Source organism: Enterobacter sp. 01-M-03-SI-ECC, assembly GCF_047530215.1.
In the GTDB taxonomy this organism is placed as follows: domain Bacteria; phylum Pseudomonadota; class Gammaproteobacteria; order Enterobacterales; family Enterobacteriaceae; genus Enterobacter; species Enterobacter chengduensis.
On record NZ_JBLKDA010000021.1, the window covers coordinates 55,460 to 96,173 of the forward strand.

Below are 40,714 nucleotides of genomic sequence, written 5' to 3' on the forward strand. Positions count from 1 at the left end.
CAAGTCCTGCCAGAAAGCACCCGAAGGCATTGTCTTTGCTGCTGAGCACGCCGGGGACGTTTTCCCAGACGATGATTGCTTCTGGCTCACCGCGTTCGCGGCGCTTTGCGTCGATTGCATTGGCTAATTCCACGTAAGAGAGGGTTAACTGGCCTCGGTCGTCAGACAGGCCTTCACGTAAGCCGGCGATGCTGAATGCCTGACAAGGCGTGCCGCCGACCAGAACATCAGGAGCTTCAACTTCACCAGCGCGCACCCCGTCCGCGATTTTGGTCATGTCGCCGAGATTGGTTACTTCCGGCCAGTGATGGGCGAGGACTGCAGAGGGGAAGGGTTCGATTTCAGAGAACCAGGCAGGTTCCCAGCCGAGAGGTTCCCACGCTTTGCTGGCAGCTTCGATACCGCTGCACACGCTTCCGTATTTCATGATGCACGCTCCGGATCGTTAACATCCCAGCCATTACGCTCCATATTGGTTTGCAACCGATTATCTCCGACCTCTTCAATGCTGCGGCCGGTAATCTCTGCGACTTCAGCGTTTGTGTGGCGCCACAGGTATGCAATTTCTTCTGCTTTCCATTCAGGCATGACTTTTCCTCCTGACGCTCTGGTCAGAGCCTGTAATTTGCTGCGTACGGAGTAGATGGAGCGCCCAGTTGCCTTGGCGACTTCTTCAGGAGTGAAGCGACTGAGAAGGAATAACTCGGCTTTGGTCCAGCGCCTGCCCGTCATTCGAGATGGAAGAGTTGCGCCGATACGCGATGCCTGAGTTGTTATGGCGCGTTCCGTGCGTTCAAGCTTTTCAGCAATTACAGATACCGGCATTGTTCCGCCAACTTCATGCAGGAACAGGTTTTCCCATGGTTGCCAGTGATTTGCTCCCATTGTTACCTCCACTGTTCGCCAAACGTGAAACCGATCTCCGCCAGCGCCTCGTCCATCTTCTCGATGAACTCAGGCACCATTTCGTTGAAATCGGTCATGTACTGTGAATCCCGTTCAACGACGACGTGGTGAATGCCTTCGCGCTTCATGCGCGGGTCGTAGTTGGCAAAGAACCAGGCGTCTTTTCCGGTAACCCACATGCTGTACTGGACCTGGGCCATGTACTCGGACTTAATGGCTTCGAAACCGCCGAGGCGGAATTTCATAAAGTCGCGGGAGGTGAATGGGCATTTCAGCTCGAGGCCGAAATTGTTACTGCAAAGGCCGTCAGGGGAGCACGCGGTGCGCATACTCTCGTCACGGAACAGGATCGGAGACTCCGTGACTTTCACGTCAGTGGTGAACTCAAAGAGAGTGCGGGCGTCCTCCTCATACTGCTTGCCCCAGGCCAGAGCTTTGGCGTTAACCTCTGGTGCGACGCCGGTGCATACCTCGGCGAGTAGGGTGTGGAAGTAGGACATCTTCATGCCCGTCCATTTGGTGCCGGATCGCGGCTTGGAAATGACATTGTGCACTTCAGAGGCGGTTATGACGCCGAGGCGCAGCCGGTGCCACGCCTCATCACCCTGTTGGATGGTGGTTACGTCAATGCCGGTCCTGGACAGGATAATTTCGGGTGTCATGCTGCCGCCTTAGCTTTTTTCTGAAGGAAGTTAAACCCTTTCTGTGCCTCTTCTTCAGTTAGGTCGGACGCCTCAAGAATTGGCCGTTTGAAGATGTCGCTGCACACTGGGAGGAAGTCTTGCTCCCAGTCTTTATTCAGCGATGTTAAGAGATCGGTGATCGCCTGAAGCGTTTCTTCGCTTGCTGCTGGTGGAAGCGCTTCTGTGGTGCTGCGCGGCGTGACGTCACGGATATCAACGTCCAGTGATTTGCCTTCCATTTCTTCGGCGGTGGGCTGCTGTCCAATTTCAGGCCATGCTTTACGCAACGCCTGGGCTTCCGCGCATTTCGCCAGCTGTCCGTATGGGCGCTTTTTCCACATCGCGTTCGGCGCCGTGGTGTCGCGTCCGCCGGTGGCGTAGTTCTCAATCCAGTATTCTTTGGCACTAAACTCGACGATCTCGCCGCTGGGCATGCGCTTGTAGACGGTATATTTGCACCATTGAGGGAAAGTTACTTCGACACCAGAAAGCGTCTGAGTCGTGTCTGGCCCGAACTCTGGTTCGCGGGCCCCGGCATAATCGCCGGAGCGGTCCGCCTGAATGCGGTAAAGCCCGATGCCCGGCATGACCACGTCGCGCCATTCGCTTTTACCCGTTCTTGAGTCTTTGACGCTCATCGGCACGAGGTGAACGGGCTTCAGCAACGGATCCAACTGGCGGGCACGGCAGTAATCGAGCGCCATCATTACCGATTCGTCTTTGGCGCCAGGGTAGATACTGTTCTTCAGCGCGCTCCAGGTAGCAATGTCGATGCCTTTTTCCTGCAGTGCGCTCGCTGTGATTGTTAATTCGTTTGCCATCGTTAATCCCCTAAAAAACTAAAACGGGCAGCCGGTACGGTGTTCCCAGTCGTATTCCGCCTGGGCGTAAGCAACTGCCGAAATGAAATCGTTGTAGGCCTCACCAGCTTTATCGCTGCGAAGTCCTTCGTATGGGCTGGAGTCAATCGGTACGGAGAAGTGGAAGAGGCCGGACGGCTCTTTTGGCATCATGTCGATGATTTGCTGTGCCCGGTCGTCGATCCACTTCTCTTTCTCGTCGGTGAGCTGCTGCTCAACCCAGCGCCGATCTTCGATGCGGTCGTAAGTGAGGTATGCGTTCATTCTTGCCTCAATATTTGATGTGCGCGTCCTGCACTTTCCCGCCAGCGATCGCCAGCACTGCTTTCTGCGCGAATTCTTCGGGGATGCCATTGGCAATCAGGTCTGCGTAGACACGACGGTTGACGGTGCGGCGGTGCTCTTTGTCTGCGGCGCGACGCGCTTCTTCTTCAGCTTTGCGCTGCTCTTCGGCCAGACGGGCGGATTCTGCCTCTTCCTGGCGGCGGCGCTCGGCGGCAACGGCTTCTTCTTTTTCGCGTTCCGCCCGCGCTTCCGCTTCCTGCTTCTCGCGTTCCGCACGCTGCTCCGTTTCGATGCGCTGGCGCTCTGCCAGCTCTGCACGCGCTTTCTCTTCAGCTTCACGGCGCGCTGCGGCTTCAATCTCCGCTTTGTGCTTCGCTTCGGCATCGCGGCGGGCCTGTTCTGCCGCTTCCTGTTTCAGTTGCTCATCACGTTCACGCTGAGCCTGTTCCGCCAGACGGCGCTGCTCTTCGCGGTCACGGTCAAAATCCTTATTCATCAGCAGGGCCATTTCGTGGTCCGCTTCGAACTTGGCAGCCAGCTCCTGATCGAACCTGATGTTCATCTCCAGCGCTTCGGCGTGCAGCGCGTTCATGGCTTCTTCAGCCTTAATGCGTTCCTGCTCAGCTTCCCATTCGGTGAGTGGGCGGCGGGTCGCATCGCGCAGCTCGTCGCAGGCATCAACGAAACGCTTAATTTCCGCCTCAGCAGGACGCACAGCCTCTTTCAGGCGCTTCAGGTACTCACGACCAGGCTTTTCGATTGCCGTCTTACTGCGGGACACCTGCGCAGCTAGAGAGGCGACACGGTCACGGCCTTTCTTCGTTGACAGGTCCGGCACTTCGTTTACCGCCTGGCGGATCTGTTCGAGGTAAGCGTCAAGGCCGCCCGCTACGTAAAGCACTGGTGCTTGTTCCGGCTTGATTTCGATGACAGTTAAGTCCGTTACTTCGCTCATGGTTTCTCCTGAAATTTGGATGTGCGCTTCCCGTCTGCGATAGCCGGACAGGGAGTGATGAAAGTGGGGGAGGGGATTACTTGCCTAGTGCTTTGGCGATTACGTAGCTAGCCATCATTAGAGGATGTTCTTCGTGACAATCATCTGGACACACACCGCAGACGTCTTCTGCGTAATCTCTAAGCTTCTGTAGCGCTTCGAGTAATTCAGGTGCTGCTGATATTAATTGCGCATCCTCTCGTTCGTTTCTGGTTGCAATTTCAATGTACGTGTCGCCCATAACCACGCCGTGGAATGTCGTCATCATTTCATTCACATTTCTGATTGTGTATTTCCACGGACCAGGCGTTCCTTTGAATTCTTCCATCACACCCTCACTTCAAACGAGTTACGATTTACCCTGACTCCAAGCGCTTTACGCTGGGCCTCAATTGCCTGTTGCAGCATCACAGAATCTTCCAGATAGCGAGCAATTGCTTTCTTGCTCAGTGATGCGCGGAGCTTGTGCGTGTCAACGATGACCTGATTAACGATGTGACCGAAGCCATTCTTAATCATCTGGTCACGGTTCATTACCAGCTTGTGGCGAACGTTACCGACCTCTACCAGTTGCCATGTATGACCGTTTGCGAATCGGCTCACTGTGTACTGCTTGCCGTTGTGGGTTACTGTCATGATGCCTCCCGGGCGCGGAGCATTGCGTCGGCAATGCTGTATGCATCGCTTGCTAAATCACTAAACGCTCCATAGTTGCATTCGCTGCTGATGATTCCCTGCATAGCCTTGGCCGCGAAGTAATCGCGTAGGGTCATGCCGCCAGAGCTGACTTCGAAACCATGTAAGTGACCAACTTCGTCGCGCTCCACGATAGAATCACACGGGAAAGCGCGCCCTCCAGTTTTGTTGCTCATAAATCCTCTTGGCCTTATCGCGGCGAACGGAACGGTTAATACAAGACTTCAACGCACTTTTATGTGTTTCAATGGGCGGTGGATGGCCGCCAGTTGTCATAACTAAGCAACCTCTGTGAAGTTGCTGAGGTATGCCCGATAAAAAACCCGCCGGAGCGGGTCAATCGTTTGTTACTGTGTAACCTTCGTTTTCAAGCCAGCGAACCACATCAGATTCATCCATTGCATCAAGAAGTGATGCCGCCGTGTACTCAGAAATAATTTCTTCCGGCTTAACACATTCAACTAACTCGATACTGTCGATATCGATTTCCATATGCCTATTCCATCCGTCGCCGTATGGGTTAATAGAGTTAATTTGTTTAACTTTTAACGTCGCATCTATTGCCATCGCCTTACCCTCTGTCGTTACCCGCTGATGCGGGAGAAATGCTTTGTGGTGGAGTGCTCCGGATTCGAACCGAAGTTTTCATGGGTGATCAGTCCATGCAGGCCCAGCCACACCCCACTACAAAACATTCCAGTTAGTGCCGGGATATTTATCCACGCCCGGCGCGTGGTTTCCTTGCTTTCCACAGACAAAGGAAATTGATAAATTGGTTATTCCACAGACAATTAAGGACTAATCATGGATGTAGGATTAATCATCGCGTCCCTTAAAAACGGACTTGGTGCTCTCTCGACGATCCAGAGCAACGAGGTGCTCCGAGAACGCATCGCTTTCATTGGCGAGCAGATTGACGTACTTCAGAAAACCCATGCTGCCACCGAGCAGAAACTTGCCGAAGCGATAGCAAAAAACGTAGAACTTACGAAGCAAATAGAGGCTTATAGGGCACAGGAGCAGTTTGTCCTTCATCGCACTGCGGCCTTTAGAAAAGATACCTCTGGTGGCTATGCAAGGGCGGTTTATTGTCCCAACTGTTTTAAAGCGGTCGGTGCCGACTTCAGTGATTCGACTTTTCATTGCGCTACCTGCGGATGGTGTTCTGAGTTTGAAAAGAGAGATCTCGATAGTGTGATGAAAACCCTCCCGTAAAATGTCAGGCGAGGATCACTCCCTCGCCACCCCTCTGATTGTTTACCGTCAGCCCCTCGCAAAGAGCTGCTGGTAAATCGCTTTGCCATAATTGCCGCTCTTCCTGAGCCCGCCTATGGTCCGACGCATGGTTTACTGTCGCGCCGTTCGACTGACCGAATCTCCACTTCGCCGCTGGCTAACTTCGCTCAGCTGTCGATGTTTCGTTTCGATGGGGTAATTAAACATCATGTGGATTTGCTGGTCAACACTGTGTTGATTTATTTTGTTGATTTTATGCTTTCTTGTTGATTTTAATGTTGATTTATTTTTTGGTGCCTCAGGTGTTATGCTGAAAAAATCAGGCTATATGCGGGAGAAGGGTATGGAACTGGATGAAGAGCGCGTGAATATGATGGCTCATGCAGTCGGGCGGGCGGTGATGGAGTTGTCACTGGCAGATTTACCTATGACCCAGCAAAACATCATCGACAAGCTGGAACGGTACCGGAAGGAAACGGGAAACGTGACAGGGAAGGGAGCTAACAGGGATGCTGCGGAGTTGGTGAGGAAGGGGAAATAAAAAAGCCCGCACGGGCGGGCAGGTAGTGTTGCGATAGTTATTGTTATCAGCTTCAGGCTGGATAGTTATCGGCAGAATGGGGGATAGCTTTATGGGTGGGCAATAAAAAACCCGGCGCGGTGGCCGGGTTTAATATGAACATTAGAACTGGGTTATGCAGCTTTCTTGTTCATTTCTGCAAGGATAGCATCCTTGCGAGCTTGCATTTCTGCAACGATTTCATTAAGACGGCCAGCCAGTTTAAGCATCTCAGAAATTGTGTGGAGTTTATTCATATGCGCCTCCGCAGTGCCTCGTTTCATCCAAAAGAAAGTTATTTAAAAATTACAGCCCCTTTGAGAATTTTGGAGCTTTGTGCACACAGATCTGGGTTTTTCTGTTTAATATCACGAATCAGTATCTGCGCGGTAAGCAATACCTGCTGTAGGTCAAGAGCGCCAAGTTGCTTGGCTTTGGTATCAAGCTTGAGAATGATCTCATGAACCTCATCAAGTGACGGATCAACGAGCTCATGTAACTTTTCGATACCCAACTCTTCAAAGCTAGTGACAACGAAATCAATCAAAGCCTTCACAGCTATCTGAACCTGATACAGTTGCCTTTCTTGAAAAGAAGCTTCTGCATCTGTCACTTTTACAGCATCTCTAAATTCTTGGGTCACTAACTATACTCCTTATATAGGATCTCTCCAATCGATTTTCAATGCGAATTGGACGATTTCCGCTCAATAAGCACGATTTAGCAATGAAATAATTGACTTTGAAAGGAAACATCTCTATATCGCGCGCACATGATATATATACACTTAAAATCGACTAAAAGAACACAAACTTTATGATGATTTTCATCAATCATATTGAATGATGACGGCTATCACACCAGTCGCAGCTTCGTCTTTACAGCAACACCGAGTACCAGAATATGCGACCGATTATCTCAACATCATCAATGTCAGCTTCTTCATCCGGATATGCGTCGCCGTTGTAGCTGCGAATGATTAGCTTGCCGCCCGGCTTCCGGTATAGCTGCTTAATGCGCTTGAGCTGCCCGCTACCGCCGTCTGCCTGACCAATGGCATACAGCTTACCGTCAACTATGCGCTTGTTGTTCGTGTCTACGGCTACCGTAGTGCCATCGGGAATGATCGGCTCCATGCTGTCACCTGTGGCCGGGAAGCAGAGAACTCCAGAACCGTCGGTGTTTGCCCCTACTCGGCGTAGTGTTGACTTGGAGAACCTCAGTTTAAAGCCGTTATGATCTTCGCTATGAACACGCCCATCACCACACGCAAATTCAATATCCTTAAGAAATGGCACTTCAACCTCGTCAGCAGGAAGCGGTGTGTTTTTGTCCCAAGAGTCTACAACACCCCATTCAGACTCGGGAGGGATGCTGCTTTCCTGGTCCTTTTTTGGTGAACCAGTTCCGCTTAACAACCAATCAAGAGAATATCCAAACTTTTCAGATATTTGTTGAGCGGCCTCACGACTTAATGAATCTCTTTTAATCCAGTTGTTTACGGTCTGCGGGCTTGTTGATAGCGAGTCAGCCAGATCGCGCTGCTTCAACCCCTCTTTGGTCAGTAAAAATTTAATTCTCTCAGAAATGGTAGTCATAAAACCCTCCGCTCCCTGCATGGTAAACAACATGTGGATTTTTTCCATCACCATTATGTTGATTAAATCCACATCATGAATTAACATGGTGTTGATTACACATGAGCGGAGCAAATCATGATCAACAAAAAATCACAGTCCAGCACGCCGCTTGAGAAAGCCATCAACGCAGTCGGTGGGTCTCAAAAGGTGCTGGCTGAGAAGGTGGGCGTTACGCCTCAGGCCATCAACATGCTCAAAAAGCGAGGTGGCACCCTTCCAGTTAAAAAAATGCGCAAGTACGAAGAAGTTACCGGGCTTCCCCGTGAAGTTCTGTATCCAGGAATCTTTGCCGCCTGACAGGCGGCCCTAACCATAAATCACAGGAATTATCACAAATGGAAAAATCAATTACACGCAACAAAGCGGAGGCGCGACGAATCGAGAGCTGGTTACACCGTCAGATTGCAGAGCTGGGAACAACCCGTATCGCCGAGGTTATCGGGGTCAACAAATCAACCGTAAGCCGGTGGCGGGAAAACCTGGTTCCGAACATGTCGCTGCTGCTGGCCATCCTGATTTCTAACCGGGATGGAGCTAAGGGAGATTTTGAAGCATGACCGCAGAAAGGGGAAAAGCCGCGGTGCTGGAACACCAACGGCTTTCAGGTGCAATAAACGTCAGTCAATTGCGAGGCAATTATGCCAAGTAAATCGAAGAGAGTAAACAAACCGGAGGTAGCACGTGAGCATGTCACTTATGGCGAAAGCAATGGGGGTCAAAGTGGGAAACTCACTGCGTAAGCTCGTCCTGATTAAGCTGGCTGATAACGCCAATGACAAAGGCGAATGCTGGCCTTCGTATCAACACATCGCCGACCAATGCGAATGCAGCCGAACGGCTGTTCGTAACCATATTGATGCGCTTGAAGAAATGGGTCTTATCAAGCGTGAGAACCGTGTCGGCGTCAACAACGGAAAAGGTAACACGTCAAATGTGTATTACCTCAAATTAGATGCCACCCCTATGCCATTAAATGGCACAGGGGTATGCCACGACGAAGCACACCCTATGCCATCAGATGGCACACCCCCTGTGCCACCAGATGGCACCAGAACCAGTCACTCTTTTGAACCAGTCATTGAACCTAACTCTCTCTCTGGGCGCGAAGGTTTTATCAGCGAAGCCGCTAAGCGGCGGATCGGGATTTCACCAAGCGGGGAGATTCCATTCCCGCCCCTGTTTAAGCCATCAGCAGATCACATTGCCATGGCTGCCGAGAAGGGGGTGAGCATTGAAACTGAGCTGCTGAACTTCCGGGACTATCACCTTTCCCGCGGCACGCAGCTAATCGACTGGAATTCGGCTTTCAGAGTCTGGATCCGGAATGCCAGGGTTAACCCGCTGGCTAAGCGTAGTCGTGCTGAGCAGGAAACGCCGCACTGGAACAGCCGCGAGGGATGGGAGGACTTCCTGTGAATAATCAGATTATGCAAGCCGTTAACGGCCGTGATGGCGCGCTACTTTCCAGAATGGCGAACGGAAGTACCGACCAGCAGAAGGTTATCAACCCTGAGGCTGAGGGGCTTGTTGATTCTCTCTTTCGGCAGCTGAAGCAGATTTTCCCTGCGTCTACGCAGACAAACCTGAAAACTGACGCAGACGAGAAAACGGCAAAGCGTCAGTGGATCGCAGCGTTTTCAGAGAATGGGATCCGCACACGCGAACAGCTTTCTGCCGGAGTACGGCACGCCCGCGCCAGTGAATCACCTTTCTGGCCGTCGCCGGGGCAATTCATCAAATGGTGCAAGGATAGCGGCACGGTGCTTGGCATTGGCCTGGCTGATGTGATGAATGAGTTTCATCGGTATAGCCGCGAAAAAGGGCTGCATACCGGCGGAGCAGAAGCTTTCCCGTGGTCTCATGACGTCATGTACTGGATTGTGACCGATACGCGCAGAGCGATGTACCAGCGCCAGCTGAGCGAGGCTGAAACTGAAAAATACGCGTCAAAAAAACTTGAGGAATGGGCGCTGAAAGTTGCTGGCGGGGAAAAAATACCATCTCCCGTCCTGGCGCTCGAGAATTCTGATGAAGTGATCCCGACAAATCACGTGAGCCGTCAAGCCGGTTATCACCCGGAAGGAAAAAGCTTCGGGTGCATGCCAAATGCGGCGACTCTCGGAGCTCTCACCCCGGCCCAATGGCTTTGGGAAGAGTATCAGCGCGGGAAAGAGAGAGGGCTTATTCAATGAAAGGCAAACAGGCAATTCTGCGTTATCTCGAAACGCACCGGACCTTCACAGCGAAGGATGTGGCCACAGAGTGCGGCATGACCATCAACTGCATCACGAAGAACGCTATCGATCTGGAGCGGGCCAGAAAGATTGTGCGCGTGAGCAAGGTCTGGCGGACGGTGACTTATCGCCTGGCTACGCCGGAAGAGCAGGCTGGTACCGCTCGCAGTTGCACCAACGGAATATTTCAGGAGTGCCGCAACAGTGCGGCCATGAAGCGGGTATTGATGGTTTGGGGGAGGGTAGGGGTATGAGCGTAAAACGTTATGAAGTTAATGGTCCATCTTCAGTATTTGAAGACGAAAACGGCAGTCTTGTGGATCACGAAGACTACGCCGCACTTGAAGCCAGATGCGCGGTGCTGGCTGCGGAGATAAGCGCAGTGCTTACAGACCGCGCTGTGATACTTGAAGATTTAGATAACACTTGCTTTGAAATTGGCATGCAGAGAGGCGAAAAAGTCGACGCCTACCCTACTCCAACGGTCGCTAATCATGACGCTTTCCTGGCTGAAGTGCGGGCGCAGGGTGTGGAGATGATGGCCGTTGTAGCTGAGCAACTGATGGATGAATTTGGCGATGACAGCTACAAAGTGATGGTTACCGCAGATTTACAGCGTTTCGCCAATGCTTTCGCCGCCCAGCTTCGTCAGGAGGCCGCCCAATGAGCAACATCGACAAACAGGCGCTGAGAACTGCAGCTGAAAACGCAACTCCAGGCGAATGGTGTACTGATGACTACCATGGCGTAATTGCTGATGCCGGTATGAACGCTAATTACTACATAGCATCATGCTCAGGACAAGATAATCGATCCAATAAGCGCTTCATCGCCGCAGCCAACCCCGCAACCGTGCTTGCGCTGCTGGATGAGTTGGAAGCAAAAGACAAGCAGATTGAAGATTTGAAGGACGCGTTCCGCATTGCATTGTCTGCTGCTGGCATCGCCGCCGCAGCCGGTAAAGGAGAGCGAGCATGAAATACGAAATACCGGAATCAGAAGATATTGAATGGCAGCAGGATATGCTCCGTGAAATAGACAGCGCCCTTGATGTCTTGCGTGATGAACATGAGCACGCAGAGGTAGTGGAGGAAATCATCAATGATATCACCGCGAGAATAGCATCACTCCGCGCGTACTCTGGATACTGAGGACTAACCCATGAGCCCTATTACCAAAGAATTCACCAAAGAGCAGTTACAGCAAATTATCGAAACTGACCACGTTCAATGTGGTGAGGCTTTGGCGCTGGCGCGTATCGCGCTGGCATCGCTCGAAGCGGAGGCTGTTGGCGAGGTTGTCCTCGGTGAGTATGACGATTGCGGATGCCACCCGGATGCGAAGGTGGTGTGCATAGCCGCTGATGGACAGGCTGATTGGGAGAATTTCAAAGATGGCACTCGGTTATACACCGCCCAGCCAGCGCCGGTATCTGTGCCCGCTGCGATGGAAATGGATGATGACTTTGACAGCGCGTTTGAACACGGAAAAGCTGTCGGCTGGAACGCCTATCGCGCCGCCATGCTTCAGGCTGGTACCCTCACCAATGAAGGTACCATACCAGTCACGCAATTTAAGCCGGTAGCAGACCTGTACGGCTTAACCTCACCAACTGGCAGCGAAACATCATTCACTTTCGACGCTGTTGAAGCTCGTGATTTCATTGATGGCGGTTGGTCATGCCAGGAGTACGTGGAGCTTGAACGCTTTCATGAAGCGATAACCAACCATACCGAGGATAAGCTCGCTATGGTTGACCATTCCGGTGACTCCAACAATATGGTTGAACCTGTAACGACGGCTTGCAAGTTGCGTTATGCGGTGGATGCCATTCGCAACTCCGGCATTGAAATCGACGCTGAGAAAATCTTTGCAGAGCGTGACGCCCTCAACACTCCAGATTGTTGGTGCCGAACATGTCGGCCAGTGACTGTAGCAGACATGCGCTTCGTCGTCTGCCCCGAATGCGGCAACAAACGCTGCCCACACGCCAATGACCACCGGAATGCATGCACCGGAAGCAACGAGCCAGGTCAGGAAGGCAGTGCGTATCCAGCTGCACCGCAGCAGGAGGTTACTCAGGCGGTTGCCAAAGGCATGGAACGTTATGGCGATGCCATGCAAAAACTCGAAGATAGTGGTGACTGATTTTTGGTAATCATTTTTCAAAAGTGATGTTATAATTAAGTCGCAGTCGGTCTGAACAGCCGGTTGCGACTTCTGCGCATTTAAGGGGACTTAAATGCGACCACAATCTGAACTCCTCATCTTGTCACAGATGCAGAAATGCACCTGCGATTTTCTGCATTCTGCGTTACCTCTCGGAGGTGGCGTATGAAACAGCACTACTGCATCGTTAACGACACCGTAAAAGAGAATCTCATCGCGTTCATTCGCACCATACCGGTGAACCCTCGCGCGCCGATGGTGGTCGAGGCCCGGGAAGAAACCCGAACCGACAAGCAGAACCGTCTGATGTGGCCGTTGCTGAAAGACCTGTCTGACCAGGTTGTCTGGCACGGCGAAAAGCTGACCCGCGAAGAGTGGAAGGACCTCATCACCGTTCTGGTAAACCAGACTCAGGACAAGGAGCAGAAATCTGCGCCGGGTATCAATGGTGGCCGCGTTTATTTCGGCGTCCGCACATCCAAATCCAGCAAGCGATACATGGTCGATGTCATCGAGGCGATTTACTGGTTCGGCACCGACCGTGGCGTGAAGTTCTCCGAAGCATCCAGTAAGCGCATCGCCTGGGCGCAAGAGTGGAGGGCTTCACGTGGGTAGTCCTCTCGCGCGCGTCATCACCAACGAAATCTTCCGCGTTCCGGCGCGCCGCCAGCGTAAGCCAGTGGTAAAGCCGTCAGACATCCCGACACTGAAAGACTACACATCCGGCCTGGTCGATAAGAAATGGCTGCGTCTCGCGGCAAGGAGAGGTCATGCGTAAACCTACCCGTCGCACCTGCAAGATATGCAAAGAGAAGTTCACCGCCACCTTCGACAACGTCTGGTGGTGCTGCCCTGAGCATGGCGCCATCTACGCGCTGGAGTTGAGGGCAAAGCAGAAGGTCAAAGAGGCCGCTAAGCGCATCAGTGAACAGAAAGAGGCAGAGAAAGCCGGGCGTAAACGCCGCAAGGAGCGGCTGGCAGAGCTTAGGCCTGCCGGTTACTACAAGGCTCAGGCTCAACAGGCTTTCAACGCCTACATCCGCGCGCGTGATGCTGGTTTGCCATGCATCAGCTGCGGCGAGACCAACCCGCCTGATCTGCATGGCGGACAATGGGACTGCGGACACTTCAAAACGGTCGGCGCCAACCCTGAGCTGCGCTTTGAAGAGCGCAACGCCCATAAACAATGCAAATCCTGCAATGCCGGGGCAGGGAAGTACACCGCTAAAGAGGCGACTGTCGCACAGCAATACGAAGCAGGACTGGTCGCTCGATACGGCCAGGAATACGTCGACTGGCTCAATGGCCCCCACGAAATGACCAACTACCGCCGTGAAGACTTCATCCGGATCCGCGATGAGTACCGCGCCAAGTTCAAAGCACTGAAACAGCGGGAGGCAGCGTGAAGACATTCACTCCAGTTGAAGCGAGAAAGTTCGTTGCCAGCACCTGGTATGAAACGACACAGCTTTCGAAAAGAGAAAGGCTGTATGCGAAAGCTCGCGAACTGATAAGCGGCGATCGAGCGGAAATTATCTGTCAGACAGAAAACCCTGAATACAGAAAGTCAGCACGGGAGTGGTGGAATCATGACCAGAGCTGATTTCGAAAAGTATCAGGCAGAAAGCGTTAAGCGCGCCAACCTGCCGCCAGTAGCAAAGCACAGCCAGACCAAAACCAACCAGCCACAGAAGGAAGCCGCATAATGAACCTCGAATCAATCGCTAAATACTTTGCGCCTAAATCACCGATGTTCAGTGACTCTCCTCGCGCAACCGCATCAGACAGTCTCACCGGCACTGACGTTATGGCGGCGCTTGGCCTTGCTGGCCACAAGTGCGGGTTTGGTTTCGATCTTTACCTCTCGAAAATCGGCATTAGCAGCCCAGATATAGCACTGGAGAGACTCTATGAGCAGGCACGTAAGTTATCAGGTAAATTCAGAGCACTGTCTGAACTCGATGAATCAGCTCGGTCAGGCGTGCTTAAGGTTCTCTGCGCTTTTGCATACCAGGATTATTCAAGAAGTGCTGCCAGCACTCGAAAATGTGATTGCTGTGATGGTGGCGGATTTACAGAGGCGCAAGTGTTTACCAACAAGGTCTCATACCCATGGGGGAAACCGCCTTACTGGTCGAAAATGTCGCGTGCCGTTCGCCCAAGCGACTGGGAGAGCTGGACACAGGCGCGTGAGGTGGTGCGAGTTAAATGCAAGCCGTGTAACGGAAAAGGCGTTATCAGCAATTCGTGTCGCTGCCATGGCAAAGGTAAGGTGCTGGACAAGGCAGAAAGCGATCGCCAGGGCGTTCCGGTGATGAAAGCCTGTGACCGCTGCGGTGGAAGAGGTTACGCCAGACTGAAGTTCTCAACGGTGATAGAGGGAATTAATACTGTTGCGGAGATAAAGAAAACGGCGGCTTATGACCAACTTCAGCCGCTCTTTGAGGAACTTGTCGCCGAATGCCATAAGCAGGAGTCTATGGCTGATGCCATTCTCTCAAAAGTAACGAGGTGAAAATAATTTTCCCTGATATTGAAAATATATAGGAAATAGGTATTGCATTTCGCGGAAAAACTGGATATATTTATCTCTAATGCTGGTAATCCGTTCAGTCGTTCCGAAGCAAAAAAAATTCAAGCCCGAGGTTAACGCCTTGGGCTTTTTCGTATCTGCACAACAGGTAAGAGCATTGAACCCGTAGACCTCGCGGATTGGTGAAAGGTGCCGCGCAGTGCTCTAACCGTTGTGGTGTAACTCAATTCCCGCTTGCGGGTTAGATGGGTAGAGTAACGCATCAACCGGTTATCCGGCAGGGCAGGCATGATGCTAATGCTGAACCTGAGTATCGGTTCGAGTCCGATCGCCACACACAGAACCCACTGCCTGGGACTCTTCAGCCAACGAGCCGACATTGCCTTACCCTCACATTGCCAGCCTGTCGCTGGCTTTTTTATTTCAGGCTCCGGGAACCATCATCGACGCGCCTACTTGTTAAATCGTCCCGAGGGCCTGAACCAACTACACACGGAATAAATATGTCTGAGACCTTCACTATCGTAGGCGTTGGTCTTACATCGTCATCAGTCGGTGTAACCTTTGCCACGCTGTTTCCGGAGGCGACTCCAGCAGTGATGCTCGGATCACTCGCCGGAACGGCGCTATACGTTCTGACCTCAGATCCCCATCAACTCTGGAAGCAGGCTATCTTTGCGCTGATATCGTTTATCAGTGGCGTGTTCTTCTCCGTACCCATGGCGAAAATCATGGCCGGAATCATTAACACGCCGTTAAGCCTGATGAAGCCACCGGCCAGCATTGAAGTATCGCCAGCTGTCGGTGCAATTGTCACTGCTTCCATTTCCGTGGCAGTCCTGCTGCGTATTCTCCGCAAATCCAAAAGCGGGAAGATGCCGGGGCTGGGGGAGGAAGATAAATGACATGGCAGCTTCTTCTGATGGATGCAAACGCCATAGTTTGCCTGTTAATAATGGTCAGGCTGATGTTTTTCCGTAAAGAGGGAAAGCGTCATCGCCTGAGTGTCGCGGTGCTGGCCTACCTGGTCATCCTTGCCGCAGGATTCAACGCCTTCAACATTCTGCTCGGCCACTACGTACAGGTTAACCTCGGCGATCTGCTTCTGAACTCCGTCATCTGCATAGCGGTGTGGCTGGCACGTGGGAACCTGGCGAAGGTCGTTATAACGGAGTAGTCCATGCAAACCAGTGATAAAGGCATTGCCCTGATCAAGCAGTTCGAAGGCTGCAAGCTCACCGCGTACCAGGACAGCGTCGGAGTGTGGACGATCGGATACGGATGGACTCAGCCCGTCGACGGCAAACCTGTCCGCGCCGGGATGGCGATTAAGCAGGAGACGGCAGAACGCCTGCTGAAGGCAGGACTGGTCAGCTACGAAAATGACGTGTCACGCCTGGTTAAAGTGGAGCTGACTCAGGGGCAATTCGATGCTCTGGTGTCGTTCACCTATAACCTTGGTGCCCGGTCATTGTCGACATCGACTCTCCTGAGAAAACTCAACGCCTGTGATTGCGCTGGTGCTGCCGATGAGTTCCTGCGCTGGAATAAAGCTGGTGGAAAAGTCCTGAATGGACTGACCCGTCGGCGTGAGGCGGAGCGCGCTCTGTTCCTGTCGTGATTAGCGCGCTGGTAAAGCGTTACTGGCTGCAGTTGCTGGTGGTGGCGTTAATCGGCGTGCTGGCGTTCTTCGTGAACCACTACCGCGACAACGCCATCACCTACAAAGACCAGCGCGATAAAGCGAAGGTCCGGGCCGAAACATCAGAGGCGATCACCAACAACGTGATTACCACGATGAACCTCATCCATGACATCTCACAGGCTACCCAGAATGCAAAGAACGAACTGGCTCAAAAGGGCGAAACGCGCATTGTCTACATCAGGCAGGAGTTGCAGGGCGATCCGTGCGCTAACCAGCTTGTTCCTTCTGCCGCTGCTGACAGCCTGCGGGAATACGCAGACAGTTTACGTCCCGGCTCCGGTGGTCCCGATAAGCGCTGACCTGACCGCAGACACGCCAATTCCCGGAATGGTGGTTCCGTTCACATGGCAGGCAAGTCTTGAGTTAAACGCTCAACTCTATACGGCACTGGGGCAGTGTAATCTGGATAAGGCGGCCATCAGGAAAATTGAATCATCACGAGCCTCGCAATAGCGGGGCTTTTTATGCGCATCGCAGCGCACTACCACCGAGAGCCTATAGGAAGCGAGCCTGAGATAAATCGTTATCTCTCGGGGCGGCTTATCTATGCGAACAGGCTCGCAACTTATAGGTGCAATATGAAGAAGTTAATGACTACTGCTTTTGTATTCGTTCTGGTCTGGGGTTTGTTTGGCCTGCTGGTTTACGCAACATTAAAGGGTGACCATTCATTGATGAGTATCGTCGTGGCGGCATACTGGGCAATCATCACTCTTGCCTGCTTCATCTCGCCTCTGTTCCTTGTGGCTGTATTCATGGCCGGGAAAGAGAGCGACCCCATAGAACGGGCCAAGATGCTTATCCCTCTGAAGGACTATTACAAACGCAAGGGGGCTATCAAGAAGTTCATTAGCCTTGCGGCCATGTCGGCCATCTTCGTCATGTTGTCTTACTCCGGATGGGTATTCACGTCGCTGTTTTATATCCTCGCTTGCGGCTTTGTAACCCTGCTTAATTCGGTTGGCAGAGACAAATTCGAAGAGCTGACAGGGCATATCGTAAAGTTGTAACTCATTACAGAAGCTCTTCACTGAGGGGCTTCGATAATGGATATCCCTTCAAATGGATAAAGCACTAAATATCCCTTTCAGCGGATAAAGAGGCTCTCAATGTCCGACATCTACCAAATCACGCTAACCACCCAGACGGGCGAAACCTTCACGGGCAAAATGTCACGACGTCAGCCTGAACTGGTTAATGGCTTTGTGCCGCTGGCGACCGAGACGGGCGAGTGGCTTTACTTCGCTCCGGCCGATGTGAAGCGCGTGCAGTTCTCGCCAGTACCGGAAGAGGGAGAAACCAATGGCGACGTGCAGACTGTCAGTTGAAATCAAGAGCAGGTGGTGGGTTCCTGTCTATCTCAGGACGCTGACACTGTTCTGCATGATGATGCGTTGCGATCCGGATTACAGAAAGGTAGCTGAGTTCATCGTAAAGCGCGGCATAAGCCAGAAGGTGAAGGCGGAGCCGGTAAAATACAAAACGGAGTAACGAATGACCAAACCAGATTGGGAGGCCATCGAATCGGCTTACCGGGCTGGTTCGTTATCAGTAAGGGCCATCGGCGAAAAGCATGGCGTTAACCACGCCACCATCCTGAAGAGAGCAAACAAAGAGGGATGGCAGCGCGACCTGACTGAAAAGGTAAGAGCGGCAACGAAAGCCAAGGTAACCAAGTCGGTAACCAAAGACGGTAACCAGGCACCAGTGGTTACTGATGAGCAGATTATTGACCAGGCATCTGACGAGGCCGCCGCTGTAGTCATGGCTCATCGGGAAAGTCTGGCGGCATGGCGCGGCATCACCAATAAGCTCCGAGACTTCCTCGAAGATGCAGATATCACGGAAGAGAATCACGCCTCAATGTCTCGCTCGATCACTGCCGGTGTTGATGCTCAAATCAAAGTGATAAACGCTGAGCGCAAGGCGTATAACCTCGACACAGAGGAAGGTAATAAGACGGTTGATGACCTGTCTAATCTGATGGATTCACTGTCTCAGGGGGCATAATGAAACCTGAGCACATCAAGCTGCTGGCCGACAAAGACTGGCGGCTGAACAGCCTTTACTGGATTACCGACAAAGAGGGAAAGCCTACGCGATTCAGGATGACACCTGAGCAGCGGGAATACTTCGAGGGGATCCACACCCGCAACATCATTCTGAAAGCTCGCCAGCTCGGGTTCACCACAGAGGTGTGCATCATCCAGCTCGACGCGGCCCTGTTTGAGTCGGCGAAGTGCGCCCTGATTGCCCACACGCTGAATGACGCAAAGCGCCTGTTCCGAGAAAAGGTGAAGTACGCATACGACAAGTTGCCTGTAGAGATAAAGGCGGCAAACCCGGCGAGCAATGATTCGTCTGGTGAACTCGTCTTTAAGAAGGGCGGCTCGCTATACGTCAGCACGTCGTTTCGTGGCGGTACGCTGCGTTACCTGCACGTTTCTGAGTTCGGGAAGATATGCGCTAAGTATCCGGACAAAGCCCGTGAGATCGTCACTGGTGCGTTTGAGGCGGTTTCGACTGGATGCTTCGCTACTATCGAGAGCACGGCAGAGGGCCGGGCGGGTTACTTCTTCGATTACTGCCAGACAGCAGAGAAAGCGATGCTGCAGGGCAAGCCATTATCCGACCTAGACTGGAAGTTTTTCTTCTTCTCCTGGTGGAAGAATCCGCAGTACGCAATCGACCCCGTCGAAGCATTGCCGGTGCGCCTGCTGGAATACTTCGCTGAAATGGAGGCGAAGCACGGCGTAATCGTTAACGAACGGCAGAGGGCCTGGTACTACGCCAAAGAGAAAACTCTCGGCGACGACATGAAGCGCGAATACCCGACCATTCCGGCCGAGGCGTTCCAGCAGTCGGTCGAGGGCGCGTACTACGCCAAGCAGTTCCGCTGGCTCTATACCAACAAGCGGATCGGGCATATCCCGGATAACTCACACCTGCCAGTTCATACATTCTGGGATATCGGTGTGGGCGACTCTACGGCTATCTGGTTCGTTCGTGAGGTTGGTAACGAGTTCCACATCATCGACTACTACGAAAACTCTGGAGAGGGCCTGAGGCACTACATGAAGGTGCTGAAGGACAGGGGCTATGAGTACGGCGAGCACTGGGGGCCGCACGACATCGAAAACCGCGAGTTCGCTGCTGATGCGAAGTCACGCAAAGAGCTGGCGCGTGAAGGTTACGAAATCGATGGTCAGATGTACTCACTGAATTTCAAAGTGGTGCCGAAAGCTGGCATCGATACCGGCATTGAGTCGGCGCGTGAAATCCTCCCGAAATGCGTATTCGATGAGGAGAAATGCTCGGAAGGTATCTCTCACCTTGAGGGCTACCGGAAGGAATGGGACGACAAGCGCGGCTGCTGGAAAGACAAACCTCTCCATGACGCCACTTCGCACGGTGCCGATAGCTTTCGTTACTTCGCAGTTACGAAGAACAACCGTAAGCAGGTCGGCACAGTATTCTTCTAAGGAGCATCGCCAGTGAGCGAACAAGATAACGGCCTGCAGATGGCTGTGAACAACCTCGCCACTGAAATGCGGCGAGCGAATTACCTGAATGCCATCGGTATCGGTGGCGGCAATACGAAGCGACCGACGCTTTACCAGGAATTTGGCTACCCGCGCGAGATCACCTTCAACGACTTCTACAACATGTACCGCCGCAACGCCGCTGGCTTTGCTGTGGTGCATCGTCTGCTGGATGGTTGCTGGCAGGACTATCCGGTCATTGTCGACGGTGATGAAGCGCAGGAAGCGGAGAAAACAAACGCCTGGGAAAAGAAAGTCACCAAGTTCATGAAGAAGCTGTGGCCGAAGGTGAAGGATGCCGATCGCCGCAATATGGTTGGACGCTACTCCGCGCTGCTGCTGCAGGTGAAAGATAATAAGTCGTGGAACGAGCCAGTAGATATCAAGCTGGTGAAATCCCTTGGCGAGTCAGCGCTGGTAAAACTTATCCCGGTATGGGAGCCGCAATTAACTGTTGCTGACTGGGAGAACGACCGCCTTTCTCCAGAGTTCGGCAAGCCGAAGATGTTCAACTTCAACGAACAACCGGTCGGTGATGAGCCTTTTGTCGGGCCGATGCGCGGAGAACCGGTACACCCGAGCCGAGTCATTCTGTTCTGTGAAGGATCTGAAGACGACAACGTCCTGTCCGGTATCCCGCTGCTGGAGGCTGGTTTCAACAAAGGCCTCGATATCGAGAAGATTTCCGGCGGTGGTGCTGAGGGCTTCCTCAAGAACGCCAGCCGTCAGATTGCTGTCGAGTTCAGCAAAGAAACGGACATGGCGACACTGGCAGACCAGGCCAAGAAGGCTGGGTATGCCGATCTCGGCGAAGCTATGGGCGACAAGGTCAACAAGCTTAACCGTGGTACCGATGCGGCGGCCGTAATGCAGGCCGGGCAGATGCACGTTCTGAGTGTTACGCCGGGCGACCCGGGCCCGACCTGGGAAGTCACTGCTAACGAACTGGCAGCCTCCGTGCAAATCCCGTTCACCATCCTGTTCGGTCAGCAGACCGGTCGGCTGGCGAGCGATGAGGATAAAACGGACTGGGCTATACGCCGTAATACTCGGCGCAATGGCTTCCTTACGGATCGAATCACCGCGCTGCTGGAACGCTTCTGGACGCTTGGGATTATCGACCCGCCGACCAAAGGAGAGGTCACCATCTCGTGGAGCGACCTGCTTGCGCCTGGCGAGAAAGAGAAGATCGAGAACGCTTCAAAACTTGCCGACATCGTACAGAAAACGACGCCTTACTATGGTGGCGACGCGCCGTTTACCGCAAATGAGCTGCGCGAAGTTGTTGGGCTTGACCCGCTGCCGGAGCCAAAAGAACCACCAAAACCGGATGAGAAGGTGACTACCGATGATCCACTGGCCGATGACACCAGAACAGACGGCAAAGGTGGGGCTGCCGATAGTTCCGCGCAGCAAGGTTGACCCGACCCGATCGGCAAAGCAGGTAACCGCGATGTTCCGGGATATCGAGGAGCGGTATCTCGGCATTAAGCGCTCGCTGAAAGCTCTGTTCGACCAGCGCCTTACCGGGCGTGAGCGCGAGGTAAACAGCCATAACTGGCATTTCCTTTGCCACGACAACGGCGCGGATATGCGGCTATACCAGGTAAACGCCGGCAAGTTCATCTACGACATGTCGGCGCAGGAACTGGCGGACCTGCTGGATGCGGTGCAGGGCATTCTCGACGATTATCTTCTGGATGGTGGCGAGCAAAACCTCTGGGCGATGGATTACGTCGTCGCAGAAGCGCAGCGCGGCACGCTGGAGGCATTCAATAACCTCTCGCAGCAGTCGCAGGTGTACGCCAGCCAAACGACGCTCCAGCAGCTTTTAAGCAGCCCCGGCCACCTTAATCAGGTGGCGGCGGCCAGGCTGACAACGTTCAGCGACTGGAAGGTTATCAGCGACACCGCCCGCGGCGACCTGACCAACATCATCACCGATGCAGTAGCGCGCGGTGTGAATCCTCGCGAGACGGCCAGCGTCATCAGCAAGCGTCTCGATGTATCGATGTCGAAGGCCAAGACCATCGCTCAGACTGAGCAGGTCGGCGCGCTGCGGCAGGCTCAGTGGAACGAAACTGACTGGGCCGCTGACCGGCTGGGGCTGAACACTGGCCTGCTGTGGCTGTCAGCGCTCAAGCCTACGACGCGCACCTGGCATGCCAGCCGTCACGGCAAGGTCTACACCACCGAAGAGGTGCGAGACTTCTACAGTGAAATGAAGAACCGCGCCAACTGTTATTGCAGCCAAATCCAAGTATTACTGACAGATGATGGTCAGATTTATAACGAGGGATTGGCTGATAAATTGGCTGCCGAGCGCAAGAAATGGAAGCCTGACGAAAAGTGAAGTGGTAAAATTGACGTGCGGCTAGACCGGCCAGTCGAAGAGGGTGAACGTAGACACCCCTGCCGCACCCATCATCTACGAAACCTGCTACGAGGTTTAGAATGAAATCATGCAAGAAATGCGGTGAGACCAAGCCGTTATCTGAGTTTTACAGAAGCAAAAAATGCACTGATGGATATCGCGGAAGCTGTAAGGCGTGCGCCTCTTTGCTTAACAAAACAAAATGTCTTCCAGCCAGCAAAGATGGCGTTGTCCCTCTGCCATCAAAGGATAGGCTGAATGAGCTTTTTGAGGTGTTAGGGTCTGACCTGATAGCCAAGATATCTCGCGGCTGCGTCAAGAGTGGCTCAGTTTGTGGCTATAAGCGCAAAGATGGCTACATCCGCGTCAAAGTCGATGGCGCACTGGTAATGGCCCATCGAATCGTCTGGAAGATGTTCAACGGCGATGAGCCTGATTTTATCGACCACATTAACGGCGTGCGCTCCGACAATCGCATAGAAAATTTGCGAGCCGCCACCAAGTCGATCAATAAAATAAACGAGAGCCTTAGGTCTAACTCGCAATCTGGATTTATCGGAGTTTCTTGGCACACGCCAACAGATAGCCGAAAGACATCAAAATGGGTCGCAAAGATCGCACTTGCTGGTAAGCACCATCACATCGGGTACTTCCATGACCTCAAGCTTGCCGTCCTCGCCTACAACGCTGAATGTGAAAGGCTCCATGGCGAATACGGCAAGCGCAAGATTGATCACAACTTGAATAAGCTCCGAGAGATGGGGCTGCTATAAACAAATCAAGGTCGCTACGGCGGCCTTTTTTATTGCCTGAAATCCACCAATGAGGACCCAGCATGAAACGCAACCGCGTTAACGTGCTGACCGTCGTCAACTCCGCTTCAAACATCACCACTGAAACCATCGACGGCAAGCCACATATCGTGGTTCGCGGCATCACGCCTGTCGTGGACGATATCGTGATGAACCGGAAGTTGTACCCGGCAGCAGAAATCGAAAAGGCCTACAACACGCTCGAGCGTAACCCGATGCCGCTGGGCCACCCGAAAGTGGACGGCAAGCATGTGTCGGCGCGCGATGTCCGGGCCGTGAACGAGTACCACGTCGGGGCTTGGTTACAGAACGTCAGCCACAAAGACGGAAAGGTGACGGGCGATATGTATGTCAACCGCCAGTATGCCGAGTCGAGCGACAAGGGCAAACGCCTGATTAACCGCCTGGATGAGATGCTGGCCGGTACCAACTCCGACCCTATCCACATTTCCACCGGCCTGCTGTATTCCGGCATTGCCGCCAATGGCGAGTCGAAGGGCAAAAAGTACAGCGAAATCGCCACCAACATGATGTTTGACCATGTGGCGGTGCTGCTCGATGAGCCTGGCGCCGGTACGCCGGAAGAGGGCGTGGGCATTTTCGTTAACTCAGAAGGTGATGAGCAGCAGATTGAAGTTGCCCGCCTGGCTGATGGCATCGACTGCACCCGAGACGGCCTGCTCAACAAGACAAAATTTTTCTTCACCAACGCCTCTAACTTCTCATTCGACGATATCTCACGCGCTATCAGCGACAAGCTGCGCGAGGGTGATACCGAAGATAAGTGGCTTTGGCCTGAAACGGTGTGGCCGGACAGCTTCATCTACCGCAATGACACCAAATACCTGAAGCAGAAGTACCTCATCGATGACGACGGCAAGGCCGTGTTCGTCGGCGAACCTGTAGAAGTCGTGCGCAAACCCACTGAGTACGAGATTAAAACCAACGGAGAGAAAGATCCGATGAAAGAACTGATTATCAATGCGCTGCAAGCCGCTGGTAAGCCGACTGAAGGCAAGTCCGACGCCGAGCTGATGGACGCATACAACCAGATGAAGGCCGAAGAAGCCACCGCCAAGAAAAAAGGCGATGAAGAAATCGACCCGGAAACCGGAAAGCCCAAGAAAAAAGAGCAGGCCACCAATAACGAAGAGATGCCAGCGTGGGCGAAAACACTCGCCGATCGCGTGGACGTCGTTTTCAACAGCCTGAACGCGAACGCCGACAAAGAGAAAGGCGAAAAGCGCGCGGCAGTGAAACTGGCGATGAACATGAGCGATGAAGAAGTCGCAGATCTGGACGGCAAGGCGCTCGACGCTATGTACGCCAAGTGCCAGACCTCTTTCGGCCTGAACGGTGCATTCCGCAATCAGGCTACCAACACCCAATCAGTCAGCGAAATGCCGGAGTAAAAAATGGCTAAAGACGGAAAACACGTAATTCACGCCGGTGGCGTATTCCCTAATCCGCTGCTCAACCGTGAAGGTGCTGCTGCGGCCGCCACTAAGCCAGGTACTGTTGGCTTTTTCTCTGCCGCCAAGTTCACGGCCTCGGTTGATGGCAACGAAGAGGCGATCCTCTATGTCGCTGACTTTGACTATCTGCGCTGCCAGACGGTTGACGACTCAATCCCTGTTAATGAGTTGGTAGTTGGCATCCATCCGATGCCTGGCATGTTCCTTAACGTGCGCGCGGCGGGAGGCACCTACAAAAAAGGGCAGCCATTATCCATCGCAAACGGCCAGGTTAAAGCCCATGCCACAGGCGAGTCCATCCGCGCATATGTCGAAGAAGACACGGCGTACACCGTTGCTGCAGGCGATCTGCTGCGCGTCGTTATCAAGTAAGGAGCACCTGAATGCTTGTATTTTCTCGCTCTATCGGTGAACGCACCGGTAACCTCGAAGTGAACCAGGCACAGTTCCGTGAACTGGAGATGGCGCGCAACATGAGCGCCCAGGCCGTGGCTGACTTCATTGCCCGAGCTCGTTTTGGTGAGAATGGTCACCTGGACGCAGTCAACGCCGTCGACGACATCCGCCGCATGTACCGCGCTTATGATCAGACTGTGTTGGCGCAGTTCGAACCGAACACTGAGTTCACCCTGTTTAACGACCTGATGCCGCTGTCTCGCTCTGTACGACTGGAAGAGTCCGTGTATGAATATGCGCGTACTGGCGGCCGTGGCTGGGCGCACACCTCCATGTCTGGCCAGATTGGTGCGGCGCTGGATGCTCGTGCATACAGCTTCGACGGCACGATGGTGCCAGTGCACGATTCAGGTTTCAAATTCCACTGGCGTGACCCGATCTTTAACAAAGGTTCTGCACTGGCCTCCCTGTCTGACGCTCAGAGCGGCTCTGTTGATGATGTGCGCCGTAAAATCGTGGACTACATGTTCAATGGATTCCGCGACTCAGAAGGCAACTTCGTTACTTTCGACGGCAAAACCTGGAAAGGCCTGAAGAACGATGAGCGCGTCGGTCAGGTTGATTTAGGCGCATCTGGTCTGAACATCGACTTCTCCAGCCGCACTACAACCGCAGAACAGAACCGAAATGGTGCGATCGCACTACGCGATACGCTGAAAATCGGTAACAACCAGTACGCACCACAGACCTGGTATGTTTCCAGCGAGATCATGTCCAACTGGGAGCGCTATTACAGCGACAATTACCAGTCTGGCACCATCCTGCAGGAAATCCTGAAACTGTCTGGCATTGCTGCGGTGAAAGAAGATGCAGAACTCACCGGAAACCAGATTCTGGTGGTACCGCTGACTGCAGGCGTTATCGCTCCGATCACCGGCCAGGCCGTAGGTACTGTTGCTGACCCTCGTCAGTTCTACAACAGCGACTTCATCTGGCGTACCTGGGGCGCTATGGGCCTGATGGTTAAGCAGGATATCAACCTCAAACATGGTGTGCTCTTCGCGAGCAGCTAAGGAGAAACAAATGGCACTGGTAGAAATCACATCAGGTAACGTGTTTGCTGGTGCCAACCTCCGCAAGCTGGAGGTTGGTGCGGTAGTTGAAGTTGACGATGCAACAGCAGCGCGCTGGAAAGCGACTGGTAAAGCGAAAGAGACCGACAAGAAGAAGGGTGAAAAGCTCTTCGGCGAGTCAGTGCCGGCAGCATCACAGCATAGCGATTTGCTCGAGCAGCTGGCGGCGGTGACGAAGGAACGTGATGAATCGCTGGAGCAGGTGGCTAAACTCACTGACCAGGCTGCAGCTGAAAAAGCCACATTCGATGAGCAGCTGGCGGCGGTGACGAAGCGCGCTGAAGAGGCTGAAGCCGCCCTGGCAGAAGCTACCAAGAAGGCGAAATAACCATGGCTGTAGTGCAGATAACAGCGGCGCAGGTTAAACAGCAGTTGTCTGCGCTCGGCTATACCACCGTCCCTGACTTCATGATCGACGCCTATCTCTGCAAGATGGCGAAGATTGAGCCCTGCCTGATTGCTGCCGGTTACGACGATTGCGATCTGGTGCTGATTCAGGTATACGCTGTCACGTTGATGGCCCTGACGGCCTATACGCAGCGGATTAAGTCGCAGGGCGCTCCGTCCGGTGCCTCTCGCTCGTTTGACTACAGCGATAGCGTGCTCAACATGCGTGACGCTCTACTGGCGCTGGATACCTCCGGTTGCACGTCAGAGCTGCCCATCGATGTCGGGCAGAAGGTTGGGATGTTCCTCGTTGTTGGGGGCTGCTGATGACCTGGACATCCGTAAGCGTCCGGCTGCCGCGTTCATTCGTTCGAGTATGGGTGCTGACCGATACCGGGCGGGAGACTACCGGCTACGTGAAATCGGACGGCGAGTGGTTCATCAACTGCCCGCGTATCCGGGCTACTGGCGCGAAGGTACTTCGCTGGAAGGAGGGCTGATGTCAGCAACCGCGAATTGGAGTTATACCGCAAAGGCCACTGTCTGGCGAAACCTTGGCAAGGATGAATACGGCGATCCTCTTGGGTATTCCGCTCCTCTTGTCATTGATTGCGACTATCAGGGTGGCATGTCAGAGAAGATTGCTGGTGTATCTGCGTCTCTCGGTAACCTTGGTTCAGAAGTGGTGGTTAAAAACACGTTATGGACTGAATACGCAGACGCGCAGACCGGTGATTTCATCTTCATCGGTGAGTCTGTCGAGTCTGATCCTCTGGTGGCTGGTGCCGACAAGATTTTGCAGGTCATCCGGTACGCCGACACATTCAATCGGACCGCAGACGATTATGCGCTGCTATCGGGGCTATAAATGGGCGGTAAAGTTCGTGGCATATCTCAGGGCAAGGCCAATCTGAACAGACTGATTGATGACATCACCGGGCGCAAGATTGCCCGCGCCATTCAGTCAGCACTCATTATCGGAAGCTCACAGGCAGCTCTGTACACGCCTATCGACACATCGTTATTGATAAACAGCCAGTACCGTGAATTAGTCATAAACGGCGTGCGTGTGACCGGGCGTGTCGGGTATTCGGCAAATTACGCGCTGACAGTACACGACCCTAACGTTAAGCAGACCTTCCGGCGATCAACGGCTGAGAAAGAATTCCTCAAAAAAGGCTTTGATGACATGCGCGGGCAAATCGACGCGGTGGTGCATAAGGAGATATCGGTATGACGCCATCAATGTATGAACGGGTCAAAAACCTGTTCGTTGCGGCCGGGCTTACTGAAGGGCGGATCGTGCAATTGCTATTCTTTGAAGACACCAGGAAAGCGACTGACTCATTTATCGTATTCCGACCAAATGGCGGAACACCAATCCGTAAAGACCTTGGAGCAGAACATTACGTACTGGTCGATGTTATCGGGCCGAGGGATAAACGCGCGGTAACTGCTCAGGCAGTGCAGAAAATTATTGATTACGTGCAGGACAACCCCATCAGCGACAGCTGTGTAGGGCAAATCGAAAATATGGGTGGCATCCCGCCACCGATACCGACCGATGAGGGAAGGATCGTCTTCCGACTTCAATTCGCTTGCCTCTACGGGGAGTAAGCAACATCAACAGGCTGCCATATGGCGGCATTTTTTATTTATGAAGAGGTAAGAATATGCAAGGTTGCTCTACTGACAACAGTAAGCTCTTTGGTCGCGCCGTGGTGCTGGAGGTTGCGTTGGGCTGCCCTGACACAATCCCGCTTGAAAGCGAGCGACTGCCGCTGATGGCTGGCACGTCGAAAGGCTTTGACTTTAGCCCTAACACTGTTACCAGCGATGCTGATGATACGAAAGGCTACGTTGAAAATATCGTCACAAACAGTGATTTCACCATCTCATTTGAAGGTGAAGTTCGCAAGCGTGACAAACTCGATCAGTTCGGTGTCGGTAACTTCGTTAAATATTACAACGACGAGGTGAAAGCAGGTCGCCAGCCGACTATCTGGGTTTTCATGGATTACGGCCCGGTTCGTTTTGTCGGTTATATGGTGATCAACGCGCTTAGATCTGATGGTGGCAGTAACGATATTGTTACGCTGACAACGGAATTTAAGGTATCTGATTCTGACACCATCGACGTGCAACTGGTCGCTGAAGATGTTCCGGTTACAGGTGTGACTGTGACACCTACCAGTGCATCTGTAGCAGCTGGATCGTCCACAACATTCGCGGTAAACGTAGCGCCTGCCGATGCATCGGAGAAAACCTTCACGGCTACATCTTCCGTTCCGGCAAGGGCAACCGCGACAATCAGCGGCAACACGGTAACAGTTAACGCCCCTTCCGGCGCGACAGCAGGCACTGCCAATATCACAGTGAAAACTGACGATGGCGAATTCACTGCCGTATTTGCCGTGACAGTGACGGTTTAACCTGCATTACATGGGGTATCGCCTGGTGCCCCAGATAATTCAGGTTATGAGGTTTTCATGAAAACAATAAAAGAAATTGGGGAATGCCTGATCACATATGGAGATCAGGACTATTTACTCAGGCCTTCATTCATCAACATGACACGGATAGGCGAACCCGTCGAGATTGTCAGCACCTTCTATAACCTCTATCACGACGAAGTTTCCGGGTTAATTGAATCAGCGATAAAAGCTTATGGTGTCGTTCCTGTCTGGCTTATCGAGCATATCAAATCGACCAGTTACGGGCGCAAGGCTGTAATGGCGGCTATGACAGTGATTGATGCATGCTGTGATGAAGATACCACTGCTTTGATCGGCGAATTGCGTCCAGCTAAAACGGCAGGGAAAACATTTAAGGTTCGCCGTGGTGCCATGAATGAATACAACATGCTGATCATTGCTCAGTCACTGATAGCTCATGGCATCATCGGAAAAGCTAAGGTCAGGAAACTTCAGCGGCATGAAAGCAATGAAGCGACCAGTGAATTCAATGCGTTTGAATATATCAGCGCAGCGCGCAATCACTTCGGCATGAGCCGGGCAGAGGCTGAGCAACTCACGATGACCGAATTTCAATTACTCATCGCTGCTAAATACCCTGACCAGAAGGGCTTCACGAAAGAAGAGTACGACGCGGTGGCTGATGACTATATGGCTAAGAAAGCGCGGCGGCTGGCTAAGGCGGCGTAGAGGTTCAGGTGGGTTTCTTCATTTGCCCGATCCCTGATAGGATTAATCCCATCTTTTCTAATGGGGATAGGGACGTGAGAAAGTTAATTCTGGTTGGCTTCGCTGCTTTTACTCTCGCTGGCTGCGCCCAAGAGCGCCCGCTGACATCTTATGATGATGTAGGTCTGTGTACGCTTAAAGGGCAGGCTATTGGGTATGGAAATACTGAAATCATGCCGAAAATTCAGGCAGAGTTTGCACGAAGAGGAAGTTTATCGATTAGCCAGGCTGACTGTGATCTCTACACGCAGACTGGCCAGCAAGATGCGAAGGTGAGGATGAAAACCACCGACAGCATCATTCAGCAGTCAAACCAGACTCAAACGATAAATGCCATTAAAGGCTATTAACAACAAACGTAATTACCTCTAAACCTCGCTACGGCGGGGTTTTTTATTTCCCGGAGAATAGCGAATGACCACGAACGTTGGCGAAATTTACTACGAAGTAAGCGCTGACGTAGCGCCACTGCTGCAAGGGCAGCGCCAGGCTGATAAAGCTCTAGACAGCATGGAGCAGAGCTTCAACAAAACGAACAAGGCGGCTGATGCGCTTGATACCGGACTATCGAGGCTGTCATCTGCAATCAAAGGTGTGATTGCGGCCTCTGCGCTGCGTGAAATGGCTGGCCTGGTGCAGAAGTATCAGGAAATGGCCGAGCGCGTGCAAATGGCTACTTCCAGCCAGGCTGAGTTCGAAATGGTGCAGCAGCGTCTGCTGACAACAGCAAACGGTACATATCGTTCTTTGCAGGAGGCACAGGAGCTTTACATCCGCACGGCTGACAGTCTGCGCAGCATGAAGTACACAACCAACCAGGCTATTGATGTGCAGGACTCAATGTCCTATGCGTTCGTGAAAAACGCCACCTCTGCTGATCGCGCAAACAACGCAATTGATGCCTTCTCAAAATCAATCAACACCGGCAAGGTGGCGGCGGACCAGTGGGAGACAATCACCACCGCTATTCCGTCGGTGATTAATGACATAGCCACGGCCAGTAACAAATCGGCAGCTGAAATCCGAGCGATGGGCGCCGCGGGGAAACTGACGGCTCAGCAGCTTACCGAAGGACTCCGGCAATCTCTTGAAGCAAACACAGCAGCAGCGGCTGGGATGTCTAACAACCTTGTCGATGCCAGTGTGCGAATTAAGACTGCGATAACATCCATCCTCGTTGCCTTCGAGAATGAGACTGGAGTTATCCAGGAATTTACCAACGGGCTGATCGCTTCTGCTGATTCAATGCTTAAGTTCAGCCAGAACTCTGAAAAGATGACTGGCTTCATTGATGCAGCGACAACTGCGGCGACTGTCTTTTCTGGTGTCATTGCTGCGAGATATGTTGGAGCAATGACACAGGGTGTAGCGGCAAAAGTTAAGAGCATTGCAGCTTCCAGGCAGCAGGTTATTGCTGACTCCCAATCTTCACAGGCTGCATTGATTTCAGCTAACTCTACATTGCGCAAATCCGTGGCAGATAAGGAAGCCACAATGTCCGCGCTTGCTTTGGCGCAAGCTGAATATAACGTAGCGAGAGGGAGCGCTGCTGAGATGACAGCGATGGATGCGCTTGTGGCCGCAAAAACACGGGCTACTGCCGCAGCCATTGAACACAAGATTGCTGAAGATGCGCAGGCCGCAGCATCTACACGAGCTGCTGCTGCGGTGCGCGCCGCTTCCGCGAGTATCGGACTAGCCAGGGGTGCACTTTCTCTCATCGGTGGGCCGATGGGTGCGGCAATGCTGGCCGGGGCTGCGATTTTCTACTTTTGGCAGAAATCACAGCAAGCAAAAGAGGAAGCGATCGCCTTCGCTGACGGCCTGGACAAGCTCAATAGCTCAATGAAATCAATGAGCGTAACCTCTCTCAGGGGTTCTATCGCAGATGCCAATACCGCGATAGAGGGGCAAAAAAGCGCGATCGCTGACCTGACTGGTGAGATTGACTCCCTAATCGCTAAGCGCGATGAATATGTGTCAAAAGGCAAGCAGTTTGGCACTACAGCAGAGCAAGGTAACGGACTACTCAAGATCGCAGCCAGGCTAACCGACGAAATCAATCAGAAACAGCGCGACCGCTCCGACATTGAAGGCAAGCTGAACGACACGATCAGAACCAGAGACAGCGCGCAGACCATCCTCAATAACAACATGCTCGAATCGATGGGTATCCACGATAGCCTCATCGAAAAGGGAACGGTGCTTGAGCAGGTTCAGGACGCTGTAGCGAAAGCATTTGGCAATACCGCCAATGCAATCAACAGGGCCAATCAGGCGGGGCAGAACTTCAATCCAAAGGCACTGGAAATCTCACCGCCAACTCAGGCCGGTGACAAAATAATCCTGAACCTGGAGGAGCAAAACGAGCTTCTTAAAATTCAGGATGAGCGCCTGCGTGCCGTTACCAAAGCTGGCATGGAGGCCGCAAAGGCAACGGAGAACCCGAACCAGATCGCAGCTGCTAAAAGACTAGCTGGAGAAAACTACGACCTCCAGAAAGCTGAAGAGGCTAGGAATAAGGCTGCTTCGGAAGCTGAGTCCCAAGGGAAAAAGTCGGCAAGTCAGGCTGAGTCAATTACTCAGAAGTTATCCAGCTTAAAGCAACAGTCCGAGCTAGCAGCAGACTATACGAAGGAGTTGAGCCGGGAACAGGCGATCCTGACGGCTCAGCAGTCTTTGGGTAAGGGGGCTACAGAAGGCCAGATCCGTCTTGCGGGGCAGTATGCGGCTAAAACGTGGGATGTCGCCAATGCTCTGAAAATGCGTCAGCAGGCCGAGCAGGCTGGCAGGTTCGTTAATCAGGAGGTGGCCGCAGGGAAAACTTCAGTTGATCCTGTTACTGGAGCGGTCCAGGACCCTACGGCGCAGATAGCCTTAGAGGAGCAGCAAAAGCTTCAGGCGCTGCAGTCTTATCAGGATCAGGGCGTGCTCTCTGTTCAGCAGTATGAGGATGCGAAGACGGCCATTCAGCTTCAGGCGTCAAATGCACGAAAAGCGATCGCGCAAACAGAAGCCAATCAGCAAGTGCAGGCGCTGGGTTCTATCTTAAGTTCCGCGTCGTCTGGTTTCGACAGCCTGGCCAGCATGATAGAAAACGCCGGTGGCAAAAGCAGTGGTGCCTATCTTGCGATGTTTGCCGCTAGCAAGGCCTTTGCTATCGCACAGTCAACGCTGAGCCTGAATATGGCAATCATGCAGGCAATGGCAGATCCAACAGCGTTAACGCCATACCAGAAACTTGCTAACTACGCTGCCATTGCATCAGCTGGTGCCTCACTACTTTCCAACGTGGCAAGCGTTACTCTATCGGGCGCCCGCGAGCACGGCGGCCCCGTCAGCGCCAACTCAATGTATCGAGTGGGTGAAGGCGGGAAGCCAGAAATCTACCAGGCCAGCAACGGCAGCCAGTACATGATTCCCGGTGACAACGGTAGGGTGATTAGCAACCGGGATATGCAGGGTAGTGGAAGTGTTGGCGGTAGCGTCGTCCAGCACATCACCTTTGAAATCAACACAACTGGTGGCATTGATGATGCCACCATGGCGAAGATGTCGCAGATGATGAAGCAGGTAAGCCTGAACACCATCCGAGACCAGCAGCGTCCGAATGGATTACTACGGAGGTAATCGTGCCAGAGATATTTACCTGGTCACCACAGAAAGGCTACTCGGCAGAACGGACGCCTAATGTCGCTGTTGTTAAGCTTGGTGATGGTTATGAGCAGCGCCAAACGAAGGGCATTAACCATCTGATGGATAAATACTCGCTGACATTCACAGGCGTGGATGATGCGAAATGCTCAAGGCCTAATGCTGCGAAAGCTGTCGATGCTTTCCTCAAGGCACGTATGGCGGTGCAGTCTTTCTACTGGACGCCATCGGATACCGGAGTGCAGGCGCTGTTTGTCTGCCGATCCTGGAATATGACAAAGACCGGGCCGCTGTTTGAACTGACGGCCACTTTTGAACAAGTACCACGATAAGCCGAAAGGCGGGAGACAGTTATGACTTTAGAACAACGTGTTGAAGAGTTAGAGGCTATGGTTGATTCAATGAAAGCACAGATGGAAGAAGTTATTAGCGCTCACACCTGTGCTTATAATCAAATCACTGCGAAATTAGATCAAATTGCCGTAATTCAAGCTGAACGCAAGGCTTGAATAGCAAGTTTTTCAATCTCACCGATGGTTTTATTCTTTATCTCATCTGGCGCTATATCTAGGTTTACCGAATGAAACTTGTCATTAGGGCCAATCAAATTAGCTTTTAATTTAAATGTATTTCCAGCGACCGCAAAAGAAATAAAGTCAATAGCGTTTAATTTCAATTCTGACATTATTTTTCCTTTATCAGAGGTAATCAGCCATCCCCCTTCGATGGTTACGTCAGTGTCCCACCACTGACGGGCTGAGCTTACACGTTAACCAGGGTTATCAGTAAGCAACATCCTGATATTCAAACAGTAGCCACCACTTGGTGGCTTTTTTTATGGGAGTTTGCCGTGCGCGACATACCAGCCAGTATGATTATTGATAGCGTCGACGCTGGAGTAGGCGCGTTTATCGACCTGTTCGAAGCCGACCTGCAACCCTTTGGCGGAGACCTTATCAGGTTCCATTCCGGCACCAATGGATATTACGGAAATGTGATCTGGAAGGGGAATCAGTATCAGGCATATCCGATAGCGGTGGAGGGATTCGAGTCAAAGAACGAGGGCACCTACGCCCGCCCGTCTATGGCGGTGGCGAACGTTACCGGTTTACTGACTGGCATCAACCATGACTTTGATGACATGCTGGGAGTAGTCATCACCCGAAGACAGGTTCCGGTGAAATACCTGGACGCGGTAAATTTCCCGAACGGGAACCCTGATGCCGACCCGACGCAGGAAGCTGTTTCCCGATACGTCGTTGAAGAGATGACGGAAGAGACGTTCGAGCAGGTGACCTACACGCTGGCGACACCGATTGACTGCGACAACGCCATCATCCCGGCCCGTACTATTCTCGCCGACGTATGCCAGTGGCAGTATCGCGGCGTCGGGTGTGGATATGACGGGCCGCCTGTTGCAGATGAGCGTGACAACCCAACCACTGATCCAGCGAAGGATAAATGCTCCCACCGTCGTACCGGTTGCCGGTTTCGCTACCCACGTCCTGAACCAATGCCTATAAGCAGTTTCCCCGGCTCTCAAAAGGTCTCCTGATGCAAGAACTACTCGATTATGCGGCATCGTCGCAGGATGAAGTGTGTGCGTTAATCCTGAATGACGAGCGTGTGTTTCGCTGTCGGAATGTGCATCCGGAGCCCTGGCATCACTTCCGCATAAGTGACGACGACTGGCTTGCAGCGGAGGAAAAAGGGGAGATTATCGCAGTATTCCATTCGCATCCGCAAAGCCAGCCAGCGCTTTCTGGTGCTGACCGGCAGATGCAGGTAATGACGGGGCTGCCATGGTGGCTTGCATCTGGCGGGAAACTGAGGAAATACAGGCCTGTGCCACTCCTGCTGGGGCGCAGGTTCGACCACGGCATTATGGATTGCTACACGCTTTTCCGGGACGCATATCATCTTTGCGGCATCGACCTGCCGGACTTCGGGAGGACTAACGGATGGTGGTTGCGGGGAGAAAATCTCTATCTCGCCAATATGCAGGTCAATGGCTTCTATCAGGTATCCATGCAGGATGCACAACCAGGCGACGTCATTATCAGGCAGCCATTCCCCGGCGCCGACCCATGCCACTCAATGATTCTCCTTCATGACAACCTTGTGCTTCACCATGACCATGTCGGACACCTCAGCAGACGAGAACAAATGCGCCCGGCATACATCAAGCAGACGCATTCAATCTGGAGACACGAACAGTGCTCATCTTTAAATTTGCAGGCAATCTACGCCGATTTTACCGCCAGATATCCCTGAATGTTGATACTCCAGCGCAGGGATTACGCCTCCTATTGGCGCAGGATTTCGAATTCAAAAAAGCCTTTCTCAATACAAAGCTGCGTGTGCGGGTAGCGGGCGAGGATGTTGAGGTGTCGGCCATGCAATGGCATCTGGATCGCCACCTGAAAGATGGTTCTATAGTCCTGTTTGTGCCGGTAGTTGAAGGTGCCATCACTGCCGCTGCTGCGGCTTGGATTGCGGTGGCTGTCAGCGTGGCTTCGGTAGCTTACTCGATCTACATGTCACGCAACATGAAAACCAAAACCTCCGCAGAAGCCGCTGAGACCAATACGCTCACAAACAACTCTTTTACCAGTGCTGAGAACCGGGTAGGCCAGGGCCGGGCGGTGCCACTCCTCCTTGGAGAAATGGAGGTCGGCTCGAACGTTATTTCACTCGGCATCGACACAAGCAACAACCAGGACTGGACGGAATCTATTAGCTAAGGTGGCATTATGTCTTCAGGCGGCGGCAAAGCATCAACCCCCAAACTCCTCGACGATAACCTCAAGTCAAAGCAATTTTACCGGGTACTGGATCTCATCAGTGAAGGGCCTATCTATGGGCCCGTTGATCAGGAACACCTGTCATCGTTCAAGCTCAATAAGACTCCCGTAACTGATGCGACAGGCAGTGTCAGCGTAAATGGTGTCAGCGTCGCCTGGCGCCCCGGCTCTGAAACGCAATCCCCCATTAATGGCTTCTCTGCTATTGAAGCGACCACCATCGTAAACACCGAAGTAACCTATGATACTCCGCTGGTTCGCACCATAACCGATCAGGACGTTACCCGGGTGCGGTTTAACGTTGGTGTGACCGGACTGGTCGAGCAGGACACCAAAGGCAATCAGAAAAACACGTCCGTCACTCTGGTGTTGGAGAGCAGAACTGGCGCTTCAGGCTGGGTTATTGAAAAGACTGTGACCATCACCGGGAAGATATCAGGCGAATATCTTGAGGCCCATCTGATTGATGCTCCGGATATCAAGCCGTTTGATATTCGCGTTCGCCGCATTACGCCCGACAGCAGCAGTGATTTGCTGTCCAACGGCACTATCTGGAATAGCTACAGTGAAATCACCGATGACAACCTGAGCTATCCATATTCAGCCATCGCAGGCGCCGTTATTGACCGCGACCAGTACACCGACACCCCAAGCCGCACTTACCATCTTCGCGGACTGATTGTGTCTGTACCAGACAATTATGACCCAATCGCCCGAACTTACTCCGGATTGTGGACGGGTGGTTTCAAACAGGCATGGACAAATAACCCTGCCTGGTTGTTCAGAGAACTGGCAAAGAACTCCCGCTTTGGTCTGGCTAAGCGCGCTGGCTACATCGATGTTGATGACGGTGCGCTGTATGTGCTGTCTCAGTATTGCGATCAGCTTGTTGATGATGGGTACGGCGGCAAAGAGCCACGCATGACGCTTAACGCTTACATCACAGAGCAGGCCAGCGCGCGTGACATTCTCGACAAGATAGCGAGCATGTTCCGTGGAATTGTGCTGTGGGACGGCCTGCGCCTTTCTGTCATGCTGGATGCGCCACAAGACCCGATCGCGACAATCACGAATGCTAATGTGGTAAATGGTGAGTTCAAACGCAGTTCTGTAAAGCGATCTGAAAAATACAATGCAGTTATTGTGTCATGGACTGACCCGGATAACGGCTGGGAGCAGGTGAAAGAGTACGTTTCCGACGATGAGATGATTGCCAAAGGAAACTACAACGAGACCACTCTGGAGGCGTTTGGCTGTACCTCACGCGGTCAGGCATGGCGGGCTGGTAAATGGCTACTTGAAACAGCGAAACGTGAAAGCAGCCGATTAACTTTCCAGATGGCCCGTGACGCCATCCATTTCACTCCTGGCGACATAGTTGAAATCATGGACAACAACTATGCCGGCGCACGCCTCGGCGGCAGAATAATGTCGCATTCAGGCAATAAAATTACCGTTGATGCTGTTGACTCCTCGCTTATCGGCGGTGGGGATACCATGTCTATCATGGGTAGCAATGGTAAGTTCGTGAAGTACGTTATTGACGGTGTTGCAAACAACGTCGTGACCCTGAAGACGACTCCATCATGGGTGCGGGATGGAACGGTTTTTGCCATTTCTACCAGCAGCGTCTCGACTCGTTTATTCCGCATCCTCAGCGTTGCGGAGACCGAAAATAATTCCGTATACAGCATTACGGCCTCCCAGCACGATCCAAATAAGCAGGCCATTGTTGATGAGGGGGCTGTTTTTGACATTCCCAGCGATACCCTTAATGGCTACCGTGTGCCAAACATTGAAAATCTGCGCATCATTAACACAAATTCTGAGACCATTCAGGTCACAGCAACCTGGGAAACAGCTACAACCACTAAAAAGCTGATGTTTGAACTGTACGTTTACAGTGCTGATGGGAAATTAGTTGCGCAGTATGAGACCGATCAGTTCCGATATGAGTTTTACGGCCTGAATGCAGGAAGTTACACGCTTGGGGTTCGTGGTCGAAACGAAAATGGAATGAAAGGCGCTGAGACTCAGGTAAGCCTGATTATCGGAGCGCCTAATCCCCCGAACTCGGTTCAGTGGATACCTGGCCCACTTCAGGCCACTTTAGTTCCGGTCATGTCTGTTACTGCCACATCTGATACTTCTTTTGAATTTTGGTACGCAGGTGAGACTCCGATTCCATTGTCCGACGACATTGAGAATAAAACTCAATTCCTTGGCCGTGGCAATCAGTGGACCATCCAAAAACTTAAGTTTGACCATGTTTATTACGTTTATGTTCGAACTCGTAATGCATTTGGCGTTTCAGGATTTGTAGAGGCTTCTGGAAAACCAACGGACGACTTCAGTGATATCACCAATGCAATCCTGGAGGACATCAAAAGTTCTGAAGTCTTAAAGGACCTAATTGAGGATGCAGTAGCCAGCAGCGAGAAACTGGCCGAACTTTCTGACGCGATTAAGGAGAACGCCGATGGTCTGGCTGCAGCAGTAGGTTCGAATAAGCAGACAGCAGAAGCAATCATTGGCAACGCCATGGCTATTGCTGATGTTGTTGTGCGCCAGACAGCCCAGCAGGGCGCTAACTCTGCGACCTTCGAACAGCTCCGGGAGGTGATCGCCACTGAGACGGAGGCACGCGTCACGGATGTTACTCGTCTAGAAGCGAAAACTGCCCAGAATGAAGCGGGTATTACTGATGTTCGCCAGGCGTTAGCAACGGAAACTGAAGCTCGCGCTTCTGCGGTAAGTCAATTGACGGCTGCCACTCAGGCCGCATCTGACAAAGCTGATTCAGCATCTGCTGTAGGCGCTCAAAATACAGCATCAATCACTGACCTTAGCCAGGTTGTAACAGACCTCGATTCCTCAATGGCATCACGTCTGGAAGAACTGGGTGCACAAACTGATACGGCCAGCGGCGGTATTCAGAACAATGCTATTGCGCTGATCACTAGTACGCTCGCGCAGGTTAATCAGCAAATCACACTCAGCGCGCAGTACGGAGATAACAAGGCCGCTATAGGTCGTATTGATAACGTCATGGCAAACGACAGGGAGGCAACGGCGCAAGCCCTGTTGAATGTCAAAACTGACGTCAACAATAACAGGGCATCCATCAATAGCCTGAGCCAGGCGGTTTCGAATTATCAGCAGGCCACGGCCACGCAGATAAATGCCATCACGGCGACCGTGAACGGGCATACGTCTGCGATAACCACGAATGCTGAGGCAATTGCGAACGTAAACGGCCAGCTCAGCGCGATGTACAGCATCAAGGTTGCCGTGGATGCGAACGGAAAACAGTATGCTGCTGGTATGGGGATAGGTGTTGAGAATGCGCCATCCGGCATGCAATCACAGGTGCTGTTTGTGGCTGACCGTTTCGCGGTAATGGCGCAGGCTGGCGGTACAGTTACGCTGCCATTTGTGATCCAGAACGGGCAAACTTTCATAAGCGATAGCTTTATCCAGGATGGAACAATTGCCAACGCTAAAATTGGTAATTACATCCAGTCCGCGACATGGGACGGAACAGGAAACGTCGGCTGGCACATCAACAAATCGGGTTATGCCGTTTTCAATAACGTTACTGTGCGTGGGGCGGTTTATGCAACAAGCGGTAGCTTCAAAGGTACGGTCGAAGCTACCAGTTTTGTTGGCGATATAGCGAACGTGGGTATTGGTAGTGATGTCGTTGTTTCAGGTGGAGGGAATGCATCGCGAACAATTACTTTTACCGATTCGTCTTCATCGGTATTAGGGAAATCAGCACTCCTTGAGGCACTGATTTTCGTTTCTTCTCTGTCAGGCACAACGACTGCAAATATAACCCTCAATATTAATGGCAGCTCCCGTGATTTTGGAACCATAAATGTTCCTGCCGGAACTGGCGGGCTTTGGATAACGGTACGGCATGCGGTGAGTAACATAACGTCCAGTACAGTTACAGGAACTATTACAGTCGTAGGAACAGGAACAGCTGGTAAAACCATTTCTTCACCCACTTTAACGATAACGCGAGGAACAGGCTCTTTTGTCTGACGCAGCTCTTTAATCTCTAATATAACCCGCTATGCGGGTTTTTTATTACCCGGAGAAAATATGGTTTATAACACTGGCACTATTGCCATCAGCGGAAATACCCTAACTGGTACCGGAACAAATTTCACTGCAGCTGGCACTCTCATCCGTAATGGCTGCACCGTAATCGCGCTAACCAGCCCGCCGCAGGTATTCCAGATTACCGCCATCAGCGGGGCAACTAGCCTCACCGTGACACCAGCGGCAAATCCTGCAATCCCTGTGGGAACGAAGTATTCAATTTTGCTGAGCGACAGTCTGAGCGTAGATGGCCTTGCGCAGGATATCGCTGAAACCTTTACCATGTACCAACGTTACATGAGCGGGTTCGCTGATGTGATGAAC

The 40,714-nt window shown here is 52.5% G+C and carries 58 protein-coding genes and 2 pseudogenes (1 of these 60 only partly in view); 46 read left to right on the top strand and 14 right to left on the bottom strand.

Annotation, left to right across the window (positions count from 1 at the left end; translation table 11 throughout):
* The 10 genes and pseudogenes from ACMWKK_RS18155 to ACMWKK_RS18200 form a co-directional block, all read right to left on the bottom strand.
* Positions 1–427: pseudogene (locus ACMWKK_RS18155) on the bottom strand (DNA cytosine methyltransferase); its annotated part reaches 989 nt to the left of the window's first position; the annotation flags it as partial.
* Positions 424–885: a hypothetical protein gene (locus ACMWKK_RS18160; protein ID WP_406542909.1), complete on the bottom strand. Its 462-nt coding sequence runs from the start codon at positions 883–885 to the stop codon at positions 424–426. The pseudogene ACMWKK_RS18155 and the gene ACMWKK_RS18160, both read right to left, overlap by 4 nt.
* 2 nt (positions 886–887) lie before the next feature.
* Positions 888–1,568: a lambda exonuclease family protein gene (locus ACMWKK_RS18165; protein ID WP_406542886.1), complete on the bottom strand. Its 681-nt coding sequence runs from the start codon at positions 1,566–1,568 to the stop codon at positions 888–890.
* The gene (gene bet, locus ACMWKK_RS18170) at positions 1,565–2,410 is read right to left on the bottom strand and encodes a phage recombination protein Bet (protein WP_150320598.1); all 846 of its coding nucleotides are present in this window, start codon (positions 2,408–2,410) and stop codon (positions 1,565–1,567) included. The genes ACMWKK_RS18165 and bet overlap by 4 nt, the downstream gene beginning before the upstream one ends.
* A gap of 18 nt (positions 2,411–2,428) precedes the next feature.
* A complete protein-coding gene (gene gamL, locus ACMWKK_RS18175; protein ID WP_022651075.1) occupies positions 2,429–2,713 on the bottom strand; it encodes a host nuclease inhibitor GamL in 285 nt (94 codons plus the stop codon).
* Between the two features lie 7 nt (positions 2,714–2,720).
* Positions 2,721–3,689 (bottom strand): hypothetical protein, encoded by a 969-nt coding sequence (locus tag ACMWKK_RS18180; RefSeq protein WP_252478056.1) that lies wholly within the window; start codon positions 3,687–3,689, stop codon positions 2,721–2,723.
* Positions 3,690–3,765: 76 nt separating this feature from the next.
* A complete protein-coding gene (locus tag ACMWKK_RS18185) occupies positions 3,766–4,056 on the bottom strand; it encodes a hypothetical protein (RefSeq protein ID WP_045408343.1) in 291 nt (96 codons plus the stop codon).
* Positions 4,056–4,364, bottom strand: a complete 309-nt coding sequence (locus ACMWKK_RS18190) for a hypothetical protein (protein WP_072201112.1) — start codon at positions 4,362–4,364, stop codon at positions 4,056–4,058. Before ACMWKK_RS18190 ends, ACMWKK_RS18185 begins: the two co-directional genes overlap by 1 nt.
* The gene (locus ACMWKK_RS18195; RefSeq protein WP_218586899.1) at positions 4,361–4,600 is read right to left on the bottom strand and encodes a hypothetical protein; all 240 of its coding nucleotides are present in this window, start codon (positions 4,598–4,600) and stop codon (positions 4,361–4,363) included. The genes ACMWKK_RS18190 and ACMWKK_RS18195 overlap by 4 nt, the downstream gene beginning before the upstream one ends.
* Before the next feature lie 160 nt (positions 4,601–4,760).
* A complete protein-coding gene (locus ACMWKK_RS18200; RefSeq protein WP_013095952.1) occupies positions 4,761–4,916 on the bottom strand; it encodes a hypothetical protein in 156 nt (51 codons plus the stop codon).
* Positions 4,917–5,228: 312 nt separating this feature from the next.
* Between ACMWKK_RS18200 and ACMWKK_RS18205 the strand changes: the two genes are divergently transcribed.
* Together ACMWKK_RS18205 and ACMWKK_RS18210 are read left to right on the top strand one after the other, a co-directional pair.
* Complete coding sequence (locus ACMWKK_RS18205) at positions 5,229–5,639, top strand: hypothetical protein (RefSeq protein ID WP_063848977.1); 411 nt, start codon at positions 5,229–5,231, stop codon at positions 5,637–5,639.
* Between the two features lie 364 nt (positions 5,640–6,003).
* On the top strand, positions 6,004–6,201 hold the full coding sequence (locus ACMWKK_RS18210; protein ID WP_406542887.1) for a hypothetical protein: 198 nt from the start codon (positions 6,004–6,006) through the stop codon (positions 6,199–6,201).
* 152 nt (positions 6,202–6,353) lie between these two features.
* Here the strand turns inward: ACMWKK_RS18210 and ACMWKK_RS18215 are convergent, their stop codons facing one another.
* From ACMWKK_RS18215 to ACMWKK_RS18225, 3 genes are all read right to left on the bottom strand, one after another.
* Positions 6,354–6,476: a hypothetical protein gene (locus ACMWKK_RS18215; RefSeq protein ID WP_255250421.1), complete on the bottom strand. Its 123-nt coding sequence runs from the start codon at positions 6,474–6,476 to the stop codon at positions 6,354–6,356.
* A 38-nt stretch (positions 6,477–6,514) separates the two neighbouring features.
* Positions 6,515–6,862, bottom strand: coding sequence for a hypothetical protein (locus tag ACMWKK_RS18220; protein WP_039024874.1), 348 nt, complete (start codon positions 6,860–6,862; stop codon positions 6,515–6,517).
* A gap of 235 nt (positions 6,863–7,097) precedes the next feature.
* Entirely contained in the window at positions 7,098–7,817 is a 720-nt protein-coding gene (locus tag ACMWKK_RS18225; protein WP_406542908.1) for an XRE family transcriptional regulator, read from the bottom strand.
* Between the two features lie 117 nt (positions 7,818–7,934).
* Here ACMWKK_RS18225 and ACMWKK_RS18230 point away from each other — a divergent pair, with 117 nt between their 5' ends.
* From ACMWKK_RS18230 to ACMWKK_RS18420, 39 genes are all read left to right on the top strand, one after another.
* Entirely contained in the window at positions 7,935–8,156 is a 222-nt protein-coding gene (locus ACMWKK_RS18230; protein ID WP_047746573.1) for a YdaS family helix-turn-helix protein, read from the top strand.
* A gap of 38 nt (positions 8,157–8,194) precedes the next feature.
* On the top strand, positions 8,195–8,416 hold the full coding sequence (locus ACMWKK_RS18235) for a CII family transcriptional regulator (RefSeq protein ID WP_045622363.1): 222 nt from the start codon (positions 8,195–8,197) through the stop codon (positions 8,414–8,416).
* A 130-nt stretch (positions 8,417–8,546) separates the two neighbouring features.
* Positions 8,547–9,275 carry a helix-turn-helix domain-containing protein gene (locus ACMWKK_RS18240; RefSeq protein ID WP_063153798.1) on the top strand — a complete coding sequence of 243 codons (729 nt, stop codon included), beginning with the start codon at positions 8,547–8,549 and terminating at the stop codon, positions 9,273–9,275.
* The gene (locus ACMWKK_RS18245; RefSeq protein ID WP_000509243.1) at positions 9,257–10,051 is read left to right on the top strand and encodes a replication protein P; all 795 of its coding nucleotides are present in this window, start codon (positions 9,257–9,259) and stop codon (positions 10,049–10,051) included. Before ACMWKK_RS18240 ends, ACMWKK_RS18245 begins: the two co-directional genes overlap by 19 nt.
* Positions 10,048–10,347 (top strand): hypothetical protein, encoded by a 300-nt coding sequence (locus ACMWKK_RS18250; RefSeq protein ID WP_023330689.1) that lies wholly within the window; start codon positions 10,048–10,050, stop codon positions 10,345–10,347. Before ACMWKK_RS18245 ends, ACMWKK_RS18250 begins: the two co-directional genes overlap by 4 nt.
* A complete protein-coding gene (locus tag ACMWKK_RS18255; RefSeq protein WP_045135309.1) occupies positions 10,344–10,760 on the top strand; it encodes a hypothetical protein in 417 nt (138 codons plus the stop codon). Before ACMWKK_RS18250 ends, ACMWKK_RS18255 begins: the two co-directional genes overlap by 4 nt.
* Positions 10,757–11,071 (top strand): ead/Ea22-like family protein, encoded by a 315-nt coding sequence (locus ACMWKK_RS18260; protein WP_406542888.1) that lies wholly within the window; start codon positions 10,757–10,759, stop codon positions 11,069–11,071. The genes ACMWKK_RS18255 and ACMWKK_RS18260 overlap by 4 nt, the downstream gene beginning before the upstream one ends.
* Positions 11,068–11,244 (top strand): hypothetical protein, encoded by a 177-nt coding sequence (locus ACMWKK_RS18265; protein ID WP_016239854.1) that lies wholly within the window; start codon positions 11,068–11,070, stop codon positions 11,242–11,244. The genes ACMWKK_RS18260 and ACMWKK_RS18265 overlap by 4 nt, the downstream gene beginning before the upstream one ends.
* Positions 11,245–11,254: 10 nt before the next feature.
* On the top strand, positions 11,255–12,241 hold the full coding sequence (locus ACMWKK_RS18270; protein WP_406542889.1) for a hypothetical protein: 987 nt from the start codon (positions 11,255–11,257) through the stop codon (positions 12,239–12,241).
* A 186-nt stretch (positions 12,242–12,427) separates the two neighbouring features.
* Entirely contained in the window at positions 12,428–12,877 is a 450-nt protein-coding gene (locus ACMWKK_RS18275; RefSeq protein WP_045355012.1) for a recombination protein NinB, read from the top strand.
* A complete protein-coding gene (locus ACMWKK_RS18280) occupies positions 12,870–13,040 on the top strand; it encodes a NinE family protein (RefSeq protein ID WP_406542890.1) in 171 nt (56 codons plus the stop codon). Before ACMWKK_RS18275 ends, ACMWKK_RS18280 begins: the two co-directional genes overlap by 8 nt.
* A complete protein-coding gene (locus tag ACMWKK_RS18285) occupies positions 13,033–13,668 on the top strand; it encodes a recombination protein NinG (RefSeq protein ID WP_406542891.1) in 636 nt (211 codons plus the stop codon). The genes ACMWKK_RS18280 and ACMWKK_RS18285 overlap by 8 nt, the downstream gene beginning before the upstream one ends.
* 183 nt (positions 13,669–13,851) lie before the next feature.
* On the top strand, positions 13,852–13,968 hold the full coding sequence (locus ACMWKK_RS18290; RefSeq protein ID WP_023330677.1) for a hypothetical protein: 117 nt from the start codon (positions 13,852–13,854) through the stop codon (positions 13,966–13,968).
* On the top strand, positions 13,968–14,777 hold the full coding sequence (locus ACMWKK_RS18295) for an antitermination protein (RefSeq protein ID WP_023330222.1): 810 nt from the start codon (positions 13,968–13,970) through the stop codon (positions 14,775–14,777). The genes ACMWKK_RS18290 and ACMWKK_RS18295 overlap by 1 nt, the downstream gene beginning before the upstream one ends.
* A gap of 521 nt (positions 14,778–15,298) precedes the next feature.
* Positions 15,299–15,700 (top strand): putative holin, encoded by a 402-nt coding sequence (locus ACMWKK_RS18300; RefSeq protein WP_001514183.1) that lies wholly within the window; start codon positions 15,299–15,301, stop codon positions 15,698–15,700.
* Positions 15,697–15,972, top strand: a complete 276-nt coding sequence (locus ACMWKK_RS18305) for a phage holin family protein (protein ID WP_045259826.1) — start codon at positions 15,697–15,699, stop codon at positions 15,970–15,972. Before ACMWKK_RS18300 ends, ACMWKK_RS18305 begins: the two co-directional genes overlap by 4 nt.
* Positions 15,973–15,975: 3 nt before the next feature.
* On the top strand, positions 15,976–16,416 hold the full coding sequence (locus ACMWKK_RS18310) for a lysozyme (protein WP_406542892.1): 441 nt from the start codon (positions 15,976–15,978) through the stop codon (positions 16,414–16,416).
* Positions 16,413–16,799, top strand: a complete 387-nt coding sequence (locus ACMWKK_RS18315) for a DUF2570 domain-containing protein (RefSeq protein WP_406542893.1) — start codon at positions 16,413–16,415, stop codon at positions 16,797–16,799. The genes ACMWKK_RS18310 and ACMWKK_RS18315 overlap by 4 nt, the downstream gene beginning before the upstream one ends.
* 279 nt (positions 16,800–17,078) lie before the next feature.
* Positions 17,079–17,510, top strand: coding sequence for a hypothetical protein (locus ACMWKK_RS18320; RefSeq protein WP_406542894.1), 432 nt, complete (start codon positions 17,079–17,081; stop codon positions 17,508–17,510).
* Between the two features lie 99 nt (positions 17,511–17,609).
* The gene (locus ACMWKK_RS18325) at positions 17,610–17,828 is read left to right on the top strand and encodes a hypothetical protein (RefSeq protein WP_406542895.1); all 219 of its coding nucleotides are present in this window, start codon (positions 17,610–17,612) and stop codon (positions 17,826–17,828) included.
* Positions 17,829–17,994: 166 nt separating this feature from the next.
* Positions 17,995–18,510: a hypothetical protein gene (locus ACMWKK_RS18330; RefSeq protein ID WP_114647268.1), complete on the top strand. Its 516-nt coding sequence runs from the start codon at positions 17,995–17,997 to the stop codon at positions 18,508–18,510.
* Positions 18,510–19,982 carry a terminase gene (locus tag ACMWKK_RS18335; protein ID WP_406542896.1) on the top strand — a complete coding sequence of 491 codons (1,473 nt, stop codon included), beginning with the start codon at positions 18,510–18,512 and terminating at the stop codon, positions 19,980–19,982. Before ACMWKK_RS18330 ends, ACMWKK_RS18335 begins: the two co-directional genes overlap by 1 nt.
* Positions 19,983–19,994: 12 nt before the next feature.
* Positions 19,995–21,464, top strand: coding sequence for a DUF1073 domain-containing protein (locus tag ACMWKK_RS18340; protein ID WP_406542897.1), 1,470 nt, complete (start codon positions 19,995–19,997; stop codon positions 21,462–21,464).
* The gene (locus ACMWKK_RS18345) at positions 21,391–22,395 is read left to right on the top strand and encodes a phage minor head protein (RefSeq protein WP_406542898.1); all 1,005 of its coding nucleotides are present in this window, start codon (positions 21,391–21,393) and stop codon (positions 22,393–22,395) included. Before ACMWKK_RS18340 ends, ACMWKK_RS18345 begins: the two co-directional genes overlap by 74 nt.
* Positions 22,396–22,601: 206 nt before the next feature.
* Positions 22,602–23,189: an HNH endonuclease gene (locus tag ACMWKK_RS18350; RefSeq protein WP_165356706.1), complete on the top strand. Its 588-nt coding sequence runs from the start codon at positions 22,602–22,604 to the stop codon at positions 23,187–23,189.
* Between the two features lie 62 nt (positions 23,190–23,251).
* On the top strand, positions 23,252–24,640 hold the full coding sequence (locus ACMWKK_RS18355) for a DUF2213 domain-containing protein (protein ID WP_155027277.1): 1,389 nt from the start codon (positions 23,252–23,254) through the stop codon (positions 24,638–24,640).
* Positions 24,641–24,643: 3 nt separating this feature from the next.
* A complete protein-coding gene (locus tag ACMWKK_RS18360; RefSeq protein WP_155027276.1) occupies positions 24,644–25,075 on the top strand; it encodes a hypothetical protein in 432 nt (143 codons plus the stop codon).
* Positions 25,076–25,086: 11 nt separating this feature from the next.
* Positions 25,087–26,172, top strand: a complete 1,086-nt coding sequence (locus tag ACMWKK_RS18365; protein WP_155027275.1) for a major capsid protein — start codon at positions 25,087–25,089, stop codon at positions 26,170–26,172.
* A gap of 10 nt (positions 26,173–26,182) precedes the next feature.
* Positions 26,183–26,560 (top strand): hypothetical protein, encoded by a 378-nt coding sequence (locus tag ACMWKK_RS18370; RefSeq protein WP_155027274.1) that lies wholly within the window; start codon positions 26,183–26,185, stop codon positions 26,558–26,560.
* A 2-nt stretch (positions 26,561–26,562) separates the two neighbouring features.
* Positions 26,563–26,946: a hypothetical protein gene (locus ACMWKK_RS18375; RefSeq protein ID WP_406542899.1), complete on the top strand. Its 384-nt coding sequence runs from the start codon at positions 26,563–26,565 to the stop codon at positions 26,944–26,946.
* Between the two features lie 172 nt (positions 26,947–27,118).
* Positions 27,119–27,487 (top strand): hypothetical protein, encoded by a 369-nt coding sequence (locus tag ACMWKK_RS18380; protein ID WP_045281502.1) that lies wholly within the window; start codon positions 27,119–27,121, stop codon positions 27,485–27,487.
* Positions 27,488–27,856 (top strand): HK97 gp10 family phage protein, encoded by a 369-nt coding sequence (locus ACMWKK_RS18385; RefSeq protein WP_406542900.1) that lies wholly within the window; start codon positions 27,488–27,490, stop codon positions 27,854–27,856.
* Positions 27,853–28,236, top strand: a complete 384-nt coding sequence (locus ACMWKK_RS18390) for a hypothetical protein (RefSeq protein WP_045281500.1) — start codon at positions 27,853–27,855, stop codon at positions 28,234–28,236. The genes ACMWKK_RS18385 and ACMWKK_RS18390 overlap by 4 nt, the downstream gene beginning before the upstream one ends.
* A 56-nt stretch (positions 28,237–28,292) precedes the next feature.
* Positions 28,293–29,051, top strand: coding sequence for an Ig domain-containing protein (locus tag ACMWKK_RS18395; RefSeq protein WP_406542901.1), 759 nt, complete (start codon positions 28,293–28,295; stop codon positions 29,049–29,051).
* Between the two features lie 57 nt (positions 29,052–29,108).
* Complete coding sequence (locus ACMWKK_RS18400) at positions 29,109–29,783, top strand: DUF6246 family protein (RefSeq protein WP_406542902.1); 675 nt, start codon at positions 29,109–29,111, stop codon at positions 29,781–29,783.
* 74 nt (positions 29,784–29,857) lie between these two features.
* Positions 29,858–30,172 (top strand): hypothetical protein, encoded by a 315-nt coding sequence (locus ACMWKK_RS18405; RefSeq protein WP_057060265.1) that lies wholly within the window; start codon positions 29,858–29,860, stop codon positions 30,170–30,172.
* Between the two features lie 64 nt (positions 30,173–30,236).
* The gene (locus ACMWKK_RS18410; protein ID WP_406542903.1) at positions 30,237–33,452 is read left to right on the top strand and encodes a tape measure protein; all 3,216 of its coding nucleotides are present in this window, start codon (positions 30,237–30,239) and stop codon (positions 33,450–33,452) included.
* A 2-nt stretch (positions 33,453–33,454) separates the two neighbouring features.
* Complete coding sequence (locus ACMWKK_RS18415; RefSeq protein WP_104557951.1) at positions 33,455–33,808, top strand: phage tail protein; 354 nt, start codon at positions 33,455–33,457, stop codon at positions 33,806–33,808.
* A 21-nt stretch (positions 33,809–33,829) separates the two neighbouring features.
* Positions 33,830–33,985, top strand: coding sequence for a hypothetical protein (locus ACMWKK_RS18420; RefSeq protein ID WP_022651023.1), 156 nt, complete (start codon positions 33,830–33,832; stop codon positions 33,983–33,985).
* Here the strand turns inward: ACMWKK_RS18420 and ACMWKK_RS18425 are convergent.
* Positions 33,964–34,161, bottom strand: coding sequence for a hypothetical protein (locus ACMWKK_RS18425; RefSeq protein WP_063134190.1), 198 nt, complete (start codon positions 34,159–34,161; stop codon positions 33,964–33,966). The two genes, ACMWKK_RS18420 and ACMWKK_RS18425, sit on opposite strands and share 22 nt — an antisense overlap.
* 165 nt (positions 34,162–34,326) lie before the next feature.
* Here ACMWKK_RS18425 and ACMWKK_RS18430 point away from each other — a divergent pair, with 165 nt between their 5' ends.
* From ACMWKK_RS18430 to ACMWKK_RS18450, 5 genes and pseudogenes are all read left to right on the top strand, one after another.
* Positions 34,327–35,031, top strand: a complete 705-nt coding sequence (locus tag ACMWKK_RS18430) for a phage minor tail protein L (RefSeq protein ID WP_026080747.1) — start codon at positions 34,327–34,329, stop codon at positions 35,029–35,031.
* Positions 35,031–35,750, top strand: coding sequence for a C40 family peptidase (locus ACMWKK_RS18435; RefSeq protein ID WP_047720650.1), 720 nt, complete (start codon positions 35,031–35,033; stop codon positions 35,748–35,750). Before ACMWKK_RS18430 ends, ACMWKK_RS18435 begins: the two co-directional genes overlap by 1 nt.
* Entirely contained in the window at positions 35,693–36,220 is a 528-nt protein-coding gene (locus ACMWKK_RS18440; RefSeq protein ID WP_406542904.1) for a tail assembly protein, read from the top strand. Before ACMWKK_RS18435 ends, ACMWKK_RS18440 begins: the two co-directional genes overlap by 58 nt.
* Positions 36,221–36,229: 9 nt before the next feature.
* Positions 36,230–40,330 (top strand): phage tail protein, encoded by a 4,101-nt coding sequence (locus tag ACMWKK_RS18445; RefSeq protein ID WP_406542905.1) that lies wholly within the window; start codon positions 36,230–36,232, stop codon positions 40,328–40,330.
* A 60-nt stretch (positions 40,331–40,390) separates the two neighbouring features.
* Positions 40,391–40,714: pseudogene (locus tag ACMWKK_RS18450) on the top strand (phage tail protein); the annotation flags it as partial.

Excerpts from the sequence above, each read along its gene's own strand:
- ACMWKK_RS18160 (WP_406542909.1), bottom strand. The coding sequence starts at position 885 with ATGGGAGCAAATCACTGGCAACCATGGGAAAACCTGTTCCTGCATGAA.
- ACMWKK_RS18165 (WP_406542886.1), bottom strand. The coding sequence starts at position 1,568 with ATGACACCCGAAATTATCCTGTCCAGGACCGGCATTGACGTAACCACC.
- bet (WP_150320598.1), bottom strand. The coding sequence starts at position 2,410 with ATGGCAAACGAATTAACAATCACAGCGAGCGCACTGCAGGAAAAAGGC.
- gamL (WP_022651075.1), bottom strand. The coding sequence starts at position 2,713 with ATGAACGCATACCTCACTTACGACCGCATCGAAGATCGGCGCTGGGTT.
- ACMWKK_RS18180 (WP_252478056.1), bottom strand. The coding sequence starts at position 3,689 with ATGAGCGAAGTAACGGACTTAACTGTCATCGAAATCAAGCCGGAACAA.
- ACMWKK_RS18185 (WP_045408343.1), bottom strand. The coding sequence starts at position 4,056 with ATGGAAGAATTCAAAGGAACGCCTGGTCCGTGGAAATACACAATCAGA.
- ACMWKK_RS18190 (WP_072201112.1), bottom strand. The coding sequence starts at position 4,364 with ATGACAGTAACCCACAACGGCAAGCAGTACACAGTGAGCCGATTCGCA.
- ACMWKK_RS18195 (WP_218586899.1), bottom strand. The coding sequence starts at position 4,600 with ATGAGCAACAAAACTGGAGGGCGCGCTTTCCCGTGTGATTCTATCGTG.
- ACMWKK_RS18200 (WP_013095952.1), bottom strand. The coding sequence starts at position 4,916 with ATGGAAATCGATATCGACAGTATCGAGTTAGTTGAATGTGTTAAGCCG.
- ACMWKK_RS18205 (WP_063848977.1), top strand. The coding sequence starts at position 5,229 with ATGGATGTAGGATTAATCATCGCGTCCCTTAAAAACGGACTTGGTGCT.
- ACMWKK_RS18210 (WP_406542887.1), top strand. The coding sequence starts at position 6,004 with ATGGAACTGGATGAAGAGCGCGTGAATATGATGGCTCATGCAGTCGGG.
- ACMWKK_RS18215 (WP_255250421.1), bottom strand. The coding sequence starts at position 6,476 with ATGAATAAACTCCACACAATTTCTGAGATGCTTAAACTGGCTGGCCGT.
- ACMWKK_RS18225 (WP_406542908.1), bottom strand. The coding sequence starts at position 7,817 with ATGACTACCATTTCTGAGAGAATTAAATTTTTACTGACCAAAGAGGGG.
- ACMWKK_RS18230 (WP_047746573.1), top strand. The coding sequence starts at position 7,935 with ATGATCAACAAAAAATCACAGTCCAGCACGCCGCTTGAGAAAGCCATC.
- ACMWKK_RS18235 (WP_045622363.1), top strand. The coding sequence starts at position 8,195 with ATGGAAAAATCAATTACACGCAACAAAGCGGAGGCGCGACGAATCGAG.
- ACMWKK_RS18240 (WP_063153798.1), top strand. The coding sequence starts at position 8,547 with ATGTCACTTATGGCGAAAGCAATGGGGGTCAAAGTGGGAAACTCACTG.
- ACMWKK_RS18245 (WP_000509243.1), top strand. The coding sequence starts at position 9,257 with ATGGGAGGACTTCCTGTGAATAATCAGATTATGCAAGCCGTTAACGGC.
- ACMWKK_RS18250 (WP_023330689.1), top strand. The coding sequence starts at position 10,048 with ATGAAAGGCAAACAGGCAATTCTGCGTTATCTCGAAACGCACCGGACC.
- ACMWKK_RS18255 (WP_045135309.1), top strand. The coding sequence starts at position 10,344 with ATGAGCGTAAAACGTTATGAAGTTAATGGTCCATCTTCAGTATTTGAA.
- ACMWKK_RS18260 (WP_406542888.1), top strand. The coding sequence starts at position 10,757 with ATGAGCAACATCGACAAACAGGCGCTGAGAACTGCAGCTGAAAACGCA.
- ACMWKK_RS18265 (WP_016239854.1), top strand. The coding sequence starts at position 11,068 with ATGAAATACGAAATACCGGAATCAGAAGATATTGAATGGCAGCAGGAT.
- ACMWKK_RS18270 (WP_406542889.1), top strand. The coding sequence starts at position 11,255 with ATGAGCCCTATTACCAAAGAATTCACCAAAGAGCAGTTACAGCAAATT.
- ACMWKK_RS18275 (WP_045355012.1), top strand. The coding sequence starts at position 12,428 with ATGAAACAGCACTACTGCATCGTTAACGACACCGTAAAAGAGAATCTC.
- ACMWKK_RS18285 (WP_406542891.1), top strand. The coding sequence starts at position 13,033 with ATGCGTAAACCTACCCGTCGCACCTGCAAGATATGCAAAGAGAAGTTC.
- ACMWKK_RS18290 (WP_023330677.1), top strand. The coding sequence starts at position 13,852 with ATGACCAGAGCTGATTTCGAAAAGTATCAGGCAGAAAGCGTTAAGCGC.
- ACMWKK_RS18295 (WP_023330222.1), top strand. The coding sequence starts at position 13,968 with ATGAACCTCGAATCAATCGCTAAATACTTTGCGCCTAAATCACCGATG.
- ACMWKK_RS18300 (WP_001514183.1), top strand. The coding sequence starts at position 15,299 with ATGTCTGAGACCTTCACTATCGTAGGCGTTGGTCTTACATCGTCATCA.
- ACMWKK_RS18305 (WP_045259826.1), top strand. The coding sequence starts at position 15,697 with ATGACATGGCAGCTTCTTCTGATGGATGCAAACGCCATAGTTTGCCTG.
- ACMWKK_RS18310 (WP_406542892.1), top strand. The coding sequence starts at position 15,976 with ATGCAAACCAGTGATAAAGGCATTGCCCTGATCAAGCAGTTCGAAGGC.
- ACMWKK_RS18320 (WP_406542894.1), top strand. The coding sequence starts at position 17,079 with ATGAAGAAGTTAATGACTACTGCTTTTGTATTCGTTCTGGTCTGGGGT.
- ACMWKK_RS18325 (WP_406542895.1), top strand. The coding sequence starts at position 17,610 with ATGTCCGACATCTACCAAATCACGCTAACCACCCAGACGGGCGAAACC.
- ACMWKK_RS18330 (WP_114647268.1), top strand. The coding sequence starts at position 17,995 with ATGACCAAACCAGATTGGGAGGCCATCGAATCGGCTTACCGGGCTGGT.
- ACMWKK_RS18335 (WP_406542896.1), top strand. The coding sequence starts at position 18,510 with ATGAAACCTGAGCACATCAAGCTGCTGGCCGACAAAGACTGGCGGCTG.
- ACMWKK_RS18345 (WP_406542898.1), top strand. The coding sequence starts at position 21,391 with ATGATCCACTGGCCGATGACACCAGAACAGACGGCAAAGGTGGGGCTG.
- ACMWKK_RS18355 (WP_155027277.1), top strand. The coding sequence starts at position 23,252 with ATGAAACGCAACCGCGTTAACGTGCTGACCGTCGTCAACTCCGCTTCA.
- ACMWKK_RS18360 (WP_155027276.1), top strand. The coding sequence starts at position 24,644 with ATGGCTAAAGACGGAAAACACGTAATTCACGCCGGTGGCGTATTCCCT.
- ACMWKK_RS18365 (WP_155027275.1), top strand. The coding sequence starts at position 25,087 with ATGCTTGTATTTTCTCGCTCTATCGGTGAACGCACCGGTAACCTCGAA.
- ACMWKK_RS18370 (WP_155027274.1), top strand. The coding sequence starts at position 26,183 with ATGGCACTGGTAGAAATCACATCAGGTAACGTGTTTGCTGGTGCCAAC.
- ACMWKK_RS18375 (WP_406542899.1), top strand. The coding sequence starts at position 26,563 with ATGGCTGTAGTGCAGATAACAGCGGCGCAGGTTAAACAGCAGTTGTCT.
- ACMWKK_RS18380 (WP_045281502.1), top strand. The coding sequence starts at position 27,119 with ATGTCAGCAACCGCGAATTGGAGTTATACCGCAAAGGCCACTGTCTGG.
- ACMWKK_RS18385 (WP_406542900.1), top strand. The coding sequence starts at position 27,488 with ATGGGCGGTAAAGTTCGTGGCATATCTCAGGGCAAGGCCAATCTGAAC.
- ACMWKK_RS18390 (WP_045281500.1), top strand. The coding sequence starts at position 27,853 with ATGACGCCATCAATGTATGAACGGGTCAAAAACCTGTTCGTTGCGGCC.
- ACMWKK_RS18395 (WP_406542901.1), top strand. The coding sequence starts at position 28,293 with ATGCAAGGTTGCTCTACTGACAACAGTAAGCTCTTTGGTCGCGCCGTG.
- ACMWKK_RS18400 (WP_406542902.1), top strand. The coding sequence starts at position 29,109 with ATGAAAACAATAAAAGAAATTGGGGAATGCCTGATCACATATGGAGAT.
- ACMWKK_RS18410 (WP_406542903.1), top strand. The coding sequence starts at position 30,237 with ATGACCACGAACGTTGGCGAAATTTACTACGAAGTAAGCGCTGACGTA.
- ACMWKK_RS18420 (WP_022651023.1), top strand. The coding sequence starts at position 33,830 with ATGACTTTAGAACAACGTGTTGAAGAGTTAGAGGCTATGGTTGATTCA.
- ACMWKK_RS18425 (WP_063134190.1), bottom strand. The coding sequence starts at position 34,161 with ATGTCAGAATTGAAATTAAACGCTATTGACTTTATTTCTTTTGCGGTC.
- ACMWKK_RS18435 (WP_047720650.1), top strand. The coding sequence starts at position 35,031 with ATGCAAGAACTACTCGATTATGCGGCATCGTCGCAGGATGAAGTGTGT.
- ACMWKK_RS18445 (WP_406542905.1), top strand. The coding sequence starts at position 36,230 with ATGTCTTCAGGCGGCGGCAAAGCATCAACCCCCAAACTCCTCGACGAT.